Here is a 55187-nt window from a genome sequence, read left to right on the forward strand (position 1 = left end):
CGGTCTGGGCCGCCGCCTCGGACTTCCTGGCGATCCCGAAGTCCGGCGGGAAGTCGTCCACCATGATCACCTCTCGCCGCAGCGCCCGGGCCTCTACCAGCGCGTCGAACTCTTCGGGGGTGATGACGCCCTGCTCCAGAGCGAGCTTCGCCTCGTCCTCCCGGCCCCGGGAGGCAAGCGCCCCTTCCTTCGCGGCGGCGCGCAGCTTCGCCTCCACGGGCTCGGCCCGGATGGCCGCTTCCAGCGCCCGCTCGAGCTGGGCGAGGGGCTCTGCCGCCGCCTTGGGCAGGTACATGCCGGCGGTAAGCCGGTCCCGGACGGCACTAGGTGCGAGCAGCCGCTCCGCCACCTCGTGGCCCAGCCGGTCGCCGGGGGGCGCCTGCCGCCGGCCGAGGGGCAGAGTCACCGCCCGCAGCAGCCAGGCCGCGGGGCGGTTGGGGAAGTTCTGGATCAGCCCGGCGAAGGCGTCCTCGATGCGATGGAGGATGTCCTCCAACCCCCAGCGGGCGAGGGGCAGGTCTTCCGCCGGCCGGCCGTCGTCCTCAAAGCGCTTGAGCACCGCCGAGCCCAGGTAAAGCTGGCTCAACACATCCCCCAGGCGGGCGGAGATGCACTCCCGGCGCTTCAGGGACCCGCCCAGGGTGAGCATGGCCAGGTCGGCGGCGAAGGCCAGGGCGGCCGAGTAGCGGGCGAGCTTCTCGTAATACCGGGCCAGCGCCGGGGCTCCCGGCGCACCGGCGCCGCGGCCGTCGGTGAGCCCGAAGATAAAGCTGCCCACGGCGTTGGAAAGAAAGAAACCGATGTGGCTCCACAGGGCTTGGTCGAAGGCGGCGCAGGCCTTCTCCGGGTCGGTTTCCCGGATGGCGGCGATTTCCTTGAGTACGTAAGGATGGCAGCGAATGGCGCCCTGGCCGAAGATGATCATGCTGCGGGTGAGGATATTGGCCCCCTCCACTGTGATGCCGATGGGGGTGTGCTGGTAGGGCCGGCCCAGGAGGTTGCGGGGGCCAAGGCAGATGCCCTTGCCCCCGTGCACATCCATGGCGTCGTTGATCACCTGACGCCCCCGCTCGGTCAGGTGGTACTTGCAGATGGCCGAGACCACCGACGGCTTCTCCCCCAGGTCCACTGCGCCCGCGGTCATCCGGCGTGCCGCGTCCATCACGTAGGTGTGGCCAGCGATGCGGGCGAGGGCCTCCTCCACCCCCTCGAAGCGCCCGATGGGGGTTTTGAACTGCACCCTGACCCGGGCGTAGGCGCCGCTCACCCGGGCGGCGAGCTTGGCGCCGCCCGTGGCGGAAGCCGGCAGGGAAATGGAGCGGCCGGCCGCCAGGCATTCCATCAGCATGCGCCAGCCCTGACCCACCCGGTCGCGGCCGCCGATCACCCAGTCCAGGGGGATGAACACGTCCTTGCCCCAGGTGGGGCCGTTCTGGAAGGCGGCGTTCAAGGGCAGATGCCGGCGCCCGATGTGGACGCCCGGGTGCCGGGTGGGCACCAGGGCCAGGGTGATGCCGATATCCTCCTTGTCCCCGAGCAGCCGGTCCGGATCGTACAGGCGGAAAGCGAGGCCCAGCAGGGTCGCCACGGGACCCAGGGTGATGTAGCGCTTCTCCCAGGTGAGCCGGATGCCCAGGACTTCGCGCCCCTCGTGCTCCCCGTGGCCCACGATGCCGAAGTCGGGGATGGAGCTGGCGTCGGAGCCGGCCTCGGGGCCCGTGAGGGCGAAGCAGGGAATCTCTTCGCCCCGGGCCAGGCGCGGCAGGTAATAGGCCTTCTGTTCCTCAGTACCGTAGTGGAGGAGCAACTCCGCCGGGCCCAGGGAGTTGGGCACCATCACCGTGACGGCGGCGGTGCCGCTGCGGCTCGAAAGCTTGGCGATGATTTCGGAATGGGCGAGGGCCGAGAACCCGAGACCGCCGTACTCCTTGGGGATGATCATCCCCAGGAAGCCCTTATCCTTGATGAACTGCCACACCGAGGGCGGAAGGTCGTACCACTCGTGGGTGACGCGCCATTCGTCCACCAGGGCGCACAGCTCCTCCACCGGGCCCTCCAGGAAGGCATCTTCCTCCTCGGAGAGCCGAGGCTTGGGGACGGCCAGGAGCTTTTTCCAGTCGGGCCGGCCGCTGAAGAGCTCCCCGTCCCACCACACGGTGCCCGCCTCCAGGGCTTCCTGCTCGGTGGAGGACACCTGGGGCAAGGCCTTCTTGAAGCCGTCGAATAGCCGGTCGCTCGCGAGCGCCCGGCGCAGTGGCGTCACGTTGAGGGCCACGGCCGCCAGGGCCAGCAGCGCCAGGAGCCACACGAGCCATGCAGCCCCTCCCCCTAGGGCCACGAAGACGAACGCGGCGAGGACCGCCCCGGCCCAGGCGAGCCCGGAGGCCCGGCGCATCGCCAGCCCCGCCCCCAGGGCGACGAGAACCACGATCCAAGCAACGGTTGCCATGTCTTCCTCCGATGGTGTTTCAACCCAGCCCGACGACTCCCTTCTGCGGGCTCATCCCGCGCCGGCGCGTCAAGCCCGCTTGCGCTTCCCTTTCGCCTGCTCCACCACCCGGGGCCGGGGCAGCGGGGCCGTGAGCCCCCCCACGGCGAAGGGGATCAGGTGCCGGATGATGGTCTCGGGCCGGTCGCTGCCCTCCAGGGAGTAGCTGCAGATTAAGCGCAGGGCGTCGTGGCCCGCCATGCTGTAGGCGATGGCGCCGAACAGGAAGTGTAGCCGCCACACCAGCTCCTCCTCGGGGATCTGGGGCAGCGCCCGGGCGAAGGCCGCCTTGTAGCGAGTCACCACCTCCCGGTACTGCTCGGGAAGGAAGTTGCGCATGTACTCGGCCGGCTCGGCGAAGGCCTGCCCTAGCAATCGCAGAAACACCGCGCCGCCCCGCAGGGGGTCCCGCGAAAGGCGCAGAGAGGCGCACAGGAACGCCTCCAGGATCTTTTCCGGCGGCAAGGGCTTGCCTTCGGCCTCCCGTTCCAGCTGATCCAGGATCGCCACTCGCTCCTGGTTTAGGGGGCCGAGGCGCCGGCTGAACACGGCCTTGATCAATTCTTCCTTGGAACCGAAGTGATAGTTCACCGCCGCCAGGTTCACCCCCGCCCGGGCGGTGATCATGCGCAAGGAAGTGGCGACGAACCCCCGTTCCATGAATAGCGCCTCGGCGGCGTCCAGGATCCGGTCCTTGGTGTTGGCGTCGGCGGCCCGCTCCGGTGAGGCCGCATCCGGGGCATCGTCGCAAGGCAGGGGAGTTCTGGAGGGCATGGTCGAACGTTCGCTTCAAACGAACGTTTGAATTATGGCGCAACGGTGCGACGGCGTCAAGGAGATTTAGATTTTTCCGCTAAGCCGGGGAAGCGGCCGGCGGGCTAGAACGCCGAGGCGTCCAGCGCCAGCACGCTGTCGGCCCCCCGGGTGATGGCGAGGGCCAGGGCCTGGGCCTGGGGCAGGCAATGCTCGGCGTAGAAGCGGGCCGTCACCCGCTTGGCCCGGCACCAGGCCTCGTCGGCTTGCGGGTCCTGCAGGCGCTCCCCCGCCACCTTGGCCGCCCTCGCCAGCAGCCAGCCCCCGGCCACCCAGCCGAAAAGCTTGAGGTAGGGAACCGAGCCGGCGGCCGCGGCGGCGGGCCGCTCGGGATGCACCCGGAGCAGCCAACGGCTCGCCTCCTCCAGGGCCTCGAGGCCTCGGGCCAGCCCCTGGGCCACAGGCGCGAGCTCCGCGTCGCCCGCCCGCGCCAGGGCCTCCGCGTCGGCGCGCATGCGCCGGATGAAGGCGGTGGCGGTGGCGCCTCCGTCGCGCACGAGCTTGCGCCCCATGAGATCGTTCGCCTGGATGCCGGTCGTGCCCTCGTAAATGGGGGTGATGCGGGCGTCCCGCAGGTGCTGGCAGGCGCCGGTCTCCTCGATGTAGCCCATGCCCCCGTGCACCTGGATGCCGGTGGATGCGACCTCCACCGACTGCTCGGTGCACCAGCCCTTCACCACCGGAGTGAGGAGATCCACCAGGGCCTGGGCCTCCCGCCGGGCCGCGGGATCCGGATGGCGCTCCGCCCGGTCGAGGAGCCCGGAGGCGAAGTAGGCGAGCGAGCGCATCGCCTCCACCTGGGCCCTCATGCTCATCAACATGCGCCGCACGTCCGGGTGATGGATGATGGGCACCCGCTCCTCGCTCTCGCGTCCCGCTGGGCGGCCCTGCACCCGCTCCTTGGCGTAGGCCGCGGCCTGCTGGTACGCCCGCTCGGAAATGGCCACCCCTTCGAGACCCACCGCCAGGCGGGCGTTGTTCATCATGGTGAACATGTATTCGAGCCCCCGGTGGGGCTCGCCCACCAGGTAGCCGACGGCGCCCTCGTTCTCCCCGTAAGCCATCACCGCGGTGGGGCTTGCGTGGATGCCCATCTTGTGCTCCAGGGACACCGCCTGCACGTCGTTGCGCGGCCCCAGGCTGCCGTCCCGGTTCACCAGGAACTTGGGCACGATGAAGAGGGAGATCCCCTTCACCCCTTCGGGGGCGTCGGGGAGTCTTGCAAGCACCATGTGGACGATGTTCTCCGCCAGGTCGTGCTCGCCCCAGGTGATGAAGATCTTGGTCCCCCGGATGCGGTAGTGATCCCCCTGGGGAATCGCCCGGGTGCGCACCGCCGAGAGGTCGGAGCCCGCCTGGGGCTCCGTCAAGTTCATGGTGCCGGTCCATTCCCCCGAGACCAGTTTGGGCAGGAAGGTCTCCTGCTGGGCTTCCGAGCCGTGGGCCTGGATCGCCTTGGCCGCCGCCGCGGTGAGCATGGGGCAGAGGGAAAAGGCCAGGTTGGCCGACTTCCACATCTCGTGCACGGGCTTCGCCACCAGTTGCGGCAGGCCCTGGCCGCCGAAGCGGGGATCGGCGTCCAGCCCGTTCCAGCCGGCCGCCACGAAGCGCCGGTAGGCATCGCGAAAGCCCGGCGGGGTGACCACCCGGCCGCCTTCGAGGCGGCTGCCGTGCCGGTCCCCCACGGCGTTCAGGGGGGCGAGCACTTCGGCCGCGAACCGGGCCGCCTCCTGGAGGATGGCGCCCACCAGGTCCGGGGTGACCTCCTCGTAGCCCGGCAGCGCCGCCACCTCAGGCAGCCCCGCCAGCTCCTCCAGCACGAAGCGCATGTCCTGGAGAGGCGCGATGTACGTGCTCATCATGCAACTCCCACAAAAAGGCTCGCCTGCGCCTGCGCGCCACTACGTTTGGCCTGCAGCGGCCTCCAGCTCCTTCACCAGCTCGGGCACCGCCTGGAAAATATCGGCCACCAGCCCGTAGTCGGCCACCTGGAAAATGGGGGCGTCCGCGTCCTTGTTGATGGCCACGATCACCTTGGAGTCCTTCATCCCCGCCAGGTGCTGGATCGCCCCCGAGATGCCCACCGCGATGTAGAGCTCCGGGGCCACCACCTTGCCGGTCTGCCCCACCTGGTAGTCGTTGGGTACGAAGCCCGCGTCCACGGCGGCGCGGGAGGCGCCGATGGCGGCGTTGAGCTTATCCGCCAGGGGCTCGAGCAGCTTCATGAAGTTCTCCGCGCTCCCGAGAGCCCGGCCACCGGCGACGACCACCCGGGCGGCGGTGAGCTCGGGGCGGGCCGAGCGGGTGAGCTCCTGCCCCAGCAGCCGGGAAAGGCCCGCGTCCGGAGGCGCTTCCACCGCCTCGATGGTGGCGGCCCCACCCTCCCGGGGCGCAGCCTCGAAGGCGGTGGTGCGCACCGTGATTACCTTGACGGGATCGGTCGCCTGCACCGTGGCGAGCGCGTTACCGGCATAAATGGGCCGCACGAAGGTGTCAGGGGACTCGATCGCCACGATATCGGACACCTGGGCCACGTCCAGCAGGGCCGCCGCCCGGGGCATCACGTTCTTGCCGAAGGTGGTGGCGGGCGCCAGGACGTGGCTGTAGCCCGGGGCGAGCCGGGCGATCAGGGGGGCCAGGTTCTCCGCCAGCAGGTCCTTGAGCTGAGGGGCATCGGCGAGGAGCACCTTGGCCACCCCCTCCACTTTCGCCGCGGCCTCGGCGACCGGGCGGCACGCCGACCCGGCCACCAGGACGTGAACTTGCGGATCGAGGCAAGCCGCCGCGGTGAGGGTGTTGAGGGTCGCCGGCTTGAGGGCGGCACCGTCGTGCTCGGCAATGACCAGGACCGCCATTCAGACCACCTTCGCTTCGTGCTTGAGCCGGTGCACCAGCTCCTTCGCGTCGGCCACCCGCACGCCCCCTTTGCGCTTGGGCGGCTCCTGCACCTTGAGGACCTTGAGCCGCGGCGTGACGTCCACACCCAGGGCTTCGGGGGTGAAGGCCTCCAGAGGCTTTTTCTTCGCCTTCATGATGTTGGGCAGCGTGACGTAACGGGGTTCGTTCAACCGCAGGTCGGTGGTCACCACCGCCGGGAGCTGTAACTCCACCGTCTCCAGGCCCCCGTCGATCTCCCGCGTGACCCGGACCCGCCCCTCCCCCAGCTCCACCTTGGAGGCGAAGGTGCCCTGGGGCCAGCCGAGGAGGGCCGCCAGCATCTGCCCGGTCTGGTTGGCGTCGTCGTCGATCGCCTGTTTGCCCAGGATCACCAGGCCGGGCTGCTCCCGTTCCACGATCGCCTTCAAGAGCTTGGCCACCGCCAGGGGCTGCAGCTCGGCGGAAGTCTCCACCAGGAGGGCCCGGTCCGCCCCCATGGCGAGCGCCGTGCGCAGGGTTTCCTGGCACTGGGCGACCCCCAGGGAAACGGCCACGATCTCGGCCGCCTTGCCCGCTTCCTTGATCCGTACCGCCTCCTCCATGGCGATTTCGTCGAAGGGGTTCATGGACATCTTGACGTTGGCCGTTTCCACCCCCGTGCCGTCCGCCTTGACCCGGACCTTCACGTTGTAGTCCACCACCCGCTTGACCGGAACCAGGATCTTCATCGCCTTCACCGTACGGAAATGCCCGAGCGGCGGTAGATGGCCGTGAGCTCACCCACGATCCCGCGCCGGAACGCGAGCACGCAGATCACGAAAATCGTCCCCGTAAGGACCGTCACCCACTCGCCCAGCTCGGCGCCGTAATTCTGCAGGGTCACTAGGACGGTGGCGCCCACCACCGGGCCAAACACCGTGCCCATGCCGCCCACCAGGGTCATCAGCACCACCTCCCCGGACATATGCCAGTGCACGTCGGTCAAGGAGGCGAGCTGGAATACCAGGGTCTTGGTGGAGCCCGCCAGGCCCGAGAGGGCGGCGGAGAGCACGAAGGCCATCAGCTTGAACTTGTCCACGTCGTAACCCAGGGAGACGGCCCGGGGCTCGTTCTCCCGGATCGCCTTCAACACTTGTCCGAACGGCGAATGAATGGTGCGGTAGATCACCCAGAAGCCGAACAGGAACACGGCGAGCACGAAGAAATACATGTTCATCATCCGGCTCAGGTCCACGATCCCCAACAGAGTGCCCCGGGGCACGCCTTGCAGCCCGTCCTCGCCTCCGGTGAACGGAAACTGCAGCGCCAGAAAGTACATCATCTGGGCGAGAGCCAGGGTGATCATGGCGAAGTAAATGCCCGAGCGCCGGATGGCCAGGCTGCCGAAGATGTAGCCCAACAGCCCCGCGAAAGCGGTGCCAGCCAGGATCCCCAGCTCCGGCGGGAACCCCATGACCTTCACCGTGTGCCCGGTGATGTAGCCGGCCCAGCCGAGAAAGGCGGCGTGGCCGAAAGAAAGCAGCCCGGTATAGCCCAGCAACAGGTTGAAGGCGGAGGCGAAGAGGGCGAAGCACAGCACCTTCATGACGAACACCGGGTACACCAGGAAGGGGGCGATAAGGCCGGCCAGCACCAGCAGCCCCCAGCCGGCGGCGTGGGCCCGGTTGATCCCCTTAAGCCGGATCGTCCTAGAACCGGCCGCCGGAGCCGCCACGCCTTCCGCCACCCGGCCGTTGCCGACTCTTCCTTCCATGCTATCGCTCCTTGCCGAACAGGCCCGCCGGGCGCATGAGCAACACGATGGCCATGATCACGAACACCACCACGGCGGAGGCCTCTGGATAGTACACCTTGGTGAGGCCCTCGATCAGCCCCAGTCCCAGCCCGGTCACGATGGAGCCCAGGATGGACCCCATGCCGCCGATCACCACCACGGCGAACACCACGATGATCAGGTTGGAGCCCATCACCGGGTTGACGTTGAAGATCGGCGCCGCCAGCACCCCGGCGAAAGCGGCCAGCGCCACCCCGAAGCCGTAGGTCAGGGTGATCATCAGGGGCACGTTGACGCCGAACGCCTGAAGCAGCTTGGGATTTTCCGTGCCGGCGCGCAGATACGCCCCCAGCTTGGTGCGCTCGATCATGTACCAGGTGAGAAGGCACACCGCCAGGGAGGCCACCACCACCCAGGCCCGGTAGACGGGCAGGAACATAAAGCCCAGGTCGATCCCGCCGGCGAGCAGCTCCGGCACGGGATAGCGCTCGCCCGAGATGCCGAAGCGGTAGCGGAACAGGCCCTCGATGACGAGCGCCAGGCCGAAGGTGAGAAGCAGCCCGTAGAGGTGGTCCAGCTTGTACAGCCATTGCAGAAACGCCCGCTCGACGAGGATGCCGGTCAGTCCCACCACCAGGGGGGAGAGCAGCAGCGCCCACCAGTAGTTGATGCCGAAATAGGTGAGGCCGATCCAGGCGCAGAACGCCCCCATCATGTACTGGGCGCCGTGGGCGAAGTTGATGATGTTGAGCATCCCGAAAATGATGGCGAGCCCCAGGCTCAGGATGGCGTAGAACGAGCCGTTGATCAGCCCGATCAGGAGCTGGGCCATCAAACCCTGTAGGGGAACGCCGAAGATCTCCATAGCTTCGCTCCGCTCAATGGGACGGCGAAAACCGGGGCGGGAAGCCGCTCCCGGTCCCCTGGCTGCGCCCCGGTTTCACCCCGCCGTCTTCGCCTACTTCTTGACCAGCGGGCACTTGCTTTCGGAGAGCGGCATGAACGCCTGGTCGCCCGGGATCACCTGGCGGATGTGGTAGTAGTCCCAGGGATACTTGGACTCCTCGGGCTTCTTTACTTGAGCCAGGTACATGTCGTGCACCATGCGCCCGTCGTACCGGATCTTGCCGTTCTTGGCGAAGAAGTCGTTGACCGGGGTCGCCTTCATCTTGGCCATGACGGTCATGGTGTCGTCGGTGCCCGCGGCCTTGACCGCCTTCAGGTAGTGGTACACAGCCGAGTAGTCCCCCGCCTGCACCATGGTGGGCATGCGCTTGCGGGCCTCGAAGAAGCGCTTCGACCAGGCCCGGGTCTCGTCGTTGTAGTCCCAATAGAAACCGGTCGTCAGATACATGCCCTGGGTCGCCTTGAGCCCGAGGGTATGGACGTCGGAGATGAACATCAAAAGCCCCGCCAACGTCTGCTTGGGGGTGATGCCGAACTCGGCCGCCTGCTTGATGGCGTTGATCGTGTCGTTTCCGGCATTGGCTAGGCCGATGACCTGGGCTCCAGAAGCCTGGGCTCTGAGCAGGAAGGAGGAGAAGTCCTGGGCCGGGAACGGATGGCGCACGCTGCCCAGCACCTTGCCCCCCATCTTCTCCACGATGGCCGCGGTGTCCCGCTCCAGGGAGTGGCCGAAGGCGTAGTCGGCGGTCAAGAAGAACCAGCTCTTGCCCCCTTGCTCCACCACCGCGCGGCCGGTGCCCACGGCCAGGGCGTAGGTGTCATAGGTCCAGTGCACGTTGGTGTCGGTGCACTGCTCGTTGGTGATGGGCGTAGAGGCGGCCCCCGAGACCAGGGTGATCTTGTTCTTCTCCTTGGCGACTTTCATCACCGCGAGAGCGGTGGACGTGGTGACCAGGTCCACGATCACGTCCACCTTGTCCCGGTCGAACCACTCCCGCGCCTTGTTGGCGGAGATGTCCCCCTTGTTCTGGTGGTCGGCGGAGACGATCTCGATCTTGAAGTTAGGTTTTTCCTTCTCGACGAAGTCCTTGACCGCCATCTCCACCGCCAGGAGCGACCCCGGCCCGGCCAAGTCCGAGTAGGTTCCGGACATGTCCGTGAGGACGCCGATCTTCACCACGCCGTCGGAGATCTTCTGCTGGGCCAGCGCCGCGGGGTTGACCGCCAGCAGCCCCGCCGCCACCAGCACGCTCATCAGCTTCCGTTTCATCGCTTTCTCCTCTCCCAGTCAGGGTTGTCAGACACCCAAATAGTCGTGCAACAGATCCATCTTCGCTTCCAGCTCCTCCTTACTCACCATGTCCAGGATACGCCCGTGCTCGATCACGTAATGGCGATCGGCCAGCGGCGCGGCGAAGCGGAAGTTCTGCTCCACCAGCACGATGGTGAATCCTTTGTCCTTGAGCTGGCGCAGCACCCGTCCCAGGGTCTGCACGATGACCGGGGCCAGGCCCTCGGTGATCTCGTCCAGGAGCAGGAGCCGCGCTCCCGTGCGCAGGATCCGGGCCATGGCCAGCATCTGCCGTTCCCCGCCGGAGAGCCGCCCGCCCATGCTGTGGCGGCGCTCCTTCAAGTTGGGGAACATCTCGTAGATCTCCTCGAGGCTCATGCCGCCGCTCGACACCATCGGCGGCAGCAGCAGGTTCTCCTCGCAGGTGAGGCTGGCGTAGATGCCCCGCTCTTCGGGGCAGTAGCCGACGCCCAGGTGGGCGATCCGGTGGGGCGGAAGGCTGATCGCTTCCCGGCCGTTGATCATGACCGAGCCCGTGCGCCGGTCCACAAGACCCAGGATCGCCTTGAGGGTGGTGGTGCGGCCGGCGCCGTTGCGGCCGAGAAGCGTCACCAGCTCGCCCCGGTTCACCACGAAGTCGATCCCGTGCAGGATGTGGGATTCGCCGTAGAAGGCGTGCAGGTCGGAGACCCGCAGCATCTCCACGTCGGGTTTGAACGCGCTGGTCATTGGGCCGTCCCCACGTAGGCTTCCAGGACCTTCGGGTCGTTGGAGACCTCCTCGTAGCTCCCCTCGGCCAGCACTTGTCCCCGGTTCAGCACGGTGATGGTGTCGGAGAGCTGGGCCACCACGTTCAGGTTGTGCTCCACCATGAGGACGGTGCGGTTGGCGGAGACCCGCTTGATCAGCTCCGCCACGCGTCCCACGTCCTCGTGGCCCATGCCCTGGGTCGGCTCGTCCAGCAGCATCAGGTCCGGTTCCAACGCCAGGGTGGTGGCGAGCTCCAGGGCCCGCTTGCGCCCGTAGGGCAGCTCCACGGTGACGGTGTGGGCGTAGTCCTGTAGGTCCACGGCGGCGAGCAGCTCCAGCGCCCGGTCGTCCAAGACCTCCAGGCTTTTCTCCGAGCGCCAGAAATGGAAGGAGGTGCCGAGCCTGCGCTGCAGCGCCACCCGCACGTTCTCCAGCACCGTGAGGTGGGGGAACACCGCCGAGATCTGGAAGGAGCGCACGATCCCCCGGCGGGCGATCTGGGCCGGCTTCTCCCGGGTGATGTCCTCCCCGTTGTACAGGATGGTCCCCCTGGTGGGCTCGAGGAACTTGGTGAGCAGGTTGAAGACCGTGGTCTTGCCCGCCCCGTTGGGCCCGATCAGGGCGTGGATGGTGCCGCGCCGGACCTTGAGGTTCACGCCGTCCACGGCGACGAAGCCCTTGAACTCCTTGGTGAGGCCCCGCGTTTCGAGAATGATCTCCCCGTTCACCGCCATGGCTTGTCTTCCCCGCGGGTCACAGCGCCTTCGCCCGCTCCCGGAGCATGAATTTCTGGATCTTTCCCGTAGAGGTCTTGGGCAGCGGCCCGAACACCACCGTCCTCGGGCACTTGAAATGGGCCAGGTTCTGGCGGCAGAACTCGATCAGCTCGTGCTCCGTGACGCTGGCCCCAGGCTTGAGCTCGACGAAGGCGCACGGGGTTTCGCCCCATTTCTCGTCGGGCTTGGCCACCACCGCCGCGGCCAGCACCGCTGGATGGCGGTAAAGGGTATCCTCGACCTCGATGGAGGAGATGTTCTCGCCCCCGGAAATGATGATGTCCTTGGAGCGGTCCTTGATCCTCACGTAGCCGTCCGGCTCCATCACCGCGAGATCCCCGGTGTGGAACCAGCCGCCGGCGAACGCTTCCGCGGTGGCCTTGGGGTTCTTGAGGTAGCCCTTCATGGTGATGTTGCCGCGGAACATGATCTCCCCCATGGTTTCGCCGTCGCGCGGCACCTCCTCCATGGTGCGGGGGTCCATCACTGTCATGCCCTGCTGGGTGGGATAGCGCACACCCTGGCGACCGTTCATGCGGGTGCGCTCGGCCAGCGAAAGGGATTCCCACTCGGGGTGCTTGGCGCACACCGCCGCCGGGCCGTAGGTCTCGGTGAGCCCGTAGACGTGGGTGATGTTAAAGCCGATGCGCTCCATGCCCTCGATCACCGCCGCCGGGGGCGCGGCGCCCGCGATCATGCCGTAGACCGTGTGGTCGATGCCGCGGCGCAGCTCGTCGGGGGCGTTGATGAACATGGCGTGCACGATGGGAGCGCCGCAATAATGGGTCACCCGGTGCCGGCGGATCAGCTCCAGCATGCGCCCGATCTCCACCCTGCGCAGGCACACGTTCACGCCCACGTTGGCGGCCATAGTCCAGGGGAAGCACCAGCCGTTGCAGTGGAACATGGGCAGCGTCCACAGGTACACGGCGTGATGGGGCATGCCCCACACCAGGATGTTGCTGATGGCGTTGAGATAGGCGCCCCGGTGGTGATAGACCACGCCCTTGGGATTTCCCGTGGTGCCCGAAGTGTAATTGAGGGCGATGGCGTTCCACTCGTCGGAGGGCAGCGACCAGCGGAACTCGGGATCGCCCTCCTCCATGAACGCCTCGTACTCCTTCTCCCCCAGGCGCTCGCCGGGCCCCTGGTACTCCGGGTCGTCGATGTCGATCACCAGGGGGCGCTTCTCCAGCCTGGCCAGGGCCTTGGCGATCGTGGGGGAGAACTCCCGGTCGGTGATCAGCACCTTGGCTTCGCCGTGCTGGAGCATGAAGGCGATGGCCTCGGCGTCGAGGCGCGTGTTGAGGGTATTGAGCACGGCGCCGATCATGGCGGGGCCGAAGTGGGCCTCCACCATGGCGGGGATGTTGGGGGCCATGACGGCCACCGTGTCCCCTTCCCCCACGCCGCGGCGCTGCAGCGCCGAGGCGAGGCGCCGGCAGCGGGCGTAGGTCTCGGCCCAGGTCATCCTGCGCTCGCCGTGGATCACCGACGGCCGCTTCGGATAGACGTAGGCCGCCCACTCCAGGAAGCTTAAAGGGGAAAGGGGCGTGTAGTTCGCCGGATTGCGGTCCAGCGCCACGTTGTAAGGATTCACGCGGGTCATCCCTCCTCCTTCGATGCGCTGAAGGGCATCGTTACCGAGCGTCCCTTTAAGGTGTATGACGGCGCTCGGGACAGCGGTCCATGGTCCGTCACCATGAGACCGAAGGCTCAATCGAAATCGTCCGGTCCCAGCAGGGGATGCTTTCTTTTTTACCTGAGGCTCGTTGGGCGCCGGTTTGACTGGTTTGACAGACATGATAGCCCAGGATCAAGGGAGCGGATTGATCCCTCAGGCGTTTCGATGTCTGAAAAACTTGACATCTACGGCGGCCGGCCGAGACGCGAGGCCCAGGGCCGCCATTTTCTCGTACAGGGTGGCGCGGGAAATACCCAGGAGTCGGGCCGCCGTTACCTTGTTGCCCTTGGCCGCGATGAGGGCTTCCCGAATGGCCTCCCGCTGAGACTCGGCCACCGCCTCCGCCAGGCGCCGGGGAAGGGCCGGGTCCCCGCCCCCACCGCACCGGCCATAGGCGAAGGGGGCGGCGGGCAGGGCGTGGGCGAAGTCCTCGGCCCCCAAGCGCCGGCCTTCCGCCAGCATGGTGACCTGTTCCAGCACGTTGCCCAGCTCCCGCACGTTGCCCGGCCAGGAATAGGCCCGTAGCAGGGCCAAGGCGTCCCGGGCCAGCTCCCGCTGGGGAAGCCCGGTGCGCTCGGCGATGCGCTCGAGCAACACTTCGCACAGGGCTTCCAGGTCCTCCAGCCGCTCCCGCAAGGGGGGCACGTCGATGCGCAACACGTTCAACCGGTAGTAGAGGTCGGCGCGCAGCCGCCCTTCCTGGACCAGGCGCCTGAGATCCCGGCTCGTGGCGGCGATCACCCGCACGTCCACCTGGACGATCTTGTGGGAGCCGGGAAGCTCGAACTCCTGCTCCTGCAGCATCCGCAGGAGCTTGGGTTGCAGCGCCGGCGGAATGTCCCCCACCTCGTCCAGAAACAGGGTGCCCCCATGGGCCAGCTTGAGCTTGCCTTCCCGGACGCGCCGCGCCGCGCCGTCGCCGCCGGGCGCCACGCCGAACAGCTCCTGTTCCAAGACCTGTTCGGGAACCCCCGCCGGGTTGAGGCTCACGAAGGGGCCGTCCGAACGCGCCGAGGCGGCATGGATGGCGTGGGCCAGGAGTTCCTTGCCGGTGCCGGTCTCCCCCTGGATCAGCACCGTGGTGTCGAGCTGCGCCGCGCGTCGCGCCTGGCGCTTCACTTCCAGGGACGCGGCGCTCGTGCCGACGAAACTGGAAAAGCTGTACTTGGGGCGCCGGCGCTGGGCCAGTTCCCGCTGGGCCCGCGCCAGGTCGCGCTGTAGGCGGGTGAACTTGGACACCAGGGGTTTCAAATACTGGGGCCGGTCGTAGAGCACGAAACCCACCGCCCCCGTGACCTGCCCGTCTTCTCCGCGCAGGGGCAGGCGGGTCACCACGAAGGACTGCTGGCCGAACTCCATGATGTCCAGCAGAATCGGCTCCCCCGTCTCCACCACCCGGCGCATGAGGCTCGCGGGGATTACTTGCTCCACCGGCTTGCCCAAGGCTTGATGGGCGCCTGCCAGCCCGAGCAGGGCCAGGTACTTGTCGCTGATCCAGACGATGCGGGCCTCCCGGTCCACGATCACCGCCCCCTCGCAGATGCTCTCGAACATCTGGAACAGGGAGCGCACCGCCTGCTCGTGGATCGCGGCGGCGGCGTCGGGCAAGGAAACGTCGGCGGCCACGGATCGTCCAGCGTGCTAGGGGCGCCCGTTGCCGCTTTCGCGCAGCAGGACGATCGCCTGCTCGATGCGCTCCACGGCCATCACCTCGATTCCCGCGGGGGAATGCTTGGGCGCGTTCGCCTTGGGCACCACCGCCCGATGGAAGCCGAGCTTGGCCGCCTCCTTGAGCCGCTCCTGGCCCCGCTGCACCGGCCGCACTTCCCCGGCGAGCCCCACCTCTCCGAAAGCCACCAGCTTGGACGGCAGCGGACGGCCGCTTAAGGAGGAGGCGATCGCCAGGCACACCGGCAGATCCGCCCCCGGCTCGTCGATCTTGACGCCCCCCACGGCGTTCACGAACACGTCCTGGTCGTAGCAGGCGACGCCCACGTGCCGGTGCAGCACCGCCAGCAGCATGGCCAGGCGGTTCTGTTCCAGCCCCACGGTGAGTCGCCGGGGGTTGGGGGCGTGGGCGGTGTCGACAAGCGCCTGGATTTCCACCAGCAGGGGGCGGGTGCCTTCCTGGGTCACCATGATGCAGGAGCCGGCCACTTCCCGCTCATGGTGGGAGAGAAACAGCGCCGAAGGGTTGGATACCGGGCGCAGACCCCGCTCGGTCATGGCGAACACCCCCAGCTCGTTCACCGCCCCGAAGCGGTTCTTGAAGGCCCGGATCAGGCGGAAGCTGGAATGGGTGTCCCCTTCGAAATAAAGCACCGTGTCCACCATGTGCTCCAGCACCCGCGGGCCGGCCAGGGCCCCCTCCTTGGTCACGTGGCCCACCAGCACCAAGGCGGCGGCGTTCGCCTTGGCGAGCCGCGTAAGCTGGGCGGCGCACTCGCGAACCTGGGCTACGGAGCCAGGGGCGGACTGGAGGGCGCCGGAATAGAGGGTCTGAATGGAGTCGATCACCGCCACCTTGGGGCGGCTGCGGGCGAGGGCTTCCTGGATGCGCTCGAGCCGGATCTCGGCCAGCAGGGGAAGGCGCTCCCCATGCAGGCCGAGCCGCCGCGCCCGCAGGGCCACCTGCTGGGGCGACTCCTCCCCGCTCACGTACAACACCGGGTGCTCTCGCGCGAGATGCGCGAGCGCCTGCAGGAGCAGGGTGGACTTGCCGATGCCGGGATCGCCTCCGAGGAGGGCCACGCCCCCCGGCACCAGTCCCCCGCCGAGCACCCGGTCGAACTCCGAAATGCCGGTGGAGATCCGCGGCTGCTCCGCCGCTTCCACCTCGGCGAGCAGCTGCAGCTCCCCCGCCTCGGAGAGGGGGGCGAAGCGGGGCGCCGCCTTTTCCGCCACCGTCTCCACCAGGGTGTTCCAGGCCTGGCAGTGGGGGCACTGTCCCTGCCACTGGAGCACCTGGCCGCCGCATTCGGTACACGCAAAGACGGTCTTGGGTTTCGCCATGGGGGCGGGTCGCGGGGGTTCAGGGTCCCGTCGGGGCTTAGGTGTAGAGGAGACCAGAGGAGCTAGACACGCTAACCGACATCGTCCAGGGAATCAAGGGACGGCCCTTCCCGCCGACAGGCCACGTCTTGGCGGGGCAGGGAAGCACCCCGGGCGGATGGGCAAGCCAGGCCGCGGCTGCTTAAATCCGCAAAGCTCGACAAACTCCTTCATGTAAGGCAATGTGTTATGAGATATTCTTAAACGGCTTTCTTGATCTCTGAGGAGGTGTTCCCTATACTGGGGGCTCAAGCCTTGCAACCTAAGGAGCCGAGTCCATGAAAACCCCGCTCGTCAAGCGGTTGACCGCCGCAGGCCTTGCCCTGGCCCTCACGGGCGCCTCCGCCTCCCTGTCGGCAGCCGGCTACGATCCGGAAACGGGCGACCCGGGCGCTGCCATGGCCGCCGACGTCTTGTTCGCCCGGCCCATCGGGGTGGTGGGGACGGTGCTCGGCGCCGCCCTGTGGGTGGTGAGTCTGCCCTTCACCCTGCCCAGCCGAAGCACCGACGAGGCGGGGGAAGCCCTGGTGGGCAAACAGCTCCGCTACACTTTCGAGCGGCCCCTGGGGGTCGAACCGCGGGAGTGGTCGCCGCCCAAAAATACCGACTGACAGGCTTCAGCGATCCTCCCGCGGCACCCGGGAAGTGAGGCGGCACAGCAGCTCGTAGCCGATGGTGCCCGCCGCGCGGGCCACCTCGTCCACCGACAACCCTTCTCCCCACAGGGTCACCTGGGCTCCTAGACCCGCTTCGGGCACCGGGGTCAGGTCCACGCTCAACATGTCCATGGAGACGCGCCCCACCGTCCGGGTGCGCACCCCGTTCACCAGGACGGGGGTGCCGGTGCCCGCGTGGCGCGGATAGCCGTCGGCGTAGCCGCAGGCCACGATGCCGATGCGCATGGGATGGGGGGCGGTGAAGGTCCCTCCGTAACCCACCCGGTCGCCGGCCTGGAGGGACTGGACCGCGATCACCCGGCTCTCCAACGTCATCACCGGCCTCAATCCCAACGCCTCCGCATCCTGGTCGGCGAAAGGCGAAGACCCGTAGAGCATGATGCCCGGGCGGACCCAGTCCCCATGGGTTTGCGGGTAGCGCAGCAGGGCCGCCGAGTTGGCCAGGGACCGGGCGAGCGACAAACCCGCCGTCATGGCGTTGAACCGCTCGAGCTGGGCCTCCACCCCTTCCGCCGGCTCGTCCGCGGTGGCGAAGTGGGTCATGAGGACCACGCCCTCGACCCCCCGGGCGGCCTTGAGCAGCGCCCTAGCGGCAGCGAGCTCGCTAGCCTGCAGGCCCAGCCGATTCATGCCGGTGTTGAGCTTCAGGAACACTTCCAGCGGGCGGGAGCGGCGCGCCGCGGCGAGCATCCGGAGCTGCTCGAGGCTGTGCACCACCACCGAGAGCCGGTACGCCTCGGCCATCGCCAGCTCGTCCGGGGAAAAGAACCCCTCCAGCAGGAGGATCGGCTGGCGAAACCCCCGGTCCCGCAGCTCCGCCGCCCGGTCGATCTCCAGGAGGGCGAAACCATCCGCGTCCCGAAGGGCTTGCGCCGCCTTGAGATACCCGTGGCCGTAGGCATCCGCCTTGATGACGGCCAGGGCCCGGGCGCCCCGGGCGACGCGCCGGGCCAGGGCATAATTGGCAGCAAGGGCGCTCCAATCGAAGACGGCGCGCAGCGGGCGCATGGGTGAGCTGCGATCAGGAAGGCGAAGAGCGGTCCGGCGGTAGGAGGAGTCCAGCGCCCAGCACGGCTCAGCCTCCCGCCTTCATGCGCTGATAGTGGCGGAAGAACACCTCTTCCAGCTCGTCGATGACCGCCTCGGCCGGTTGGCCGTGGAGCACGTGCCGGGAGAGACAGACGGAGGTCTCCTGGAACAGGACCCGCGGATCCAGCATCGGGTAGGTGGCCCGCAGCCGCTGGATGGCCCGCACCACGGTTTCCTTCTCCGGCCTGGGAATGGGGAGGGGCTCGGTTTCCGCTTCCCGGCGCGGGGTCTCCGGGGAGCGGGCGGCGAGAAACTCGGCGAACGCCTCCAGCATGCGCCGGTCCTCCAGGGAAAGGGCCCGGTAGCGCTCGAGCAAGGCCTTTTCCCGGGGACTCATTTCGCCACCACGTTGAGGCTGAACACCGGCGCCTTGCGCCGCTCCTGCATGAGGTCCAGGGCGGACACCAAGGCCACCAGGACCCGGTCGGCGGTTTCCTGCGTCTCGGGCCACTCCCTCCTCGCCTCAGCCAGGAGGTCGCCTATATTCTCCGGGGTTGGGCGCCCTTCCTCCATGATCATGTCCTCCAGCATCCCGGGCTTGAGCTCTGGGCGGAAGAGGAGCGCGTAGGCGGTCTCGCCCATGCGGGCGGCGATCCAGCGGCCCTGCTCGTCCACCACCAGGGGAAGGACGCCCTCGGGCAGATCCACCGCGCCGTTGTACATGACCAGCACCCGGCGCCCGTCCACCGCCTGGGCCAGGGGATCGCCGCGTCCCCCTTCGGTAGCTCGAGCCCGAGTCCAGCAGGCGGTATGGGTGGGCTCGCTGCGGGCCGCGCCGCCCGCCGCCCGGGCGAGCAGGAGGCCGCCGAAGCCCAGCCCCACCACCGGGCGGTGGGCCCGCTGAAACAGGGCGATGAGCCTCAGCTCGTCGTCGATCCAGGGCTGCCGCTCGATGTCCGTCACGGGGTACGCCCCGCCCAGCAGCCACAGGGCGTCGTGCTGGAGCGCCGTGCCCGGCAGGCTTTGGCCAGTGAACGGGCGCACGTAGGTAAAACCGATGTCCCGCTGCTCCAGCCGGGTTTCGATGAGACCCAGGAACTCCGAGTAGGTATGCTGAACCACCAGGAAATGTTTCATGCTTTCACCTTCGCCTGGGCATTGAACCGCGCCGTCGCGAAATCGACGAAGGTGGTGAGGAGCCGGGAGCGGAATTTCTCCTTCGGCAGGACCATGGACATGATACGGGTGAGCCTGGGCCGGAAGGGCACCGCCACCAGGGTCTTCAACTTGAGCTCCTTTTCCACCGTCGCCCGGGAGAGGACGCCGAAGCCGAGCCCCGTTTCCACCACCCCTTTGACCGCCTCGGGGCTCCCCAGCTCCATGACGATGTTCATCTCCTCGGGCGCGAGCCCGTGCTTGGCGAAAAACTGGTCGGCGAACTCCCGGGTCCCGGAGCCGGGCTCGCGGCTCACATAAGGCAGCTCCGCCAGTTGCTTCGGCGTGACGCTCGCCGACTGGGCTAGGGGGTGCTGGGGGGCGCAGATCATCACCAGCTCGTCCTCGCACAGGAGTTCGTTCTTGAGCTGGGGCAGATGGGGGGGCGACTCGATGAGGCCCAGGTCCAGCATGTGGTCCGCCACCAGGTTCTCGATCATCTCCGAGTTGCCCACCACCAGGCGAGGCTGCACCTGGGGGTGGGCGGATTTGAACTCCCCCAGGATCCGGGGGATCATGAACTCTGCGATGGTGGTGCTGGCGCCGATGGAGAGGGGGCCGGCGATGCCGCCGGTCATCTCGTGCATCCGCGTCTCCATCTCGGAAGAGAGGGTGAGGATGCGCTCGGCGTAGTTGAACACGAGCTGCCCGGCGGGGGTTAGGCTGATCTTGCCGTGGCTGCGCTCGAACAGCCGGGTGTTGAAGTGCTCCTCCAGTTGCTTCACTTGGAAAGTGACCGCCGGCTGGGTCATGAAGAGGAGCTCCGCCGCCTTGGTGAAGGAGAGCTGCTTGGCGACGGTGTAGAAGACCTGGAGTCTGCGGTCGGCCATGGGTGCGGGCGTGGAGCGTCGGTTTCAGGGTCTCATCGTTTGCGAGAAGCACATGCGGCCGCCGGCCGTGGGCCGGACAGCCAGATATGATTGAATCACAATTCGTTTTTTGCGGGTAGTGCATGAGCGAAGGGTGGAAGCGGCTCGATCTGGAAGGCGGCGGGCTGCAGGCGGCCAACCTTAAGCTTTCGCGTCTTCTCAAGCGAAGGCAACGGGCCTACGCCCTCCTGCTGCTCGCCCCTCTGGGCCTGCACCGGACTTACCTGGAGGAGCCGTGGGGGGCATGGGTGTTCCGCGGGCTCGGCCTGGCCGCTGCCGTCGGCTTCGCGGCCGGGATTCCCTACTTCGACTGGGCCGCCCTATCCCTCCTCGCGGGCTTCGCCGCCCACGACATCGTGTGGATCGAAGGCCGAGTGGCGAGGCTCAACAAGGCCTTGCGGATGAAGGTCTACCTGGGGCAGACGCCCGGGGCGCCGGCGGGCTTCCGCGGCCGTTTCCCGGACGAGGACGCAGCCGGATCGCCCCTCGGGGAAACGGAGCTCACCCTCGCCCCCGACGGCCGCGCGCGTTCCTTCGCCGAACAGGAGGCGCTCCTTCGGGCCCTCGCCCGGCGCTCCCGCCACCAGGAAGCTTCCTCGCCCCCATCCCGGGAACCTCCTCCCTCCCCGTCCGCCGGCGAGCGGGAAAAGTGAAAAACGACGAACCCCGCCCGCGGCCTCCGCTGGGGAACGGGGTTCTATGGTATAAAGGGCGGCCAGCCCTCGGGCGGCTCCCCGCGGCCGGATTGCGGCCCGCTCGAAGACGCCGGCGACAAGAACGACAAAGCCGAGACCCAAGAACAAACACCGAGCCGTACAACGGGCCATCCCCTTCTTTCTCCGGGCCGGTCGCATGCGATGAATTTCGGGTTTTTCACGATCCTGGCGGCGCAGTTCTTTTCTTCCCTCGCCGACAACGCCCTGCTCTTCGCCGCCATCGCCCTCCTGGAGGATCGTGCCGCCCCGGCCTGGCAGACGCCGGTCTTGCAGCAGTTCTTCGTCTTCTCTTACATCGCGCTGGCACCGTTCGTGGGACCCTTCGCCGACGCCTTCCCCAAGGGGCGGGTCATGTTCTTGAGCAACGCGGTCAAGTTCGGCGGGTGCCTCACCATGCTGGCGGGATTGAATCCCCTCTACGCCTACGGCCTGGTGGGCATCGGCGCCGCCATGTACTCCCCTGCCAAGTACGGCATCCTCACCGAGTACCTGCCTCCGGCCAAGCTCGTCTGGGCCAACGGCTGGATGGAGGGCTTGACCGTGGCCTCCATCATCCTGGGGGCCATCCTGGGGGGAATCCTGATCGGGCCCGGCGTGGAGGCGCTGGTGACGAACCGCCTGGCGCTGCCCGGGATCGAGACGCCGGCCCAGTTCGCGCTGGCGGTGATCGTGGTGATCTACCTGGTCGCCGCCGTCTTCAACCTCTACATCCCCCGGGTGGACATCGACCACAAGCTGCCCAAGCGCACCCTGGGCTACATCCTGCACGATTTCTGGCACTGCTTCCGGCTCCTTTGGCGGGATCCCCTGGGGCAGGTGTCGCTGGCCGTGACCACCCTGTTCTGGGGCGCGGGGGCCACTTTGCGCCTCATCGTGCTCACCTGGGCCGCCGTGGCCCTGGGGTTCAACCGGGAGCAGGCCACCCAGTTGACCGCCCTGGTGGCGGTGGGCATCGCGGTGGGCTCCATGCTGGCGGCCCGGTACGTGCACTTGGAGCGATCGGTCAAGGTGCTGCCGGTGGGCATCGCCATGGGGGCGGTGGTAATGGCCATGACCCTGACCGACGACTGGCGCATCGCCTTCGGCCTGCTCCTGGCGATCGGCGCCATGGCCGGGTATTTCGTCGTGCCCATGAACGCCCTGCTGCAGCACCGGGGGCACCTGCTCATGGGGGCCGGCCACTCCATCGCGGTGCAGAACTTCAACGAGAACCTGTCCATCCTGGTGATGCTGGGGGCCTACGCCGTGATGATCCGAGCCGAGCTCTCGATCTATACCGTGATCCTCATCTTCGGCACCTTCGTGGCCCTGGCCATGAGCTACCTGTGGCGCAAGCACGGCCACGACCAGGACCAGGGCCGGATATAGCCAGTCCGAGCGCCTCCGCAGACCGTCCGCCCCTTGCCGGCCACCTGGTCCGGGCCCGTTTCGTTCAATACCCTATTGCCCTATTCGACTTAGGCTACAATGGCTGCCCGTTCCGGTCCCGAGGCGCAAGGCGAATGTGCCGCCAGAAGGCCTGGAACGGGCGCCGCCCGGAGTAGAGCCCAAACCACCAACGACCGCGAGGAGGAAAACGATGCCCAGTGCCATTGCCCGCCTTTTGACGCTTCTGCTGACCCTGGGAGCCGCGGCCCTAGTCCACGCCCAGGACTACCCGTCCAAGGTGATCACCATGGTGGTCCCCTTTGCCGCGGGCGGGCCCACCGACACGGTGGCCCGATTGCTCGCCCAAGCCATGGGCGGCGCGCTCAAGCAGCAGATCATCATCGAGAACGTCGGTGGCGCGGGCGGCACCTTGGGTGCCGGCCGCGTGGCGCGAGCCGCTCCCGACGGCTACACCATCCTGCTGCACCACATCGGGCAGTCCACCGCCCCCGCCCTGTACCGCAAGCTGCCCTATGACCCCATCAAGGACTTCGAGCCCATCGGAATGGTCACCGAGGTGCCCATGACCTTAGTGGCGCGCAAGGATTTCCCGCCCAAGGACTTCAAGGAGCTGCTCGCTTACGTCAAGGCCAACAAGGACAAGGTGACGTACGCCAACGCGGGCCTGGGCTCGGCGTCCCACCTCTGCGGCACCCTGTTCATGAGCGCCATCGAAACCCCCCTTACCACGGTCCCCTACAAGGGCACGGGACCGGCCATGAACGACCTGCTGGGCGGCCAAGTGGACTTCATGTGCGACCAAACCACCAACACCACGAGCCAGATAAGGGCCGGGAAGATCAAGGTTTACGGCGTCACCACCAAGACCCGGGTGCCTTCCCTGCCCGATGTGCCTACGCTGCACGAAGCAGGCCTGCCCAACTTTGAGGTCACCGTCTGGCATGGTCTGTATGCGCCCAAGGGTACGCCCAAGCCCGTCGTGGACAAGCTTTCCGCCGCGCTCAAAGCGGCGCTCCAGGACGCCACCGTCAAGCAGCGCTTTGCTGACCTGGGCACCGAGCCGGTGGCTTTGGAGCGAGCCACCCCCGAAGCCCTGCGGGAACATTTGAAGCGGGAGATCGACAAGTGGGGACCCATCCTTAAGAAGGCAGGAGTGTACGCTGATTGACAATCTTGTAGGCGGACAGCACGTGAGGCGCAGCCCGCCTTTTGTGTTCTTCGCCTGAGGCGGAGAAGGAGGCCAAACCGTGCCTTCGCTCATCAAGCATCCAAAAGATTTCTGGACCGGGGTCCTTTACGTGACCATCGGCCTCGCGGCCATCGTCATCGCGCGGGACTATCCCATGGGCACAGCGCTCAAGATGGGCCCCGCCTACTTCCCCACCGTTCTGGGAGGGCTGCTCACCCTCATCGGCCTCGCCGCCCTCATCCGTTCCCTGGTTCGGCACGGGGAAAAAATCGCCCCGTTGGCCTGGCGTAAAGTGGTCCTCGTGCTGGTCCCCACGTTGCTCTTCGGTGTGCTGGTGCGGGGCGCGGGCCTGGTTCCCGCCACCGCGGTACTGGTGCTGGCAAGCGCCTACGCCAGCGCCCACTTCCGCTGGTTCCCTTCCATCGCCCTGGCGGCGGGGTTGACCCTCTTCTGCGCCCTGGTGTTCGTGCAGGCACTGGGCCTCCCCCTGCCGCTCTTCGGTCCCTGGCTCGGCGGCTGACGGAGCGCCGCCATGGAACTCTTCTCCAGCCTTGGCATCGGCTTTGCCGCCGCCCTCTCGCCGGAAAACCTGCTCTACTGCTTCATCGGGGTGCTGCTCGGAACCGTGATCGGGGTGCTGCCGGGGTTGGGGCCGGTGGCCACAATCGCCATGCTGCTGCCCCTCACTTTTACACTGCCACCGGTGTCGGCCCTGATCATGCTGGCGGGCATCTATTACGGCGCCCAGTACGGCGGTTCCACCACCGCCATCCTGGTGAACCTTCCGGGAGAATCAGCCTCCGTGGTCACCGCCCTGGACGGCTACCAAATGGCGCGCCAGGGAAGAGCGGGCAAGGCCCTCGCCACCGCCGCCATCGGCTCCTTCGTCGCCGGGACGCTGGCCACCTTCGTCCTCGCCCTGTTCGGGCCGCCGCTGGCGGAGCTGGCGTTGAAATTCGGACCCGCGGAGTACTTCTCCCTCATGGTGCTGGGGCTGGTGGCCTCAGTGGTGCTGGCCCACGGCTCCCTGCTACATGCCATCGGCATGATCGTATTGGGGCTTCTGCTGGGTCTCATCGGCACCGACGTGAACTCTGGCTTGCAGCGCTACACCTTCGACCAGCCCTGGCTCGCCGACGGCATCGGTTTCGTAGTGGTGGCCATGGGCATGTTCGGTCTGGGCGAAATCATCCGAAACCTTGAGCACGAGGCGACCCGGGAAGTGACCATCAAGCACGTGACCGGTCTTATGCCGACCTTGGAGGACTTGAAGCGCATCGCCGCCCCGGTGCTGCGGGGCACGGCCCTGGGTTCCGCCTTGGGAATCCTGCCCGGTGGCGGGGCGATGCTCGCTTCTTTCGCCTCCTACTCCCTGGAAAAGAAGATCTCGAAAAATCCGGAGCAGTTCGGCAAGGGTGCCATCGAAGGGGTCGCCGGGCCCGAGTCGGCCAACAACGCCGGCGCCCAGACTTCGTTTATCCCCATGCTAACCCTGGGCATCCCGTCCAACCCGGTGATGGCGCTCATGATCGGGGCGATGATCATTCAGGGCATCCAGCCGGGCCCCTCGGTGGTAAACGAGCAACCGGTGCTGTTCTGGGGAATCATCGTCTCCATGTGGATCGGCAACCTCATGCTGGTCATCCTCAACCTTCCCTTGATCGGCTTGTGGGTGCGGTTGATCAGCGTGCCGTATCACCTGCTCTATCCCGCGATTCTGGTCTTTTGCGCCATCGGCGTGTTCAGCGTCAACAACAGCCAGTACGACGTGTACCTGATGGCGCTGTTCGCCCTGCTGGGCTACGTGTTCGCCAAGCTGGACTGTGAGCCCGCGCCGATGCTGCTCGGCTTTATTCTCGGCCCCATGATGGAGGAATACCTGCGGCGGGCCCTGCTCCTGTCCCGGGGCGATCCCACCGTCTTCGTCACTCGCCCCTTGAGCGCCGTGATGCTGGCCCTGGCAGTGGCAGCCATGTTCGTGGTGCTTTCGCCCACCCTGCGCAAGCGGCGAGAGGAGGCCTTCCATGAGGAAGAGTGACGCCCCACGGCCGGGTCTCACTCCGCCCGCCGGTACAGCCGCAGATAGGCCTCCCTGGACATGGGCGGCATGCGGGCCACCGCCAGCAGGTCCTCCAGGTGCGCCAAGGTGCTCACGCCCACCAGGCTGGTGCCGATGCCGGGGGTGGATCGGTTGAACTGCATGGCCCGCTGGGGGTGGTTGGGAAGCTCGCGCAAGGCGGCAAGCACGCCCTCGGCGCAACACTGCGCGAGTCGCCCCTTGCCTAGGGTGTGGCTCGCCAGCACGTACACGCGCAACTGGTGGGCCGCCTGCAGGGTGGAGGCGATGTTGCCCTGGCCGGTGGCATGGGAGAACCGGGTGAATGCCTCCGTCATCATCTGATTGAAAGGCACCTCGATCACGCGGAAGTGGTGCCGCGCCTGGGGATCCCCCGTGGCTGCGCGGGCGGCTTTCTCCGCCAATCCCAGCAGAGACGGTAGCGACTGGAACAGGGGATGATCGGTCTCCACTCGGAAGGCGTTGAAGGTGGAAACTCCGTAGCAGCGGATCAAGCCCTTTGCCACCGCCCGCTCCAGCGCGACGAAGGCCCGCTCCAGCTTGCGGTTCAGCTCGGCCTTGCCGATCGCGGGGAGGTGAACCTCGGGCTGGTCCACGAGGAAGGCGTCCAGGGTCGCCACGCCGAGCAGCTCCAGGGAGCGATCGAGCTGCCAGGCGATGTGCTCGGGGGCTAGGAGGTGTACGCCGCACAGATCGCGCCGATCTCCTAGGCCGCGGCCCGCGATGGCCGACTCGAACCAGGCGTCAAAATCCTCTGGCGGCCCGCCTTCGAAAGCGAGAAACCCACCTTTGGAGATCAGAAACACCTGTTCCCGAGTGACGCCCGCGGCGAACGCTCGGCGCAGGCCCTCACCCACCGCCCGCAGGGACCGACCGTAGCGGTAATGGGCTGCGGTGTCGATGACGTTGATACCCTCAAGCAGCGCCCGCTCCACGATGGCAGCGTAGCCCTCGTCCACCTCGTCCCTCGCCGCCCCGGGAAAAGTGCCCAGGCCCAGGGAGGAGAGCTTGAGGTGTAGATTGAGGAACTCGCTGTAGTGCCCAGCGCCGCAGCAGGCGCCGAACCGGAGGGCGTATTCTTCGGTGCCCCGGCGGGTGGCGTAACCGGGAACGGGCGTCTCCACCCCCATCGTCACCCGCGGAAAAAGGGATGGGCAGCGAGCCGCCGGGCGAGCTCGACCACTTCCGGGCGTATGGGTCCCTCGGTCGGCTCGTCCAGCCGGGACCAGTACAGGCGCGGGTCGCCGGGCGCATCTTCGTCCTGGTTGCATGCCGCGGCGCGCAGCCTTTCCGCTCCCTCGAGCGGGATCTCGTCGGGCAGCGTCCGCCCGGAGAGGAGGCCCCACAGCCCCGCCCAGGCCCGGGCTAGGAGCGCCGGGTGGTAGCCGCCTCCACCGGTGGCGAGGAGCCGGGGCGTGCCGTCTGGGTGTCGGGGGGCGGTGCGCAGCACCTCGCCGCAGATGTCCAGGAAGCATTGGGTGGAGACAGCCAGCTTCCCCAGGGGGTCGGCAGCCAGCAGGTCCGTGCCCGCCTGGAGCACGATGACCTCGGGAGCGAAGCGCTCCAGGACGGGCCCCCACACGGCGTCGAAGAGGAGCCGATACTCCCCGTCATGGGTGCGAGGGGGGAGCGGCACGTTGATAGTGGTATGACCCCCTAGGGCGGTGCCCACGTCCTCCAGCCGCCCGCCCCGGTGGGGATAGGCGTAGGCCGTGTCCATGTGCAGGGACAGGGTGAGCACGTCAGGATCGTCGGCGAAGGCCTCCTCCACCCCGTCGCCATGGTGGGCGTCCAGGTCCAAATACAGCACCCGCCATCCTTCCGCCTTAAGCCGCAAGATCGCCAACACCGGATCGTTGAAGTAGCAGAAGCCCCGGGCATGGTCGGGCCGAGCGTGGTGCATGCCTCCTGCGGGATTGAAGGCGACCCGTCCGGCGAGCACCGCCTCCGCCGCCTGGAGGCTCCCGCCGGCTGCGGCGGCCGCGATGGAGAAGAAACGCTCGAAGTAGGGGTTCTCCAGGGTGCCCAGACGATGGCGCGCCCGGTGGGCGCTCGTCACTCGCCCCAGGGCTTCGCTGCGCTTCAAGGCCGCCACGTAATCGGGGGTATGGAACCCGGTGAGCTCGACGTCGGCCGCCTTACGGGGCGCGAGAAGCTCCCCCTCGGCGAGAGCTCCGTAGGCCCGGATCAGGGCCACCGTGAGGGAGACCCGGGGGATGGCGAGGGGATGATTCTTTCCGTAGGCGCCCAGGCCCTGCCGGTCGGCGGCGATGAGGGTGGCGTGGCGGGGAATTGGATAGGGATCGAAGGCGCTCATTTCATCATCGCCTCAACCGCAGGTAGATCTCCGGAAGCCGCAACGGCAGCGAGTTGATGTGGTCCAGCACCAGGAAGTGCCCGTGGCCGAAGATCCTGGGCAGGTAGTCGCTGCCCGCCGGATCCACCGTGATGCAGAACGGGTGCACCCCCTGGTTCACCGCCTCCTTGACCGCCACCCGGGTGTCCTCGTGCAGGTAACGGATGTCGCCGCCGTCGTCGTAGTCCTCGGGGCGGCCATCGGAGAGGATCAGGAGCAGCCGTCGGGGCGTAGGGCTCGCGGCGAAACGGGCGATGGCGTGGCGGATGGCCGCCCCCATGCGGGTGGCGAGGCGTCCCGAAAGCCCGCCCACCACCGCCCGCACCTCGGTGGTGAAAGGCTCGTCGAAGTCCTTGATAGTGTAGTAGCTCACGTTGTCCCGATACTTGGAGGAAAAGCCGGCGATGGCGTAGGGATCGCCCACCTCCTCCATCGCCTGGGCGAAGAGCAGGATGCCGGCCCGGATGCGGTCCACGAGGCGCCCCTGCTCCCCCGGGAGCTGCTGCATGACGGAGGTGGACAGATCGGCCAGCAACGTCACCGAGATGTCCCGCTCCTGCCGCTGCCGCTGCCGGTAGACCCGGGGCAAGGGAAGGCGGCCGGCGTGCTTTTCCGTGATGAAAGTCACGGCGGCGTCCACGTCCACCTCCTCCCCTTCCCACTGGCGCCGGCGGGGGGCGAGCCGGGTGGGCTTCTGGGCTTGGATCGCTCGCTTCAAGCGGGCGGCCGCTTCCCCATAGGCGGCGATCAGCCGCTCGGCCTCTGCCAGGTTGGTCTCGGAAAGGCGCCGCTCCTGGACCCAGGCCCATCGGGTCTTATAGCGCCCCTCCCGGTAATCCCACTCCGGGTAAGGCACGCCCCGCTCCTGGGCCCGGTGAGGCCCGGCGCCGGCGGAAGCGTCCTGGGCCCGCCGGCCTAGGTCGCGACCCAGCCCCGCCGCGGCCTGTCCCGTCGCCGCCTCTACGGGGGCCACCTGGGCGCCGGCCGCGACCTCCTCGGACTGCTCCCGTCCCTTCCCCACGGCCCCTTCCCGGGCGGGCGCGTCCCTTTCCCCTTCCCCTTGGGCCGCCCGGGATCGGTCCTCCGTTTCCTGGGGGTAAACCCCCCGCCCTCCGTGGGGGGAACGCCCGGGAAGATACGCCTGCTGGAAATCCTCCATCGTCGGGAGCGGGGGAAAGGTGCTGCCCGCGAGCAGCTTCTTCGCCGCCTGGAACGCGTCCACCAGGGTGGCCCCTTCCCCGGTCAAGGGGCGAAGGTACTCATCCCACTGGAGCTCGGCCTGCCGCTCGGGGCCGACCGTGGTCTCATCCAGGACGAGGCGCAAGGTGTCCAGGGCCGCCCGGTAATAGGGCGCGGCCGGGCCTGCAGGCATGGGTCGCCGCTCCGCCAGTCGCATGAGTCGCCGCAGGTGGTTGGGAATGCGACGGCGCAGGCGAGCGTCCACCCGTAGGTCCTCGCACAGGTCGAAGAGGAGCCGGAAGCGGGGCGCATCCTCGCCGAAGGCGGCAAAGACCGGATCGAGGCTCGCCCGCTGCTGGAGCGAAAGGGGGCCGGGATCCACGCCGGCGGCGGCGAACAGGGCCTGCAATTGGGCCCGCTCGAAAGAGCCGCAGGCCACGTGGCCGGCGTTGTGCAGCAAGCCCACGACGGCCTCTTCCCGCTCGGGCAGGGCCACCGGCACGTACACGGCCCGCCCGTCGGTTTCCACGAAAGCGCGCCCCTGATCCGGCGACCAGGCGCTCTCCCGCACCGGCGGGGGCGTCTCGAACCAGGCGGCGAGCAGGCATTCCAGCAGCCGCTGATGCTCGGCGACCCGGTAGCCCGGCACCTGCTCCAGCAGGATCTGCAGGCTTTCCTCGGATTCCAGCCGGAAATAGGCCTCGCCCCGCAGCCGGCCCGCCTGCAGGATGTCCGCGCCCCGTTGGGCCCAGGGCAGCAGGGCTTGGGGCCCCAGGAGGTTTCGCACCTTGATGGCTCCGGGGAGATAAGCGGCCAGCATCAGGCGCCGGGTCTCGTAGAGCTCCTCCGCCGGCTGGGTGATGTGCTCCACCCCCGTGATCCCCTGGCGGCCCGCCAGGTCCGCCACCGGCGTGCGGAAATAGAGGGTGCCGCTTTCCAGGTGCCGGCGACACCAGAGGAAGCCGATCTCGGCCCAGCGCGCCTCCCCCGCGTGCCCCAGGGTGGCGAAGGCCTGGGGCAGGTTTTCCATGAAGCCCTCCACCGCCCGGGCCGGGGCCCGGAAGTCGAGAAACGCCAGGGCCTGGGAGGTCCAGGGGAGCACCAACTCCGACATGCGCTCGGCCTCTCCGCTCAGACGGATGAACGCCTTGCCCGCCTCCCGGTCGTGGAGGAAGAGCACCCGGCAAGCCGCGAGCCAGGCCGAGGCCGTCGCCTCGCCGTGGCGGCGGATCGCGGGCAAGGCGTCCACCGCGTCCCGATGGGCGACGAAGCTCACCTGGGCCAGCTCGTGCAGCAGACCGTCGATGTCGTCCGACATGGAAAACGACGCCTCATTGCGGCCGGTGCTTCCCCCGGCGGTGGAGTACGAGCCACGCCGCCACGCCCACGGCCGCCATGAGCCCGAATACCGCTGCTTCGAAACGCGCCAGATCCCGCACCAGGAGCTCCAGCGCCCGGCCGAAAAAGTAGCCGGCGCCCGCTATCAGGGCAGCCCAGAGGGCTGCGCCCGCCAGGTTGAGCGCCAAGAAGCGACGCGGCGGCACCGCGCTCATCCCCAGCGCCATCGGGCCGATCACCCGCATCCCGTACACGAAGCGCAACGCCGGGATGATGAGCGCGTGGAAGCGGAAGAGCAGCCGGCGCACCGCCTCGGTGCGCTCCCGCAGGGAGGGAAACCGCTCGAGCAGGGCGCTTCCGTGCCGCCGGCCCAGGTGAAAGTAAAGCTGGTCGCCGGCGAAGCCCCCGAGGAAGGCGACCGCTATGACCTCGGGAAGGGAGAGATAACCCCGCTGGGCGGCGAAGCCGGCCATCAGCAGGATGGTCTCGCCTTCGAGAAAGGTTCCGACGAAGACGGCCAGGTAGCCGTAGTCGCGGATGAACGATTCGAGCGTCAACGCTTGCGACCCGCGGCGGCCCTATTCGAAATGGGCCCGCACGATTTCCATCAGGGCCTCGGCCAGCTCCATGTCGTCGGTGACCGGATTGACCATAGCCACGCGGCACGCTTCCACCGGCGCCAGCCCCGCCGCCATCATGCTGGCGGCATAGACGAGGGCGCGGGTGGAGGTCGCTTCCTCCAGCCCGTGGTCCTTGAGCGCGCGCGCCCGCTGGCCCGCCGCCACCAGCTTGCGGGCGAGCTGGGGGTCTAGCTCCGGGACTTCGTTGCCGAGGATGCGCAGCTCCAAGGCCTCGTCCGGAAAATCGAACTGGATGCCGATGAAGCGCTGCTTGGTGGAAGGCTTCAGGTCCTTGAGTACCGTCTGGTAGCCCGGGTTATAGGAGATCACCAGCATGAAGTCCTCGTGGGCCTCGATCTCCTGCCCCTTCTTCTCCAGGGGCAGGCGCCGCCGGTGGTCGGTGAGGGGATGGATCACCACCGTGGTGTCGGTGCGCGCCTCCACGATCTCGTCCAAGTAGCAGATGGCCCCGGCCTTGACCGCCCGGGTGAGGGGCCCGTCCTGCCACACGGTCTCATCCCCCTCCAGCAGGAAGCGGCCCACCAGGTCAGCGCTGGTCAGGTCTTCGTGGCAGGCCACCGTCACCAGGGGCCGGTTCAGGCGCCACGCCATGTACTCCAGGAAGCGGGTCTTGCCGCAGCCGGTGGGTCCCTTCAGCATCACTGGCAAGCGCTTGCGCCAGGCCGCTTCGAACACCTGGATCTCGTTGCCCTGGGGCTCGTAGTAGGGAGGGGCGCCCCGTTCGGGCGCCTGGAGGATGTCGCGCTCCACGCCGCGCAGGCGGTTGACGAATTGTTTCATGGCTTCCGTCGGGCTTGACCGCCCTTGTCCTGGGAGCGAACCGCTCCTTCTCGCTATGCTGCTATGCGGCCCTCGCGAATGCAACGGGTCTTGATGAAGAGGTAGAGGTGGCGGGCGGTGCGCACCGCCATCTTCTCCGGCACAGCCGGCAGCGCGTCCTCCCGTCCGAGGGCCAGGCAGTTGCGGTAGTAGACCAGCTCCCGCAGGTTGTCCCGGATGGTGTTCCAGAAGGGTTCCCCCTTCACCAGGACTTTCCACACCTCCAGCAAGTCGGCCCCGTCGGGAGGCACGGGCTTGCACCCCTCGTCCCGGAGATAGGCCACGATGAGCCCCCTGACGAGGGCAATGCAGCGCTCCACGGTCTCCCCCACGGGAGGCAGGCGCCCTTCCCGGGCCTGGGCCTCCAGGACGGCCAGGGCCTCACCCGTTTCCTCGAACACCTGAATCAGGGAGCTAGGATCGGACATGGAACGCACGCTCGGCGGAAAATGGGATAGGATTAGCATTCTCTAATATGTTCATTTTACGCATCTTGCCTTGCCTTGGGAAATCCGTATGAAGCCCCTCGTGAAACTGGTGAAGCTCAACCGCCTTCCCTACAACCCCAACCGGGATCCCCAGGTCTACCGCCGCTGCCCCGGGCAGTCCTTCCATGTCCAGGCCCTGCTGGACGGCCGCGGCCGCGCCCGCTGCCGGCTGACGGACGAGGGCGGCGCCACCCTGGCCGAGGCCGAGGTGGCGCTCCCCGGCACCTTCACTCACGAGATCGTCTATTCCGAGCCCGGCGTGCACATCGTCACCTTGACCTGCGAGGGGGACGGCCAGCGCTTCAGCCAGGACCTGCGGCTGGACGTGCTGGAGCACGCCTGGGTGGGCTAGCCCGGATATTTCTCATCCGGCCCGCGCTATCCTCCCGAGTCCCTCGTGAAGTCCGGGCTGGCCACGCTCATCCCCTGACCCGGGACGATCATCGGCCCGCTTCTCATCCGCCGGCTCGCCCGTGATAGCCTCCCTTCTCCGGGCACCGGGCCCTCCTCTCGCCCTCGCTCTATGCGCGCGAAAAAGCTCTTGATCGGCGCTGGCGCGGCGCTCGCCCTCCTGCTGCTGGCGGCGGCAGTGGCGGTGCGCTCCATCGACCTGGACCGCTACGCGGCCCTCGCCACCGCGAAGGTGAAGGAAGCCACCGGGCGCGAGCTTTCCATCGAAGGCCGGCCCCAATTCAAGCTGTCCTTGTTCCCTACCCTGGTGGTGGAAGGCGTGCGCTTCCAGAACGCCCGCTGGGGGTCGCGCCCGGACCTGGCGCGGGTCAAACGCCTGGAGGTGCGCCTCGCGTTGCTGCCCCTCCTCACCGGGGACGTGGTGCTCCACCGCCTGGTGCTGATCGAACCCGACATCCTCCTGGAAACCAACGGCAAAGGGACGGGCAACTGGGTCCTGGACGTCAAGACGCCCGGGCCGCCGGCGGGAGAGGAGGCCAAAGTCCCGCCTGTGGAGATCCGGGAAGTGCGCATCGACCGGGGCACCCTCGCCTACCGGGACGGACGCACCCGGCGCACTCTCCGGCTGGCCCTGGAGGCGCTGGATTTCGAGTCCACGAGCGGCTACCAGCGGGTCCAGCTCTCGGCCCGGGGAACCTACAACGGGGTGCCGGTCGCCCTGCGGGGCGAGATCGGCAATCCCCTCGCCTTCGGCGAGCAAGGCGCCCTGGCGCCCCTGGAGTTGGCTCTCACCGTGGAGAGCGCCAGGCTCACCGCCTGGGGGACGGCGCCCCTCTCGTCCCAATTGGACGGCATGGACCTCAAGGTGCAGGCCGAGGTACCGGATCTCACCCCCATCGCCCGGATCGCCGGCACCGGGCTGCCACGGCTTCCACCCCTGCGCCTCGAAGGCCGCATCACGGGAAACGGAGGCCGGGTGGCGGTGGATCCTTTCCAGGCCGCCATCGGCAAGAGCACCCTGTCGGGGACGGCGCGGCTCGCCCTCACCGGCGAGCGGCGGGAGATTTCCGTGAAGCTCAGCTCTCCCCTCCTGGATCTCGCCGAGATCCATGGGGCGCGGCGCGCCATCGCCGCCAAGACCGACAGGGAACCCCGGGCGAGGGACGGGCGCGTATTTCCGGCCACGCCCTTTCCCGTGGCGGCCCTCCAGGCGCTCCATGGGGACGCGACCCTGGAGGTGGCCAGGCTCGCCCTGGGGGAAGGCAAGACGGTGGAAGGGCTCCAGGCAAGGGTGCGCTTCCAGAACGGGCGCATGGTCGCCGATCCGGTGAGCGTCCGCTTGGGGGCGTCAGATCTCCGGCTCCATCTCAACGCGGACGCCGCCTCTGGGAAAACCCTCGCGGTCAACGGCCGGCTAGAAGGCTCGGGCCTGGACATGGGTACCCTGCTGGCCCTGGCGGGAAATCCCGGCGCGGTCTCCGGCTCCAAGGCGGACGTGGCGATCAGCCTGCGGGGAAGCGGCGAGTCACTGCGCAGCCTGATGGCCGGCGCGCACGGGCAGGTGCGTGTGGTCCTGGGGCCGGGATGGGTCAAGACCCGGGCCCTGGACCTGGGGGCCGACATCACCGAGCTGTTCGACGCCCTGAACCCCGCGCGCCAGGGGGAACCCTACACCGAACTCAAGTGCGCCGTGGTGCGCTTTCCCATCCAGCAGGGCATCGCCCGCATCGACAACGGCATCGCCCTGGAGACCGACAAGGTCCACGTGATCGGCGGCGGCGCCATTAACCTGCGGGACGAGACCCTGGACCTGGGCTTCCGGCCCAAGGCCGTCACGGGACTTCGCATCGGCGCGGGGCAACTGGCAAGCCTGGTGCGCCTGGGGGGAACGCTGGCCGATCCGCGGGTGGAAGCCGACGCCCGGGGCGTTGCCACCGCAGCGGCCACGGTGGGCGCGGCCATCTTGACCGGCGGACTCTCCCTCATCGGGCAGGCTCTCCTCCTCGAATCGGTGCCTCCCAATCCGTGCCAGGTGGCCCTCACCGGCGGCGCATCCAAAGCGGACACCCAGGAAAAGCCCAAGGAGGGCTCGTCCACGGGCGGACCCACCGACTTTTTCAAGCGGCTCTTCGGCAACTGACCGGGGGTTCACCTCGGGCCCAGCACCACCGGCCGGTCCGGCAGCTCGTTGCGGGGACCGCCCTCGGCGGGAAAGTGCCGGCGCAGCAACTCGGAGACGCGGCGGATGCCGGCGATCACGCCTTCCTCGAAGCGGCCTTCACGGAACGCCGCTTCCATTTCGTGGCAGATGGCTTCCCAGGCCTCGGCGCCGGCCACCCGGTAGACCCCCCGGTCGGCGACGATCTCCACATCCTGGTCGGCGAGCAGAAGGTAGATCAGCACGCCGTTGTTTTCCTCCGTGTCCCACACCCGCAGCTCGGAAAAGACCTGGATCGCCCGCGCCCGGGCGCTTACCCCGGCGAGCAGCGCCCCCAGGGGCAAGGCCGCCTCCAGCGCGAAGCAGATCTCGCCCCGATGGGTCGCCTCCTCTTCCCGGATCGCCGCCTCGATGCGCTGGAACGCCGTCGGCGGAAAGCGCCTGCGCAGATGGAAGCCCCCGGTCGAGAGGTGCCGCAGGAGGCGTTTGAAGTCCATCACCATCGCCCCGAAGCGCCTCCGCCGCCGAAACCGCCCCCGCCGCCGCTGAAGCCGCCTCCCCACCCGCCGAATCCCCCGGTCGTCGGCCAGCCCCTCGTGCCCCGGGCCGCCCGCCGGGGAGCGCCGCCCGCCAGGGTCAAGGCGAAAGCCGCCAGCCCCACCAGGAGGGCGAGCACGGCGGAGGCGAGGAGGAACCACGCGAGCAGGCCGAGGCCGGCGCCCACCGCCAGCGCCGCCGGCAGCCGGCCGAGCAAGGCCCGCAGCACCGCGCCGCCGAAGGTGACGAGAAAGAAGCCGGCGACAAACAGAAACTCCAGCGCCGCGGCCGAGGGAGCGCGACGGGGTTTCCCTTCCCGGGGCGGCGGCAGGGGCTCGCCTTCGATCACCCCGATCACGCGCTCCACTCCGGCGCTCAAGCCGCCGTAGAAATCCCCCTGGCGAAACCGCGGCACGATGACTTCGTCGATGATCCGCTTGGCGATGGCGTCGGGCAGTACGCCCTCCAGCCCATAGCCTACTTCGATGCGCAGCTCCCGGTCTTCCTTCGCCACCAACACCAGGACGCCGTCATCGATCCCTTCGCGCCCCAGCTTCCATCGCTCCGCCACCCGGATGGCGTACTGCTCGATGGTTTCCGGGCGCACGGTGGGAACCACAAGGACGGCGATCTGGCTGCCCTTCTTCTTCTCGAAGGCTTCCAGCCGCTGCTCCAGCGCCTGGCGCTCGCCGGCGGAGAGGGTGCCGGTGAGATCGGTCACCCGAGCCCGGAGCTCGGGAACCGGCGCTTGCGCCTGGACCGGGAGCGCCGCCAGCGCGGCGAGGAGGAACAGCGCGGCAGCGAGACCCGGCGCCCGCTTCATCGGGCGGCCGGCGCGGGCGTGCCGAAGTCCACCCGGGGCGGGGCCGCCAGGGCCCGCTCTTCTTCCACCGTGAAGGTGGGCTTGACCTGGTGGCCGAATAGCATGGCGGTGAGGTTGGTCGGGAACTGGCGCACCGTGGTGTTGTATTCCTGCACGGCGCGGATGTAGCGCTGGCGCGCTACCGCAATGCGGTTCTCGGTGCCCTCGAGCTGGGCCTGGAGATCGCGGAAGTTGGCGTCGGACTTGAGCTGGGGATAGTTTTCCACCACCACCAGCAGCCGGGCCAGGGCGGAGGAAAGCTCCCCCTGGGCCTCGAGGAAGCGGTTGAACGCCTCGGGGTCGTCGACCAGCGCCGGGCTCGCCTGGATCGCCGTGGCCCGCGCCCGGGCCTCCGTTACGCTTTGCAGGACTTCCCGCTCCTGGGCGGCGAAAGCCTTGACCGTTTCCACCAGGTTAGGGATCAGGTCGGCGCGGCGCTGATACTGGTTCAGGACCTCCGCCCAGGCAGCCTTGATCTGCTCGTCCTGGGCCTGGAGGGTGTTGTAGCCGCAGCCGCCGAGGGCCAGGGAACCGAACACGGCCACGATCGCGGCCAGGCGCTTGAGCATCGAGTCCTCCTCGCGTCGAAACAAGGCAAACGGTAAATGGGGCGGCCGGGGCGGCGCTTCAAGGGTCAAGGGAGCCCGCCTTTAACTTCTTCATCGTTTCCACCGCGAACAGCAGGTCTTCCCAAGCCTTGGCCTTGTCGGGGAGGTTGCGCAGCAGGTAGGCCGGATGATAGGTCACGATGAGGGGCGTTCCCCGATAGCGGTGCACCTTGCGGCGCAGGCTGGCGATGGAGGCGTCGGTCTTGAGCAGGCTCTGGGCCGCCACGCGCCCCAGGGCCACGATCAGCCGCGGGCGGATCAGCTCGATCTGCCGCTCCAGGTAGGGCTCGCAGCGCTCCATCTCCTCCGGCGCCGGCGTGCGGTTGCCCGGCGGTCGGCATTTCACCACGTTGGCGATGTAGACGTTCTCGCCCCGCTTGAGCCCGATGGCAGCCAGCATGCTGTCGAGAAGTTTTCCCGCCTGGCCCACGAAGGGCTCGCCCCGGGCGTCTTCCTCGGCGCCAGGGCCTTCACCCACGAACAGCCAGTCGGCGTTCTCGTCCCCCACGCCGAACACGGTCCGGGTGCGTCCCTGGGCCAACTTGCAGTCGGTGCACTGGGCCACGCAGGCCTTGAGGGCCGCCCAGTCCAGGCCCAGGATGCGGCTGCGCCGGTCGGCGCCTTGCGGGGAAACCGCCGGGGACACCACCTCCAGCGCCGCGGACGCCCCAGGCTGGCGCGGCGGGAGCGGGCTTGAATCCCGCTCGCGCCGCGCCGTCGCCTCCGCGACAGGAACCTGAACTGACAAAGAAGCAGCTTCCTCTCCGGACGGCCGTCCTTTGACTTCTGACTTCTGATGCCTGAGCCGCCAGCGCGGCCACAGGCCCAGCACCTTGAGCGCCGCCTCCCGCCGCCGCGTGCTCACAGGGGCCGCTCCATCAGGATGGCGTCCTCCCGCCCGCCCTCGGCCGGGTAGTAGTTGGGGCGCACCCCCACGATGCGGAATCCGGCGCGGCGGTATAGGTGGGACGCCGCGTCGTTGGACGGCCGCACTTCCAGCACCATGGTGCGGGCTCCCTGCTCCCGGGCGATGCGCATGAAATGGCCGAGGAGCTCCCGCCCGTGGCCGCGCCGCTGCCAGCTCGAGGCGATGCTCAAGTTGAGCAGGTGCGCCTCCTGCACCGCCACTATCATCACCCCGTAGCCCACCAGGGCGCCCGGCGCCTCGTACAGGTAGCAGTGGTAGCGGGCCCGGATCGAGTCGAGGAAGTTGCCCCGGGTCCAGGGAAAGGCGTAGATCTCCTGCTCGATGCGGACCACCCGCTCCACGTCCTCCGCGCGCATGGGGCGCAGCACGGGCTCATCCCTAACCACGGCGCTCATCGCTCCCCCTCCGGGAGGGCCACCTTGTCGCGCAGGTAAAGGGGCGCGGCCTCGGCCGGATCCCGCCCTTCTCCGGCGGCGAAGCGCAGCGCCGCCAGCATCGCCATCTCCCGGGCCCGGGGGTGGCGTCCTCGCAACACTTGGGCTAGGCGGGCGCCGTAACGCTTTCCCAGGGCCTGCGGATACACGTCGAAGCCGCTGCCGCAGCCCCACCAGCCCACGCCCGGCACCTCGGGCGCGTCCTCGGGCCGGCACAGCCGGGGGGCGCTCACCACCCGCCAGGCGCCCTTCTCCCGCCCGCGGGCGGCGTCCCGCTCGTAGGCGGCGTGATAAATCTCGCCGATGCGGGCGTCCAAGCAGGCGATCACCCGCGGCGCGGCGCACGCTTCCGCCAGAGCCTCCAGGGTGCTCACCCCGATCACCGGCAGCCCCGCCCCTAGGGCGAGTCCCTGGGCGAGACCGCAGGCGATGCGCAGCCCGGTGAAGGAGCCCGGCCCGGCGCCGTAGGCGATACCCGAAAGTCGAGAAAGCTCGAGCCCTGCTTGGGCGAGAAGCTCGTCCACCATGGGCAGCACCATTTCCGTGTGACGCTGGCCGGCGAAGCGCTCCAGATCCCGCACCTCGCCATCGAGCCAGAGGGCGACCGAGCAATGCTCGCTGGAAGTGTCGAGGGCGAGGATGTTCAAAGCGCGTGGGCGAGTCCGCAATGCACCGGGATTATAGCGGGGGAAGCCCCTCCGGCAGGGCGTTCAGCGCCCCTGTTGCAACGCCGCCCAGGTCGCCCGGTACGCCTGCAGGACCCGCTCGTCGAAACAGACGCAGATCACCCGTTCGGGCAAGGCATGGGACGCGAGAAAGCGGCTGATCTCGGTGAGGGCGATGCGAGCGGCCCGGTCCAGGGGAAAGCGGTAGGCGCCGGTGCTGATGGAGGGAAAGGCGATGGAGCGCACCCCATGCTGGGCGGCCAGCAGCAGGGCGTTGCGGTAGCAGCCGGCGAGCAGCTCGTCCTCTCCCCGGTCGCCCCCGTGCCATACCGGCCCCACGGCGTGGATCACGTACTTCGCCGGCAGCCGGTATCCCTGGGTGATCTTGGCCTGCCCGGTGGGACATCCCCCCAGGGCGCGGCATTCCTCCAGAAGCTCCGGTCCGGCGGCGCGATGGATGGCGCCGTCCACGCCCCCTCCGCCGAGCAGCGTGGTGTTGGCCGCGTTCACGATGGCGTCCACCGGCTGTTGGGTGATGTCGCCTTGGACGATTTCGATCCGTTGCTGCACCATGGTTCAAGCCTCGCTGCCCAGTGCCGAACCCCCCGTGGCATGCGCCGGACCAGGGACTCTGGCACGGGTCTCGCTAGATCTCCCGGGAGCCCCACGGACCTGGGACCCCCAAAAGCGCAGGTGTCGCGGATGCGTCATTGAATCGAACGATAAATCAATGACTTGAAAACTTGGCTGAAGCCCGGTTCGCGTAGGTCTAGAGGGCTCCCCACGGCACAAGGATAGCGGATATGTCAACTTTCTTGGCGAACGGGTTAGTGCTGGCAGGAGCGCTGATTCTCGCCACCTGCCTGCCGACGCTACAGCGCCTGATGGCCACCTCCCCCACCGCGGCGCTGCGGCACCGTTGGCACCTATTGGCTGGCATGGTGATCTCCTTCATAGCGGGCTATCTCGGCTACGCCTTGGTCTTCGGCATCGAAAACGCCCGGACCGCCGACCTCATTGCGCCCGGGGTGTTCTTTGGTGGCGCCTGCTTCGTCTGGCTGGTCACCCGGCTCATCTGGCAAATGAGCCAAGCCCTCGGGCGGGTCAACCTCCTAGAGAAGGAAAACATCACCGACCCCTTAACCCAAGTCCACAACCGCCGTTACCTGGACCACCGCCTGGGCGTGGAAATCGCAAAGGCGCGCCGCTACCATACTCCCCTCTCGATCCTGTTGCTGGACATCGACCACTTCAAGGCTCTCAACGACCGCTACGGCCATCCGGCCGGCGATCAGGTACTGGACCAGTTAGCGCGCGAGATTTCCTGCGCCGCGCGAGCGGCGGACGTGGTCGGACGCTATGGCGGGGAAGAATTCCTGATCATCGCGCCCGATACGCCCCTCTCGGACGTCGTGACCCTCGCCGAACGGCTGCGCAGCGTCATCGCCGCCCGCTGCTTCACCGTCGTGGACATGGAGGGTGCGCTTCAGGAGATCCGCGTCACGGCAAGCATCGGCGCAGCCGCCCTGGACAAGGGGATGAACGAAGCACAAGAGCTCATCCGCGCCGCAGATCAGCAGCTCTATCAGGCTAAAGGGCAGGGGCGCAATCGCGTCTTCCCGCCTCTCGCCCAGGCCGGCGCGATCACGGCATCCGAGAAGAACTTACGCGAACGCTACGTGCTGCCCTGAGGATACCTCTTGGCCCATCGCCTCCAGCAGCAAGTCCGGGTCGTTGGCGGCGAGCCGCCGGGGGTCGGACAGCCGCCGGCGCCAGGCGCGGGCGTAGGGCTCGCCGTGGTACAACCCCAGCATGTGCCGCACGATGGCGCGCAAGGGCGTGCCCCGTTCGACTTCCTCCACGCAATAGGCGTGCATGGCCCGCACCACCTCCTCCCGGGTCTTGGGAGGGCGCGGGTCGCCATAGAGCCGGCAATCGGCCTCGGCCAGGAGGTAGGGGTCGTGGTAGGCGGCGCGCCCCAGCATGACGCCGTCCACGTGCCGGAGATGGGCCTCGATCTCCTCCCATGAGCCCACGCCCCCGTTAAGCACGATGGTGAGCTCGGGAAATTCCCCCTTCAGCCGGTAGACGTAGTCGTACTTGAGGGGCGGAACCTCCCGGTTCTCCTTGGGGCTCAGGCCCTTGAGGATCGCGTTGCGGGCGTGGACGACGAAGACGCGGCAGCCCGCTTGAGCGAGGGTTTCCACGAAGCGGCGCACGAAGTCGTAGGCCTCGATGGCGTCGATGCCCAAGCGGTGCTTGACCGTCACCGGCACGCCCACCGCGTCCTGCATGGCTTTCACGCAGTCGGCCACCCGCGCCGGCTCCGCCATGAGGCAGGCGCCGAAGGCGCCCCGCTGCACCCGCCCCGAGGGACAGCCGCAGTTGAGGTTGATTTCGTCGTAGCCCCACCGCTCCCCCAGCCGGGCGCAGCGGGCGAGCTCCTGCGGATCGGAGCCGCCCAACTGCAGCGCCACCGGATGCTCCAGCCCATGCAACGCCAGGTGCCGCGCCGCGTCCCCGTGGAGGAGGGCGCCGGTCGCCACCATCTCGGTGTACACGGGGGCGCGCCGGGTGAGCTGGCGGAAGAAATACCGGCAATGCCGGTCCGACCAGTCCATCATCGGAGCGGTGCTCAAGGCGCGCATCACGGCGGTCTCGCGGGAGACGGAGAGCGGTTATTATCCCACGGACCCATGGCCGGCCCCGTGTCGGTCATGAAATCCATCCAGGCTCGCCCGCGAACCAATCCATGGAGGACTCCTCGATGCGCAGTTCCGATAGCCATTTCCTGGCCCACGCGGGCCGTCATATCGTCGCCGGAATTCTGGTGCTGGCGCCCCTGTGGGTCACGTGGCTGGTGTTCGACTTCCTGCTCGGCGTCCTCTCCCGGGCCGGGCGCCCCTGGGTGCAGGGGCTCGCCGCCTTCGTCGCCCGCTATTCGCCGGCGGTGGCCGAGCAATTGTTCGCCCCGTGGTTCGAGTCGGCCGTGGCCATCCTCTTCACCCTGGTGGCCCTCTACGCCCTGGGGTGGGCGGCGAGCCGGGTGGTCGGGCGGCGCATCCTCGCCTGGCTCGAGGCCCTCATGGGCCGCATCCCCCTGGTGAAAGCCGTCTACAGCGCCACCAAGAACTTCCTCCAGGTCATCCAGCAGAAACCGGCGGGTGCGGAGCGGGTCGTGATGATCGATTTTCCCCACCCGCCCCTGAAAGCGTTGGGGCTCGTCACCCGCACCCTCAAGGACACCGCCACCGGACAGGACCTGGCGGTAGTGTACGTGCCCACCGCCCCGAACCCCACCTCGGGTTATGTGGAGATCGTCCCCGTGGACCGGCTCACCCCCACGGACTGGACCCTCGAGGACGCCATGCGCTTTACCTTGACCGGCGGCACGAGCGCCCCCGATCGCATCCCCTTTTCCAGGCCCTGAGGCGGGGATGGGCGGGATTGTGGTAAATTCAAAAAAATGTGAAGCGGCGAAAGCAGCCCGCCCGCGGGTTGTTTCGTCAGACGAACGGGTTTGCACCTCCGGGGCGGCGCGTTCCGGGCTGCTGGGAAGGTTTCCCCAGGCCCAGGCGGCCGTCCCGGCTCGATAACATGGGAGGAAAATGTGCTGAGACTCGATCGTTTACGCCTGCAGCCCGACGAGCGGTTCGCCTTCTTCCAGGGTTTCCTCAAGAACCCCGCCCGGGTCGGTTCCGTCATCCCCAGCTCCCGGTTCCTGGAGCGGCGGGTGGTGGAGCTGGCCGATGTGGGCCGAGCCAGGGCGGTGGTGGAGCTGGGCCCGGGCACGGGGGGCACGACCCGGGCGTTGTTGCGCGCCATGGCCCCCGACGCCCGCTTGCTGGGCATCGAGCTGGATCAGGATTTCGTGCGCATTCTTTCTGCGATGCGCGACCCGCGGCTGGTCGTCCACCACGGGGACGCCCGGGGCTTGGAACGTCACTTGCGGGCCCACGGGTTTCCGGCACCGGAAGTGGTGGTCTCCGGCATCCCCTTCTCCACCATCCCTCGGCGCATCGGCCGGGAAATCCTCCAGGCGGTGTTCCACGCCTTGGCCCCGGGCGGCCGCTTTGTCGCCTACCAGGTGCGGGATCGGGTCGGGGAGCTGGGGCGGGAGTTGTTCGGTCGGCCCCAGGTGCAGGTGGAGCTGCTGAACGTGCCCCCCATGCGGGTGTACCGGTGGGTCAAGCCAGCCCTGCCCCTCATGCAGCAGGCCGGCTGAAGGGGGCGCTGGTCCGAGGTTCGCGCCGAATCCCGCTCCCGGAGTGCCCTGGCTACGGGGACCCGTGGGGAGCGGGCAGCAAACTTTCATTTTAGCCTTGCCCGCCAGCCCGGCGAGAGCTATCCCCGGGAAGGCCATCTCGCTAGACTGGCATGGCAGCCCCCATGCCGAAAAGAGGTCGTTATGCCCAATACCTGGATCCTGGTGGCGAATTCCAGCAAAGCCCAGCTCTACTTAAACGCCGGACCGAAAAAAGGCTTGAAGAAACTCAAAGAGTTCGATCACGCGGCAAGCCGAGAAAAAGCCTCCCGGCTGGTGACCGACCGCCCCGGACACAACAAAAGCCACGGCAACGGACACGGCGCCTACGTGCCCCAGACCGACCCCAAGCAACACGAAGCCCAGCATTTCGCCCTCGAGCTCTCCCGCTTCCTGGACCTGGGCCGCAGCCGCAACGAGTACCAGCGGCTGATCCTGGTGGCGCCCCCCGCCTTCTTGGGGCTCCTGAAAGGGCAACTCGATCCCCACGTGCTCGACCGGGTGACCGATAGCTTCGAGAAGGATTACACCAAGGTGCCCGAACGGGAGCTTTCGAGCCACCTGGAGCAGTGCATTTATCTCTAGTCCGGCAGAAGGGTTCATCCGCCGAGGGGCCAGCGGCCGATGGTTTCGTAGTGGGTGCTCCCGTTACCCCGCATCGTGCGTACGAGGACGAATTCATCGGCACGCCACAGGAGCGGCTCCTCGAGGGTTAAGCTTTCCCGGCAACGGGCTTTGCGCGCCAGGGTCACGTGGGGCACGTACGGCCGGCGGTCGAAGGCGTAGCCCGCGGCGCTGAGCCGCTCTTCCAGCCCTGCCACCAGCCCGGCCAGGGCCTCGGGCACCGTACTCGCCCCCGCCCAGGCGATGAGGTGGTGGCGCCAGTAGCCCAACCGGTCTAGGGTGAGCTCGACCCGGGGGGCGCTGACCGAAGCGGCCAGGGCGCGTAGGGGCTCCAGCCGCTCCCGCTCCACGTCGCCGAGAAAGACCAGGGTCAGGTGCAATTTCCCGGCCTGAACGCCCCTGCCGCCGCAGGCGAGGACCACCTGGTCCACCAGCCGCGCCAGCCGGCGCTGGAGTCCCTCGTCCGGCCACAGGGCGAAGAACACCCGATCCCGGAGGATCGGTTCAGGGGGACCGCTCACGGCTCCGGCGCGATCAAGACCACCGCCTCGGCGGCGATGCCCTCTCCCCGCCCGGTGAAACCCAGCCCCTCGGTGGTCTTGGCCTTCACATTGACCCAATCCGCCGGGATCCCCAGGTCGTGGGCGATGTTGGCCACCATCTGCGCCGTATAGGGCGCCATCCTAGGGGCCTGGGCGATGACGGTGGCATCCACGTTGACCACCCGGAAGCCCGCGGCAGCGAGCCGCCGGGCCACGTCCCGCAACAACACCCGGCTGTCGGCGCCCCGGTAGGCCGGATCGCTGTCCGGATAGAGCCGCCCGATGTCCCCCAGGCCCGCGGCCCCGAGGAGGGCGTCAGCCACCGCGTGGAGCAGCACGTCGGCGTCGGAATGGCCGTCCAGGCCCCGTTCGAAGGGGATGGTCACGCCGCCGACGATGAGGGGACGGCCGGCCACCAGGGGATGCACGTCGAAACCGTGTCCGATCCTCATGGGGTTTTCCCTTCGTTCATGATCCGCTCCGCCAGCAGCAGGTCTTGGGGAAAGGTGACTTTCAGGTTGGCCGCATCCCCCGGCACCAGGCGCGGTCTCAGGCCCAGCATTTCCACCGCCCGGGACTCGTCGGTCACTTCCGATGCCGCGCTCACCGCGAGGGCCCGGGAAAGAATGCCGTAGCGGAACATCTGGGGTGTTTGGGCCTGCCATAACCCTTCCCGGGGCTCGGTGGCGAGCACCCGCCCCTGGGGATCGGCCCGCTTGAGGGTATCGGACACCGGGATGGCCAGCAGTCCCCCCACCTCATCCTCCTCGAGTTCCCGCGCAAGCCGTTCCACCCACATCGGCTTCAGGCAGGGGCGCGCCGCGTCGTGGACCAGCACCCAGTCCGTCTCCTCCAGCTCGTTTCGGAGCGCCTGGAGCCCTCGGGCCACCGTCTCGGCGCGGGTCGCGCCGCCGCAGCGCAGGACCCGGAGCCGCTCTCCGAACCCACTCCAGTCGAAGCCGTCCCAGAAGGCGTCGTCGGGCGCCAGCAGCACGTGGATCGCGGCGAGGAAGCTCACTTCGCTGAGGGCCCGCAGGGCATGGCGGACCAGGGGCTCGCCCGCGACGGGGAGATACTGCTTGGGTATTGACCGCCCCATGCGCAGGCCTGAGCCGGCGGCGGGCACCAAGGCCAAGAACTTCGGCATCGCCCCATTCTACCGGAACCGCCTCCAACGGCAGCGGGCCGCCTCCATCCGCCGCCCCCCACCGTTCAACCCATCGACTAAGATGGAAGGGAGGGAACCAGAGAAGCCCCTTGCGTCCAAACATCCCCGTCCAGATCCGTCTTCCTCAGCTGGGCAGAGAAGCCGCCGCCCGACACGCTTACGCGTTTCAGAACAAGGAGGTTTTCATGGAAAGACCCTTGAAGATCACGTTCCTGGATGTGCCCCCGTCGACCGCCCTGGAAGAGCATATTCGGAGCAAGGCCGAGAAGCTGGAGCAGTTCCATCCTCACCTGGTGGGCTGCCAGGTGTACGTGGAGCTGGACGCCAAGCACCGCCACCAGGGGCGCTTGTTCAGCGTGCGCCTGGAGCTCAAGGTGCCGGGGGACCTGCTGGTGGTCACCCGCCATGCGGCCGAGGACGTTTATGTGGCGCTGCGGGACGCTTTCGATGCCGCCCGGCGGCAACTGGAATCCCACGCCCGCCGCATCCGGGGCGAGGTCAAAGCCCACGAGCCCGAAGGCTCGGGCCACGTGGCGCGGCTGTTTCCCGACGGCTACGGGTTCATCGAAGCGGACGACGGGCGGGAGCTTTACTTCCATCGGGAGAACGTGGTGAACGTGGACTTCGACCGGCTGAAGGTGGGCGCGCCGGTGCGCTTCCTGGCCGAGCCGGCGAAGGAGGGCTGGCAAGCCAAGCGGGTGAGCGCCCGTTGACCCCGCATTCCCGCCGCTTGATCGGCGATGCTCTTGACCCTATTAACTCGCTCGTTAAGGAGAAATTCATGATGCCAGTACGCCCGGCGGCCGTGGCGGGCACCTTCTATCCCAGCGATGCGCCGACGCTTTCCCGCGCGGTGGACACCTTGCTGGCGGATGCGGACCGGCGTGTCCCGCGGGAGGAATCGGGCCCGTTCCCCAAGGCGCTGATCGTTCCCCATGCGGGTTACATCTATTCCGGGCCGGTGGCCGCTTCCGCTTACGCCCGGCTGCGGGAAGGCCGCGACCGGGTGAAACGGGTCGTCCTGCTGGGTCCCTGCCACCGGGTGCCGGTGCGGGGACTTGCCCTCCCCGGGGCGGAACGTTTCGCCACCCCGTTGGGGACGGTGGAAGTGGACGCGGCGGCCCGAACGCTTTTGCAGCGCTTTCCTCAGGTGGTGGAGAGCCCCGAAGCCCACGCCTCGGAACATTCCCTGGAGGTGCAGCTCCCGTTCCTCCAGACCGTGTTCGGCGCCTTCACCCTGGTGCCCCTGGCGGTGGGTGCGGCTTCCGCCGAGGAGGTGGCGGAAGTGTTGGAGGCGATCTGGGGCGGACCGGAGACCCTGATCGTGGTAAGTTCGGACCTTTCCCACTACTTGCCCTACGAGGTAGCCCGCCAGGTGGATTCGGCCACCGCCCGGGCCATCCTGGCCTTGCGGCACGACATCGACCACGAACAGGCCTGCGGAGCGACCCCGGTGGACGGCCTGCTCCTGGCCGCCAGGCGGCGGGGCCTCAAAGCCCGGCTCCTGGACTTGCGCAACTCGGGGGACACGGCGGGAGACCGGGCACGGGTGGTGGGGTATGGCGCTTTCGCTTTCACCGAACCCCAACATGCCCAGTGAGCTGGGAGCGCTGCTCCTCAAGCTCGCCCGGGGCGCCATCGCCGAGCGCCTGGGGTTTCCCGTCGAGCTTCCGGGAAGGGTGGATGCCTTGGCCGAGCCGGGTGCCACCTTCGTGACCCTCCTACGGGAGGGCAGCCTGCGGGGCTGCGTGGGCAGCCTGGAGCCGCTGCGGCCCCTGTTCGAGGACGTGCGAGAAAACGCCCTGGGGGCGGCGTTCCGCGATCCCCGCTTCCCTCCTCTGGCGCGGGAGGAATTCCACAACACCCGGATGGAGGTCTCCCTGCTCTCGCCCCTGGAACCCCTCGCCGCCGCCTCCCAGGACGAGCTGCTTGCCTTGTTGCGCCCCGGCGTGGACGGGCTAGTGTTCCAGTACGGGCGCCACCGCAGCACCTTCCTGCCCCAGGTGTGGGAGAGTCTGCCCGAGCCCCTGGATTTCTTCGAGCACCTGAAGCGCAAGGCCGGACTTCCCTTCGGCTTCTGGGCACAAGGGGTGAACGTCTGGCGCTACACGGTATCCAAATGGAAAGAAAGGGAAGAGCAAGCGTTATGAGCGACACCTCGTACCCGGGACGTTACTGGCATGCCTTGCCCGACGGCCGCATCCAGTGCGACCTGTGCCCGCGGGACTGCAAGCTCCACGAAGGGCAACGGGGGGCGTGCTTCGTGCGGCAGAACGTGGGCGGCCGCATGGTCCTCACCACCTACGGCCGCTCCTCCGGCTTCTGCATCGACCCCATTGAGAAGAAGCCCCTCAACCATTTCTACCCCGGCTCCTCGGTGCTCTCCTTCGGCACCGCGGGCTGCAATCTGGCGTGCAAGTTTTGCCAGAACTGGGACATCAGCAAGTCCCGGGACATGGACCGGCTGATGGACCAGGCTTCCCCGGAGGACATCGCCCGGGCCGCCGAGCGGGTGGGGGCGAAGAGCGTGGCCTTCACCTACAACGACCCGGTGATCTTCGCCGAGTACGCTATGGACGTAGCGGACGCCTGCCACGCCCGGGGTATCAAGACGGTGGCGGTGACCGCGGGCTACATGCACGACGCGCCACGGCGAGAGTTCTACGCCAAGATGGACGCCGCCAACGTGGACCTGAAGGGATTCACGGAGAACTTCTACTTCACCCTGTGCGGGGGGCACCTGCAGCCGGTGCTGGACACGCTGGTTTATCTCAGGCACGAAACCAGCGTCTGGTTCGAGATCACCACCCTCCTTATCCCGGGCAAGAACGACTCCGACGAAGAGGTGCGGGCGCTCTCGGCTTGGGTAATGAAAGAGCTGGGACCGGACGTGCCGCTGCACTTCACCGCCTTCCATCCCGACTTCAAGATGATGGACGTGCCGCCCACGCCGCCCGAGACGCTCGCCCGCGCCCGCCGGATCGCCATGGACGAGGGGCTGCATTACGTCTACACCGGCAACGTATTCGATGTGGAAGGCGGCACCACCTACTGTCCGGGCTGCGGCTCGGCCCTCATCGTGCGGGACTGGCACCGCATCCTCGCCTACAGGCTCAAGCCCAACGGGTCCTGTCCCAAGTGCGGCACCGCCATCCCCGGGCGGTTCGAAGCGTTCGCGGGTCAGTTCGGCCGGCGGCGCATCCCGGTGACGATTCGCCCGACCCACTACGCCTGACGGGGCCGCCACCCGTTCCGGGTAGCCGCTGCGCAACAAACATCCGCTGGCACCGATCCTGCTATCCGTTCCGTGGGAAGGCCCCATAGGAACGAATAGCCATGGAACTGTGTTGCAAACTCGCCCATCTCCGCCTAGGGTGCCCCGCGCCCTGCTTCCGTGGGGCGGGACCGGTGCCGTTTCGCCGACAGGGCCGACAACGCCCCCCCATCCCGTCCGCCCCTTCCGCGAGGCGTAGGAGATGAGCTACGCCGTCCCCATGCTGCTCGCGGCCGCGGGCGGGCTGGTGCTGGCCTTGTGGTGGGCGTCGCGGCACACCGAGGCCCGGTTCGAACAGGAGCGCCGCAGCCGCTGGCTGGGGGCGCGCAGCCGCGGATGGTTCTACCAGGAAGACGTCCCCCATCCGGGGGACTTCAAGATCCGGGGCGAGCGGGACGGCATCGAGTGGGAATTCGTCTGTCTCGGAGAGACGGCCGGCGGCGCCGGCCTGTGCCCCGGCGCTCGGGCCTGGTGGTCCACCACCGCCGTGCGCGCCGAGGCGCCCGCCTTATGCATCGCGGGACGCCGGCTCTACCGCCTGCGGGCTTCCACCTCCTGCGCCGCCTTCGGGCGCATGCTGGGGTGGTTGGGGAGCGGAGACGACAATCCAGCCCTAAGGGTCCGACGGGACTTTCTCGCCCGCCATGCCGAGCTCGCCGCGGGAAGCCCCCGCTTTAGCCGCCGCTTTGCCGTGGTTTCCCCGGCCGCCGGTCCCTCGCCGTTGGACGACGCCCTAGAGCGGCTTTTCCTGGAATGGCCCCCTGACCCGGACGGGCATTTCCTCCCGGAACGCCACCTGGAAGTGTGGATGGACGGAACGGGCTTGCGCCTGGAGGCTTCCGTGCCCGTCGCCAGCCTGCCCGCCATCGAGCACATGGTACGGCTGGGCACCGCCCTCGCCCAGGCGCTGCGGCCTCGCGACACGGGCGCTGGGGCACGCCGGAGGGCGTAACGGCTAAGAAAAACCCTGCCCCGTCCCGGCCAGCGCCTCGATCACCTCCTGGTCGTCCACCTGGGGGAAGTGCTCGTAGAACTGGCCCACCGCGTAGAAGTTCCACGGCTGCTCGAGGCACACCAGCTCGTCGCAATAGGGGCGCACTCGCTCCACCGTCTCCGGCGGCGCCACCGGCACCGCGCACACCAGCCGCTCCGGACCCCGCCGGCGCAAGGCGGTGAGGGCGGCGATCATAGTAGCGCCGGTGGCCAGGCCGTCGTCCACCACGATCACCACCCGTCCTTGGGGATCGATGGGGGGGCGCACCGGCGTGTACCGGGCCCGGCGCTCCCGGATGAGGGCGAGCTGGCGGGCCTTCTCCCGCTCGATGTACTCGGGGGTAGCGCCCACGCGGGCGGCCTGGTCGGCGACGAAGGCCGAGCCCGTCTCGTCCACGGCGCCGATGGCGAACTCCGGATTGCCCGGCGCAGGGAGCTTGCGCACCAGCACCACGTCCAGCTCGCCCCCCAAGGCGTCGGCGATCATGCGCCCCATGGGGACCGCGCCCCGGGGCACCGCCAGCACCAGGGGGTTCCTGCCCTGGTAGGCGGCGAGCTTGCGCGCCAGCAGGCACGCGGCTTCCGCCCGATCCTTGAACACGTGAACCTTCTCTTCAGCGGGACGAATGGGCCTTCGCCTCGACGTATAATAACGCGCTTCCCATGCCTCTTAGGTGCTCTTGACACCCCCTTGGCCGTCTCTTTCGCTTCCGAACCCGTGCTTTCTTTCGGGCCCCTGGTGAAGGCGCCGGCGCCGGGCCAGCGGCCGGCCTACACCGGGCTTGCCGGCTCCGCCGATGCCCTCGCCTTGGCCCAGCTCGCCGCCCCGGGAAGGCTGCTGCTGGTGGTGACCGCCGACGCCCGGGACGCCCAGCGCCTCACGGAGGAAATCCCCTTCTTCCGTCCCGAGCTGCGCACTCACCTGCTGCCCGACTGGGAAACCCTGCCCTACGACAGCTTCTCCCCCCACCAGGACCTGGTGTCGGAGCGGCTCGCCACCCTCTACCACATGAGCCAGCGGGAGTGCGAGGTGGTGGTGGCACCGGTCACCACCGCCCTCTACCGGCTGGCGCCGGTGGAGTACGTGGCGGCCCACACCTTCTTCCTCCAGCAGGGCCAGCGTCTGGATCTGGAGCGGCTGCGGGCCCAGCTCACCCTGGCCGGCTATACCCACGTGACCAAGGTGCTCTCCCCCGGCGAGTACTGCGTCCGCGGGGGGCTGATCGATCTTTTCCCCATGGGCAGCCCCGTACCTTACCGTCTGGACCTGCTGGACGACGAGCTGGAGTCGATCCGTACCTTCGACGTGGACACCCAGCGCAGCATCTACCCGGTCAGGCAGGTGCGGCTGTTGCCGGCGCGGGAGTTTCCCCTCACCGAAGAGGCGCAACTGCGCTTCCGCGCCAGGTTCCGGGAGACCTTCGAGGGCGATCCCTCCCGCAGCCGGCTCTACAAGGACGTGGGCCAGGGCATCGCGCCGCCCGGGATAGAGTATTACCTGCCCTTATTCTTCGACCGGGTCGCCACCCTGTTCGACTACCTCCCCCCGGACACCACGGTGGTGCTGCGGGGAGACGTGGGCGGGGCGATCGAGGCCTTCTGGCGCGATACCGAAGCCCGCTACCGATTATTGCGCGGCGACCGGGATCGGCCCCTGCTCCCGCCGCAGACCCTGTTCCTCACCGGGGAGGCGTTCTTCACCGGCTTGGCCCCTTTCCCGCGCCTGGAGCTTTTCTCCGAAGCCGAAGCCACGGGCGTCTCGGAGAAGCGGCTCGCCGCCTGCGCCACCGCCTCGCTGCCGGACGTGGCGGTGGACCGACGGGCCCAGGATCCGCTGCACCGCCTGAAGCGCTTCCTCGCTGAATTCCCGGGCCGCATGCTGGTACTGGCGGAGACCTCCGGCCGCCGCGAGGTGCTCGCCGGCTACTTCGCGGAGCACGGGCTGCGGCTTCCTCACTGCGACGGCTACGGCGATTTCCTGCGGCGGGACGAGCGCTGCCTCCTTGCGGTCGGCCCCCTGGTCCAGGGGTTCGTGCTGACCGAAGCGGGGCTCGCCCTCCTCACCGAAGCGGATCTCTACGCCGACCATGTGCGGGCGCGGGAGCGGGAGACCCGGCACCAGGTGGCGGTGGACGCGGTCCTGCGGGACCTGTCGGAGGTCAAGGCGGGCGACCCGGTGGTGCACGAGAACCACGGCGTCGGCCGCTTCCAGGGACTGGTAACCCTGGACCTGGGAGAAGGCGCCGCGGAGTTCCTGCTCCTCGAATACGAAGGCGGCGACAAGCTCTACGTGCCGGTGGCCCACCTCCATCTCATCGCCCGCTATACCGGCGGCCCGCCCGAGGCGGCGCCCCTGCACAAGCTGGGCAGCGGCCAGTGGGACAAGGCCAAGCGCAAGGCGATGCAGAAAGTGCGCGACACCGCGGCGGAGCTGCTCGACTTGTACGCCCGGCGGGCCGCGCGGGTCGGCCACGCCTTTGGGCTGCGGCCCCACGACTACGAGGCCTTCGCCGACGCCTTCGGCTTCGAGGAAACCCCCGACCAGGCTCGGGCCATCCGCGAGGTTATCGACGACCTCACCCGCGGACGGCCCATGGACCGCCTGGTATGCGGCGACGTGGGCTTCGGCAAGACGGAAGTGGCCCTGCGGGCGGCGTTCGTGGCGGTCATGGACGGAAGACAGGTGGCCGTTCTGGTCCCCACCACCCTGCTGGCCGAGCAGCACTACCACAACTTCTCCGACCGCTTCGGGGAATGGCCGGTGAAGGTGGCGGAGCTCACCCGCTTCCGCTCGGAAAAGGAGCAAGCCGAGGTACTGCAGGGAATCGCCGAGGGCCGCGTGGATATCGTGATCGGCACCCACCGGCTGCTGCAGAAGGACGTGAAGTTCAAGAACCTGGGCCTCGTCATCATCGACGAGGAACACCGTTTCGGCGTGCGCCAGAAGGAGCGGCTCAAGCAGTTGCGGGCCGAGGTGGACGTGCTGACCCTCACCGCCACCCCGATCCCCCGCACCCTGGCCATGGCCCTAGAGGGCCTGCGGGACTTCTCGGTGATCGCCACCGCCCCGGAGCGGCGGCTCGCCATCAAGACCTTCGTCGCCCGGATCGAAGACGGGATCGTGCGGGAGGCGGTGCTGCGAGAAATGAAGCGCGGCGGCCAGGTGTATTTCCTGCACAACCAGATCGAGACCATCGAGGCCATGCACGAGCGCCTGGCCCGACTCCTGCCGGAGGCGCGCATCCGCGTGGCCCACGGCCAGATGCGGGAGCGGGAGCTGGAGCGGGTGATGCGGGACTTCTACCAGCAGCGCTTCAACCTGCTCCTGTGCACCACCATCATCGAGAGCGGCATCGACGTGCCCTCGGCCAATACCATCCTCATCAACCACGCGGAGCGCTTCGGCCTCGCCCAGTTGCACCAGTTGCGGGGCCGGGTGGGCCGCTCCCATCACCAGGCCTACGCCTACCTGCTGGTGCCGGACGAGGCCGCCCTCAAGGGCAATGCCCGCAAGCGTCTGGAAGCGATCCAGATGATGGAGCACCTGGGCGCCGGCTTCTATCTGGCCATGCACGACCTGGAGATCCGCGGCGCCGGGGAGGTGCTGGGCGAAGCCCAGAGCGGCGAGATGCAGGAGGTGGGCTTTTCCCTCTACACTCGGATGCTGGAGCAGGCGGTGCGCTCCCTCAAGGCGGGGCGCGAGCCCGACCTGGAGGAACCCCTCTCCGTCGCCACCGAGATCAATTTGCACGCGCCGGCCCTGCTGCCCGAGATCTATTGCAATGACGTGCACGAGCGGCTGGTGCTCTACAAGCGGCTCGCCCACTGCGAGACGCTGGAGGAGATCGCGGACATGCAGGCCGAGCTGGTGGACCGCTTCGGCCCCTTGCCGGAGGCGGCGCGGGCGCTGCTCCTCACCCACCGGCTGCGCGTCCTCGCCCGCCCCTTGGGCGTGGCGCGTATCGACGCCGCGGCCGACGGCGTGAAGCTCCACTTCGTGCCCAATCCCCCCGTGGACGGGGCGCGCATCATCCGGCTCGTTCAGGCGCGGCGCGAGTACCGCCTGAGCGGCCCCCAGACCCTCAAGGTGGAGGCGAAGCTCCCCGACCTGGCCGCCCGGGCGGGCCGGGTGGAGGCCCTGCTCAAGGAGCTGGCGTGACGGAACACCTGATCGTCCAGGGCGAGGACGTGGAAACCCGCGCCCTCAAGGCGCTGGCGAAGATGACCGGCGCCGCCGCCATCGAGCAGGTGGCGCCCCAGGTATTCCGGTTGCGCCGTGCCCGGCGGGTGGAGGAGGTGGGCGCCTATTGCGACGCGGCCCGGCTCGACTGGGGCTACGTGCCCGAGGGGCAGCGGCTCGCCGGCTTCGGCCTTCTCGCGGTGGACATGGACTCCACCCTGATCGCCATCGAGTGCATCGACGAGCTGGCGGACATCGCCGGGGTGAAGGGCGAGGTGGCCCGGATCACCGCCGCCGCCATGGGCGGGGAGCTGGACTACGCGGAGAGCCTGCGCCGCCGGGTGGCGCTCCTCGCGGGGCTTCCCGCCAGCGCCCTGGAACGGGTCTACGCCGAGCGGCTCAAGCTCAACCCGGGCGCTGAGCGGCTGCTGCGGGAAGTCAAGCGGGCGGGGCTCAAGACCATGCTGGTTTCGGGTGGCTTCACTTTTTTCACCGAGCGGCTGAAGGCCCGGCTCGGCTTCGACTACGCGGCGGCCAACGCGCTGGAGATCGCCGGCGGGCGCTTGACCGGCCGGGTCCTGGGGGAGATTGTGGACGCGGAGGGCAAGGCAAGCCAGCTCCGCCGCACCCGGGACGCCCTGGGGCTCTCCCGTACCCAGGCGATCGCGGTGGGGGACGGGGCGAACGACCTCAAGATGTTGCGAGAGGCGGGAGTAAGCGTCGCCTACCGGGCCAAGCCTGTGGTGCGCAAGGAAGCCACCTACGTGATCAACCACGTGGGGCTGGACGGCATCCTGCACCTGTTCGCATGACCCCCGCACCCTGCGGGCGGCACAAAATTTGCACTGCGTTGGTTAGAATGGGGCTGCAGTAAAAACGCACTTGCCGATAACTAAGCAGAGCGCGCCCTCGTGGGGAGCGGGAAGGGGAGGCGTCCATGCTGTTCATCTTGTACTACATCCTAGCGATCGCCGTGATCGTCGCCCATTACACCGGGTTTCTCGCCCGCCATAACCTGGAATGGCTGGTGTGGGTGATCGCCGCCACCGTCATTCCCGCCATCCTCTACCTCTAGGGGCCCGTCTTGGTCGGTATTTCACCGCTGCCAGGGCAGCCGGTCCAGGTCCACGTTGCCGCCGGAGACGAC

Annotated in this window: 55 protein-coding genes and 1 pseudogene (2 of these 56 cut by a window edge); 20 read left to right on the forward strand and 36 right to left on the reverse strand. The window is 68.3% G+C overall.

Annotated elements, in window-relative coordinates:
• The 13 genes from ACUVYZ_RS09600 to radA all read right to left on the reverse strand — a co-directional run.
• Positions 1-2449: the 5' portion of an acyl-CoA dehydrogenase gene (locus ACUVYZ_RS09600; protein ID WP_439934062.1), read on the reverse strand. It extends 23 nt beyond the left edge of the window; only the first 2449 of its 2472 coding nucleotides appear in the window; it begins with the start codon at positions 2447-2449; its stop codon lies off the left edge, out of view.
• A gap of 69 nt (positions 2450-2518) precedes the next feature.
• Positions 2519-3262: a TetR/AcrR family transcriptional regulator gene (locus ACUVYZ_RS09605; protein WP_439934063.1), complete on the reverse strand. Its 744-nt coding sequence runs from the start codon at positions 3260-3262 to the stop codon at positions 2519-2521.
• Between the two features lie 104 nt (positions 3263-3366).
• The gene (locus ACUVYZ_RS09610; protein ID WP_439934123.1) at positions 3367-5160 is read right to left on the reverse strand and encodes an acyl-CoA dehydrogenase; all 1794 of its coding nucleotides are present in this window, start codon (positions 5158-5160) and stop codon (positions 3367-3369) included.
• Positions 5161-5202: 42 nt separating this feature from the next.
• The gene (locus ACUVYZ_RS09615) at positions 5203-6156 is read right to left on the reverse strand and encodes an electron transfer flavoprotein subunit alpha/FixB family protein (RefSeq protein WP_439934064.1); all 954 of its coding nucleotides are present in this window, start codon (positions 6154-6156) and stop codon (positions 5203-5205) included.
• Positions 6157-6906, reverse strand: a complete 750-nt coding sequence (locus tag ACUVYZ_RS09620) for an electron transfer flavoprotein subunit beta/FixA family protein (protein WP_439934065.1) — start codon at positions 6904-6906, stop codon at positions 6157-6159.
• Positions 6907-6911: 5 nt separating this feature from the next.
• A complete protein-coding gene (locus ACUVYZ_RS09625) occupies positions 6912-7931 on the reverse strand; it encodes a branched-chain amino acid ABC transporter permease (RefSeq protein WP_439934066.1) in 1020 nt (339 codons plus the stop codon).
• Position 7932: 1 nt separating this feature from the next.
• On the reverse strand, positions 7933-8817 hold the full coding sequence (locus ACUVYZ_RS09630) for a branched-chain amino acid ABC transporter permease (RefSeq protein ID WP_439934067.1): 885 nt from the start codon (positions 8815-8817) through the stop codon (positions 7933-7935).
• A gap of 93 nt (positions 8818-8910) precedes the next feature.
• A complete protein-coding gene (locus ACUVYZ_RS09635) occupies positions 8911-10128 on the reverse strand; it encodes an ABC transporter substrate-binding protein (protein WP_439934068.1) in 1218 nt (405 codons plus the stop codon).
• Positions 10129-10155: 27 nt separating this feature from the next.
• Complete coding sequence (locus ACUVYZ_RS09640; RefSeq protein ID WP_439934069.1) at positions 10156-10878, reverse strand: ABC transporter ATP-binding protein; 723 nt, start codon at positions 10876-10878, stop codon at positions 10156-10158.
• Positions 10875-11627, reverse strand: a complete 753-nt coding sequence (locus ACUVYZ_RS09645) for an ABC transporter ATP-binding protein (RefSeq protein WP_439934124.1) — start codon at positions 11625-11627, stop codon at positions 10875-10877. The genes ACUVYZ_RS09640 and ACUVYZ_RS09645 overlap by 4 nt, the downstream gene beginning before the upstream one ends.
• A 25-nt stretch (positions 11628-11652) precedes the next feature.
• Positions 11653-13284, reverse strand: a complete 1632-nt coding sequence (locus ACUVYZ_RS09650; protein ID WP_439934070.1) for an acyl-CoA synthetase — start codon at positions 13282-13284, stop codon at positions 11653-11655.
• Positions 13285-13512: 228 nt separating this feature from the next.
• Positions 13513-14985, reverse strand: a complete 1473-nt coding sequence (locus tag ACUVYZ_RS09655; protein ID WP_439934071.1) for a sigma-54 interaction domain-containing protein — start codon at positions 14983-14985, stop codon at positions 13513-13515.
• Between the two features lie 15 nt (positions 14986-15000).
• Positions 15001-16371, reverse strand: coding sequence for a DNA repair protein RadA (gene radA / locus ACUVYZ_RS09660; protein WP_439934072.1), 1371 nt, complete (start codon positions 16369-16371; stop codon positions 15001-15003).
• A gap of 317 nt (positions 16372-16688) precedes the next feature.
• Here radA and ACUVYZ_RS09665 point away from each other — a divergent pair, with 317 nt between their 5' ends.
• Positions 16689-17021: a hypothetical protein gene (locus tag ACUVYZ_RS09665; protein ID WP_439934073.1), complete on the forward strand. Its 333-nt coding sequence runs from the start codon at positions 16689-16691 to the stop codon at positions 17019-17021.
• A 6-nt stretch (positions 17022-17027) separates the two neighbouring features.
• Here the strand turns inward: ACUVYZ_RS09665 and alr are convergent, their stop codons facing one another.
• The 4 genes from alr to ACUVYZ_RS09685 form a co-directional block, all read right to left on the reverse strand.
• Positions 17028-18095, reverse strand: coding sequence for an alanine racemase (alr, locus tag ACUVYZ_RS09670; RefSeq protein WP_439934074.1), 1068 nt, complete (start codon positions 18093-18095; stop codon positions 17028-17030).
• A gap of 67 nt (positions 18096-18162) precedes the next feature.
• On the reverse strand, positions 18163-18513 hold the full coding sequence (locus ACUVYZ_RS09675) for a Crp/Fnr family transcriptional regulator (protein ID WP_439934075.1): 351 nt from the start codon (positions 18511-18513) through the stop codon (positions 18163-18165).
• A complete protein-coding gene (locus tag ACUVYZ_RS09680) occupies positions 18510-19253 on the reverse strand; it encodes a GMP synthase (protein ID WP_439934076.1) in 744 nt (247 codons plus the stop codon). Before ACUVYZ_RS09680 ends, ACUVYZ_RS09675 begins: the two co-directional genes overlap by 4 nt.
• Positions 19250-20161, reverse strand: a complete 912-nt coding sequence (locus ACUVYZ_RS09685) for a LysR family transcriptional regulator (protein WP_439934077.1) — start codon at positions 20159-20161, stop codon at positions 19250-19252. The genes ACUVYZ_RS09680 and ACUVYZ_RS09685 overlap by 4 nt, the downstream gene beginning before the upstream one ends.
• 122 nt (positions 20162-20283) lie before the next feature.
• Between ACUVYZ_RS09685 and ACUVYZ_RS09690 the strand changes: the two genes are divergently transcribed.
• From ACUVYZ_RS09690 to ACUVYZ_RS09710, 5 genes are all read left to right on the forward strand, one after another.
• Complete coding sequence (locus ACUVYZ_RS09690; RefSeq protein WP_439934078.1) at positions 20284-20853, forward strand: TM2 domain-containing protein; 570 nt, start codon at positions 20284-20286, stop codon at positions 20851-20853.
• 204 nt (positions 20854-21057) lie between these two features.
• Positions 21058-22284, forward strand: a complete 1227-nt coding sequence (gene lplT / locus ACUVYZ_RS09695; RefSeq protein WP_439934079.1) for a lysophospholipid transporter LplT — start codon at positions 21058-21060, stop codon at positions 22282-22284.
• A gap of 211 nt (positions 22285-22495) precedes the next feature.
• On the forward strand, positions 22496-23473 hold the full coding sequence (locus tag ACUVYZ_RS09700; RefSeq protein ID WP_439934080.1) for a tripartite tricarboxylate transporter substrate binding protein BugD: 978 nt from the start codon (positions 22496-22498) through the stop codon (positions 23471-23473).
• Positions 23474-23552: 79 nt separating this feature from the next.
• A complete protein-coding gene (locus ACUVYZ_RS09705) occupies positions 23553-24014 on the forward strand; it encodes a tripartite tricarboxylate transporter TctB family protein (RefSeq protein WP_439934081.1) in 462 nt (153 codons plus the stop codon).
• Between the two features lie 12 nt (positions 24015-24026).
• Positions 24027-25532, forward strand: coding sequence for a tripartite tricarboxylate transporter permease (locus ACUVYZ_RS09710; RefSeq protein ID WP_439934082.1), 1506 nt, complete (start codon positions 24027-24029; stop codon positions 25530-25532).
• A gap of 17 nt (positions 25533-25549) precedes the next feature.
• Here the strand turns inward: ACUVYZ_RS09710 and ACUVYZ_RS09715 are convergent, their stop codons facing one another.
• From ACUVYZ_RS09715 to ACUVYZ_RS09740, 6 genes are read right to left on the reverse strand one after another with little or no spacing between them, the layout of a single operon-like run.
• Positions 25550-26695, reverse strand: coding sequence for an aldo/keto reductase (locus ACUVYZ_RS09715; protein WP_439934083.1), 1146 nt, complete (start codon positions 26693-26695; stop codon positions 25550-25552).
• Between the two features lie 8 nt (positions 26696-26703).
• Positions 26704-27888, reverse strand: coding sequence for an acetoin utilization protein AcuC (locus ACUVYZ_RS09720; RefSeq protein ID WP_439934084.1), 1185 nt, complete (start codon positions 27886-27888; stop codon positions 26704-26706).
• A gap of 4 nt (positions 27889-27892) precedes the next feature.
• Positions 27893-30424, reverse strand: a complete 2532-nt coding sequence (locus ACUVYZ_RS09725) for a nitric oxide reductase activation protein NorD (protein ID WP_439934085.1) — start codon at positions 30422-30424, stop codon at positions 27893-27895.
• Positions 30425-30437: 13 nt separating this feature from the next.
• Entirely contained in the window at positions 30438-31001 is a 564-nt protein-coding gene (locus ACUVYZ_RS09730) for a DedA family protein (protein WP_439934086.1), read from the reverse strand.
• 21 nt (positions 31002-31022) lie between these two features.
• Positions 31023-31865 (reverse strand): CbbQ/NirQ/NorQ/GpvN family protein, encoded by an 843-nt coding sequence (locus ACUVYZ_RS09735; protein ID WP_439934087.1) that lies wholly within the window; start codon positions 31863-31865, stop codon positions 31023-31025.
• A 53-nt stretch (positions 31866-31918) separates the two neighbouring features.
• Positions 31919-32332 carry a hypothetical protein gene (locus ACUVYZ_RS09740; protein WP_439934088.1) on the reverse strand — a complete coding sequence of 138 codons (414 nt, stop codon included), beginning with the start codon at positions 32330-32332 and terminating at the stop codon, positions 31919-31921.
• Between the two features lie 88 nt (positions 32333-32420).
• On the opposite strand from ACUVYZ_RS09740, the gene ACUVYZ_RS09745 reads away from it, so the two are divergent.
• Together ACUVYZ_RS09745 and ACUVYZ_RS09750 are read left to right on the forward strand one after the other, a co-directional pair.
• Positions 32421-32744: a hypothetical protein gene (locus ACUVYZ_RS09745; RefSeq protein WP_439934089.1), complete on the forward strand. Its 324-nt coding sequence runs from the start codon at positions 32421-32423 to the stop codon at positions 32742-32744.
• A 189-nt stretch (positions 32745-32933) separates the two neighbouring features.
• A complete protein-coding gene (locus ACUVYZ_RS09750) occupies positions 32934-34943 on the forward strand; it encodes an AsmA family protein (RefSeq protein ID WP_439934090.1) in 2010 nt (669 codons plus the stop codon).
• A gap of 8 nt (positions 34944-34951) precedes the next feature.
• Here the strand turns inward: ACUVYZ_RS09750 and ACUVYZ_RS09755 are convergent, their stop codons facing one another.
• The 7 genes and pseudogenes from ACUVYZ_RS09755 to ACUVYZ_RS09785 form a co-directional block, all read right to left on the reverse strand.
• Positions 34952-35458 (reverse strand): TPM domain-containing protein, encoded by a 507-nt coding sequence (locus tag ACUVYZ_RS09755; protein ID WP_439934091.1) that lies wholly within the window; start codon positions 35456-35458, stop codon positions 34952-34954.
• Positions 35458-36321 carry a TPM domain-containing protein gene (locus ACUVYZ_RS09760; protein WP_439934092.1) on the reverse strand — a complete coding sequence of 288 codons (864 nt, stop codon included), beginning with the start codon at positions 36319-36321 and terminating at the stop codon, positions 35458-35460. The genes ACUVYZ_RS09755 and ACUVYZ_RS09760 overlap by 1 nt, the downstream gene beginning before the upstream one ends.
• Positions 36318-36929, reverse strand: coding sequence for a LemA family protein (locus tag ACUVYZ_RS09765; RefSeq protein ID WP_439934093.1), 612 nt, complete (start codon positions 36927-36929; stop codon positions 36318-36320). The genes ACUVYZ_RS09760 and ACUVYZ_RS09765 overlap by 4 nt, the downstream gene beginning before the upstream one ends.
• Before the next feature lie 58 nt (positions 36930-36987).
• Positions 36988-37620 (reverse strand): annotated as a pseudogene (locus ACUVYZ_RS09770) (uracil-DNA glycosylase); the annotation flags it as partial.
• A 209-nt stretch (positions 37621-37829) separates the two neighbouring features.
• On the reverse strand, positions 37830-38291 hold the full coding sequence (gene rimI, locus ACUVYZ_RS09775; RefSeq protein WP_439934094.1) for a ribosomal protein S18-alanine N-acetyltransferase: 462 nt from the start codon (positions 38289-38291) through the stop codon (positions 37830-37832).
• Positions 38288-38977, reverse strand: a complete 690-nt coding sequence (gene tsaB / locus ACUVYZ_RS09780; protein WP_439934095.1) for a tRNA (adenosine(37)-N6)-threonylcarbamoyltransferase complex dimerization subunit type 1 TsaB — start codon at positions 38975-38977, stop codon at positions 38288-38290. The genes rimI and tsaB overlap by 4 nt, the downstream gene beginning before the upstream one ends.
• Positions 38978-39040: 63 nt before the next feature.
• On the reverse strand, positions 39041-39568 hold the full coding sequence (locus ACUVYZ_RS09785) for an O-acetyl-ADP-ribose deacetylase (protein WP_439934096.1): 528 nt from the start codon (positions 39566-39568) through the stop codon (positions 39041-39043).
• Positions 39569-39798: 230 nt separating this feature from the next.
• Between ACUVYZ_RS09785 and ACUVYZ_RS09790 the strand changes: the two genes are divergently transcribed.
• Positions 39799-40686 (forward strand): GGDEF domain-containing protein, encoded by an 888-nt coding sequence (locus ACUVYZ_RS09790; protein ID WP_439934097.1) that lies wholly within the window; start codon positions 39799-39801, stop codon positions 40684-40686.
• Here the strand turns inward: ACUVYZ_RS09790 and dusA are convergent.
• Positions 40660-41643 (reverse strand): tRNA dihydrouridine(20/20a) synthase DusA, encoded by a 984-nt coding sequence (gene dusA / locus ACUVYZ_RS09795; protein WP_439934125.1) that lies wholly within the window; start codon positions 41641-41643, stop codon positions 40660-40662. The genes ACUVYZ_RS09790 and dusA overlap by 27 nt on opposite strands.
• 119 nt (positions 41644-41762) lie before the next feature.
• Between dusA and ACUVYZ_RS09800 the strand changes: the two genes are divergently transcribed.
• The 3 genes from ACUVYZ_RS09800 to ACUVYZ_RS09810 all read left to right on the forward strand — a co-directional run bounded on the left by ACUVYZ_RS09800 (position 41763) and on the right by ACUVYZ_RS09810 (position 43844).
• Entirely contained in the window at positions 41763-42425 is a 663-nt protein-coding gene (locus ACUVYZ_RS09800; RefSeq protein ID WP_439934098.1) for a DUF502 domain-containing protein, read from the forward strand.
• A 180-nt stretch (positions 42426-42605) separates the two neighbouring features.
• A complete protein-coding gene (locus ACUVYZ_RS09805) occupies positions 42606-43220 on the forward strand; it encodes a class I SAM-dependent methyltransferase (RefSeq protein WP_439934099.1) in 615 nt (204 codons plus the stop codon).
• Positions 43221-43403: 183 nt separating this feature from the next.
• Positions 43404-43844, forward strand: coding sequence for a host attachment protein (locus ACUVYZ_RS09810; RefSeq protein ID WP_439934100.1), 441 nt, complete (start codon positions 43404-43406; stop codon positions 43842-43844).
• Between the two features lie 14 nt (positions 43845-43858).
• Here the strand turns inward: ACUVYZ_RS09810 and thpR are convergent, their stop codons facing one another.
• From thpR to ispD, 3 genes are read right to left on the reverse strand one after another with little or no spacing between them, the layout of a single operon-like run.
• Positions 43859-44404, reverse strand: coding sequence for an RNA 2',3'-cyclic phosphodiesterase (thpR, locus tag ACUVYZ_RS09815; protein ID WP_439934101.1), 546 nt, complete (start codon positions 44402-44404; stop codon positions 43859-43861).
• Positions 44401-44877: a 2-C-methyl-D-erythritol 2,4-cyclodiphosphate synthase gene (gene ispF / locus ACUVYZ_RS09820; protein ID WP_439934102.1), complete on the reverse strand. Its 477-nt coding sequence runs from the start codon at positions 44875-44877 to the stop codon at positions 44401-44403. Before ispF ends, thpR begins: the two co-directional genes overlap by 4 nt.
• Complete coding sequence (gene ispD / locus ACUVYZ_RS09825; RefSeq protein WP_439934103.1) at positions 44874-45572, reverse strand: 2-C-methyl-D-erythritol 4-phosphate cytidylyltransferase; 699 nt, start codon at positions 45570-45572, stop codon at positions 44874-44876. Before ispD ends, ispF begins: the two co-directional genes overlap by 4 nt.
• A 206-nt stretch (positions 45573-45778) precedes the next feature.
• Here ispD and ACUVYZ_RS09830 point away from each other — a divergent pair, with 206 nt between their 5' ends.
• The 5 genes from ACUVYZ_RS09830 (at position 45779) to ACUVYZ_RS09850 (ending at position 49819) form a co-directional block, all read left to right on the forward strand.
• On the forward strand, positions 45779-46306 hold the full coding sequence (locus ACUVYZ_RS09830; RefSeq protein ID WP_439934104.1) for an HPF/RaiA family ribosome-associated protein: 528 nt from the start codon (positions 45779-45781) through the stop codon (positions 46304-46306).
• A 68-nt stretch (positions 46307-46374) separates the two neighbouring features.
• The gene (gene amrB / locus ACUVYZ_RS09835) at positions 46375-47193 is read left to right on the forward strand and encodes an AmmeMemoRadiSam system protein B (RefSeq protein ID WP_439934105.1); all 819 of its coding nucleotides are present in this window, start codon (positions 46375-46377) and stop codon (positions 47191-47193) included.
• The gene (amrA, locus tag ACUVYZ_RS09840) at positions 47183-47743 is read left to right on the forward strand and encodes an AmmeMemoRadiSam system protein A (protein WP_439934106.1); all 561 of its coding nucleotides are present in this window, start codon (positions 47183-47185) and stop codon (positions 47741-47743) included. Before amrB ends, amrA begins: the two co-directional genes overlap by 11 nt.
• Entirely contained in the window at positions 47740-48828 is a 1089-nt protein-coding gene (gene amrS / locus ACUVYZ_RS09845; protein WP_439934107.1) for an AmmeMemoRadiSam system radical SAM enzyme, read from the forward strand. Before amrA ends, amrS begins: the two co-directional genes overlap by 4 nt.
• 241 nt (positions 48829-49069) lie before the next feature.
• The gene (locus tag ACUVYZ_RS09850) at positions 49070-49819 is read left to right on the forward strand and encodes a hypothetical protein (protein WP_439934108.1); all 750 of its coding nucleotides are present in this window, start codon (positions 49070-49072) and stop codon (positions 49817-49819) included.
• A 3-nt stretch (positions 49820-49822) separates the two neighbouring features.
• Here ACUVYZ_RS09850 and ACUVYZ_RS09855 read toward each other — a convergent pair whose 3' ends face one another.
• Complete coding sequence (locus ACUVYZ_RS09855; RefSeq protein ID WP_439934109.1) at positions 49823-50461, reverse strand: phosphoribosyltransferase; 639 nt, start codon at positions 50459-50461, stop codon at positions 49823-49825.
• A gap of 90 nt (positions 50462-50551) precedes the next feature.
• Here ACUVYZ_RS09855 and mfd point away from each other — a divergent pair, with 90 nt between their 5' ends.
• The 3 genes from mfd (at position 50552) to ACUVYZ_RS09870 (ending at position 55115) form a co-directional block, all read left to right on the forward strand.
• Positions 50552-54019, forward strand: a complete 3468-nt coding sequence (gene mfd / locus ACUVYZ_RS09860) for a transcription-repair coupling factor (RefSeq protein ID WP_446033058.1) — start codon at positions 50552-50554, stop codon at positions 54017-54019.
• Positions 54016-54852 (forward strand): phosphoserine phosphatase SerB, encoded by an 837-nt coding sequence (gene serB / locus ACUVYZ_RS09865; RefSeq protein ID WP_439934111.1) that lies wholly within the window; start codon positions 54016-54018, stop codon positions 54850-54852. The genes mfd and serB overlap by 4 nt, the downstream gene beginning before the upstream one ends.
• 125 nt (positions 54853-54977) lie before the next feature.
• Entirely contained in the window at positions 54978-55115 is a 138-nt protein-coding gene (locus tag ACUVYZ_RS09870; RefSeq protein ID WP_439934112.1) for a hypothetical protein, read from the forward strand.
• A gap of 21 nt (positions 55116-55136) precedes the next feature.
• Here ACUVYZ_RS09870 and ACUVYZ_RS09875 read toward each other — a convergent pair whose 3' ends face one another.
• Positions 55137-55187, reverse strand: partial view of a pyridoxal-phosphate dependent enzyme gene (locus ACUVYZ_RS09875; protein WP_439934113.1) — the end only. 903 nt of this gene lie beyond the right edge of the window; the window shows 51 of its 954 coding nt (coding positions 904-954); its start codon lies off the right edge, out of view; its stop codon occupies positions 55137-55139.

It is taken from the genome of Pelomicrobium sp. P1 (assembly GCF_052805615.1).

Excerpts from the sequence above, each read along its gene's own strand:
- ACUVYZ_RS09605 (WP_439934063.1), bottom strand. The coding sequence starts at position 3,262 with ATGCCCTCCAGAACTCCCCTGCCTTGCGACGATGCCCCGGATGCGGCC.
- ACUVYZ_RS09610 (WP_439934123.1), bottom strand. The coding sequence starts at position 5,160 with ATGAGCACGTACATCGCGCCTCTCCAGGACATGCGCTTCGTGCTGGAG.
- ACUVYZ_RS09615 (WP_439934064.1), bottom strand. The coding sequence starts at position 6,156 with ATGGCGGTCCTGGTCATTGCCGAGCACGACGGTGCCGCCCTCAAGCCG.
- ACUVYZ_RS09620 (WP_439934065.1), bottom strand. The coding sequence starts at position 6,906 with ATGAAGATCCTGGTTCCGGTCAAGCGGGTGGTGGACTACAACGTGAAG.
- ACUVYZ_RS09625 (WP_439934066.1), bottom strand. The coding sequence starts at position 7,931 with ATGGAAGGAAGAGTCGGCAACGGCCGGGTGGCGGAAGGCGTGGCGGCT.
- ACUVYZ_RS09630 (WP_439934067.1), bottom strand. The coding sequence starts at position 8,817 with ATGGAGATCTTCGGCGTTCCCCTACAGGGTTTGATGGCCCAGCTCCTG.
- ACUVYZ_RS09635 (WP_439934068.1), bottom strand. The coding sequence starts at position 10,128 with ATGAAACGGAAGCTGATGAGCGTGCTGGTGGCGGCGGGGCTGCTGGCG.
- ACUVYZ_RS09640 (WP_439934069.1), bottom strand. The coding sequence starts at position 10,878 with ATGACCAGCGCGTTCAAACCCGACGTGGAGATGCTGCGGGTCTCCGAC.
- ACUVYZ_RS09650 (WP_439934070.1), bottom strand. The coding sequence starts at position 13,284 with ATGACCCGCGTGAATCCTTACAACGTGGCGCTGGACCGCAATCCGGCG.
- radA (WP_439934072.1), bottom strand. The coding sequence starts at position 16,371 with ATGGCGAAACCCAAGACCGTCTTTGCGTGTACCGAATGCGGCGGCCAG.
- ACUVYZ_RS09665 (WP_439934073.1), top strand. The coding sequence starts at position 16,689 with ATGAAAACCCCGCTCGTCAAGCGGTTGACCGCCGCAGGCCTTGCCCTG.
- alr (WP_439934074.1), bottom strand. The coding sequence starts at position 18,095 with ATGCGCCCGCTGCGCGCCGTCTTCGATTGGAGCGCCCTTGCTGCCAAT.
- ACUVYZ_RS09675 (WP_439934075.1), bottom strand. The coding sequence starts at position 18,513 with ATGAGTCCCCGGGAAAAGGCCTTGCTCGAGCGCTACCGGGCCCTTTCC.
- ACUVYZ_RS09680 (WP_439934076.1), bottom strand. The coding sequence starts at position 19,253 with ATGAAACATTTCCTGGTGGTTCAGCATACCTACTCGGAGTTCCTGGGT.
- ACUVYZ_RS09685 (WP_439934077.1), bottom strand. The coding sequence starts at position 20,161 with ATGGCCGACCGCAGACTCCAGGTCTTCTACACCGTCGCCAAGCAGCTC.
- ACUVYZ_RS09690 (WP_439934078.1), top strand. The coding sequence starts at position 20,284 with ATGAGCGAAGGGTGGAAGCGGCTCGATCTGGAAGGCGGCGGGCTGCAG.
- lplT (WP_439934079.1), top strand. The coding sequence starts at position 21,058 with ATGAATTTCGGGTTTTTCACGATCCTGGCGGCGCAGTTCTTTTCTTCC.
- ACUVYZ_RS09700 (WP_439934080.1), top strand. The coding sequence starts at position 22,496 with ATGCCCAGTGCCATTGCCCGCCTTTTGACGCTTCTGCTGACCCTGGGA.
- ACUVYZ_RS09710 (WP_439934082.1), top strand. The coding sequence starts at position 24,027 with ATGGAACTCTTCTCCAGCCTTGGCATCGGCTTTGCCGCCGCCCTCTCG.
- ACUVYZ_RS09720 (WP_439934084.1), bottom strand. The coding sequence starts at position 27,888 with ATGAGCGCCTTCGATCCCTATCCAATTCCCCGCCACGCCACCCTCATC.
- ACUVYZ_RS09725 (WP_439934085.1), bottom strand. The coding sequence starts at position 30,424 with ATGTCGGACGACATCGACGGTCTGCTGCACGAGCTGGCCCAGGTGAGC.
- ACUVYZ_RS09735 (WP_439934087.1), bottom strand. The coding sequence starts at position 31,865 with ATGAAACAATTCGTCAACCGCCTGCGCGGCGTGGAGCGCGACATCCTC.
- ACUVYZ_RS09740 (WP_439934088.1), bottom strand. The coding sequence starts at position 32,332 with ATGTCCGATCCTAGCTCCCTGATTCAGGTGTTCGAGGAAACGGGTGAG.
- ACUVYZ_RS09745 (WP_439934089.1), top strand. The coding sequence starts at position 32,421 with ATGAAGCCCCTCGTGAAACTGGTGAAGCTCAACCGCCTTCCCTACAAC.
- ACUVYZ_RS09755 (WP_439934091.1), bottom strand. The coding sequence starts at position 35,458 with ATGGACTTCAAACGCCTCCTGCGGCACCTCTCGACCGGGGGCTTCCAT.
- ACUVYZ_RS09760 (WP_439934092.1), bottom strand. The coding sequence starts at position 36,321 with ATGAAGCGGGCGCCGGGTCTCGCTGCCGCGCTGTTCCTCCTCGCCGCG.
- ACUVYZ_RS09765 (WP_439934093.1), bottom strand. The coding sequence starts at position 36,929 with ATGCTCAAGCGCCTGGCCGCGATCGTGGCCGTGTTCGGTTCCCTGGCC.
- rimI (WP_439934094.1), bottom strand. The coding sequence starts at position 38,291 with ATGAGCGCCGTGGTTAGGGATGAGCCCGTGCTGCGCCCCATGCGCGCG.
- ACUVYZ_RS09785 (WP_439934096.1), bottom strand. The coding sequence starts at position 39,568 with ATGGTGCAGCAACGGATCGAAATCGTCCAAGGCGACATCACCCAACAG.
- ACUVYZ_RS09790 (WP_439934097.1), top strand. The coding sequence starts at position 39,799 with ATGTCAACTTTCTTGGCGAACGGGTTAGTGCTGGCAGGAGCGCTGATT.
- dusA (WP_439934125.1), bottom strand. The coding sequence starts at position 41,643 with ATGCGCGCCTTGAGCACCGCTCCGATGATGGACTGGTCGGACCGGCAT.
- ACUVYZ_RS09800 (WP_439934098.1), top strand. The coding sequence starts at position 41,763 with ATGCGCAGTTCCGATAGCCATTTCCTGGCCCACGCGGGCCGTCATATC.
- ACUVYZ_RS09810 (WP_439934100.1), top strand. The coding sequence starts at position 43,404 with ATGCCCAATACCTGGATCCTGGTGGCGAATTCCAGCAAAGCCCAGCTC.
- ispF (WP_439934102.1), bottom strand. The coding sequence starts at position 44,877 with ATGAGGATCGGACACGGTTTCGACGTGCATCCCCTGGTGGCCGGCCGT.
- ispD (WP_439934103.1), bottom strand. The coding sequence starts at position 45,572 with ATGCCGAAGTTCTTGGCCTTGGTGCCCGCCGCCGGCTCAGGCCTGCGC.
- ACUVYZ_RS09830 (WP_439934104.1), top strand. The coding sequence starts at position 45,779 with ATGGAAAGACCCTTGAAGATCACGTTCCTGGATGTGCCCCCGTCGACC.
- amrB (WP_439934105.1), top strand. The coding sequence starts at position 46,375 with ATGATGCCAGTACGCCCGGCGGCCGTGGCGGGCACCTTCTATCCCAGC.
- amrA (WP_439934106.1), top strand. The coding sequence starts at position 47,183 with ATGCCCAGTGAGCTGGGAGCGCTGCTCCTCAAGCTCGCCCGGGGCGCC.
- amrS (WP_439934107.1), top strand. The coding sequence starts at position 47,740 with ATGAGCGACACCTCGTACCCGGGACGTTACTGGCATGCCTTGCCCGAC.
- ACUVYZ_RS09850 (WP_439934108.1), top strand. The coding sequence starts at position 49,070 with ATGAGCTACGCCGTCCCCATGCTGCTCGCGGCCGCGGGCGGGCTGGTG.
- ACUVYZ_RS09870 (WP_439934112.1), top strand. The coding sequence starts at position 54,978 with ATGCTGTTCATCTTGTACTACATCCTAGCGATCGCCGTGATCGTCGCC.